The following is a 57,671-nucleotide window of genomic DNA, read 5'->3' as shown; positions in this document are numbered from 1 at the left end:
AGCCGGCTATAGGATAAATAAAAAAATGAAGACAGAAAATAATAGCATACAGTGTTTATAACTCGCGGATTGCTGTGAAGCAATCATTTTAAGAATCCATAACCTCTGCCATCTCTGCTTATGAAGATGATCTGATGGATTCAACTGCCTGTGAGGGTAGAATATTGTTTGTTTTGTTTATGTTAGTGCATCTTCTTGTCGGTGGACAAGAAGGTGCACTTATTTATTGTAGCGTTGCCATATTTAGAATTGTGAATTTATAAGTGAGATAAATTCTAACTTCGTGAACATATTTATAGCCTATCGATAAATAGACACATTCCTCCATGTCTTGGGGATCATTCATTCGCCATGTTCCTGAATGTACGGTATAGTTTTTCGAGTTCACATGACGGAAGACTGATATCTACCCGGTCTCCCGGATGAATGGATGTGTTATGTAAAGACAAGGGTATTCCTTTTCGCATGACATTCTCTATTTTACAGTCCTTGGGCAAAATAATGTCTTTTACTTTTTTTCTTTCCATGTATGAGTCCGTATTTACCTCGAATGACAGGATGTGTCGGGATCTTGAATATTTCTCCTCTTTGGGCAGTAAACGTAAATACAACCGGTCATATATCGGTCTTACCCCTGCGATATCGCTGATAAAGTAAGTGATTCCTACTACGATTGTCATTGGAACCAGCAACTCAAACTTATGGGTCATTTCCAAAAGCAGGATAATGCCTGTAACCGGAGAACGTACGACGGCTGCGAATGCTGCAGCCATGCCAATGGCCATAAAGAAACCGCAATGTTCTGCCGAGAGAAAACCTTGCCGGATAAGTATAAGCGCGAATACCTTTCCTGTCAGTCCTCCGATGACGAGCAACGGAAGGAAGATACCTCCCGGAAAACCGGTTGAATAACTCAGTGCTGTGAACAATAATTTAAGAAGGATAATGCCACAAAGAAATAATATGCCTGTATATGCGGCGGTGTCTGCTTGTTTGAGTAGGAAATCTTCACCACCTGCAATCAGGTCTGAGAAGAAATAACCTATGATATAGGTTACAATAACCACTGATAGTGTTTTTAAATATATCGACATTTGTATTTGGCTGTACTTCTGTTGGAAATAAAGCAGACAAGTATTAAAAAGCTTTCCGACCAGAGACAGTAACAAGGAAAATAAAATGAAAGTCAGGGTGATTCCGACAACACTAAGTTCGGAAGGGTAGGCAGCGTTGATCGGCGCATACCGGTTTCCTGGGAATGCCCACCCGGCCATTGTTCCGGCTATAGTCGATGCCAGAAGTGAGGTAATGATTATTTTTACAGAATCGAATTTTTCGAGTTCTTCCACAATAAATATCGATGAAGCCAGGGGGGCGATAAAGGCTGACGAGAGTCCGGCACTTGCTCCACCCGTATAAAGATAGCGTTGTTCCGAGACGGATGCATGAGTCCATTTTCCTATTATACGGGCTACGAATGCCCCCATTTGTACGGAAGGCCCCTCTCGTCCGAGAGATAACCCCATCCCTATACTTGCCAGACCTCCTGTGAATTTTAAAACAAGCGCTTTGAACGGCCGGTTGATTGGGAATCTGCCATAAATGGCTCCTTCTACCTGTGGAATACCGCTGCCGGAAATGGAACTGCATTTCTTTACACAATAATGTATGATTAACCCTATGATCCACATTGAAAATATAACTGAAAGATGCACCCACCAGTTTACCTCGGAGTTAAACAAAAGATACCGCAGAGCAGATGCCTTGCCTAATAAATAATGATAAGGTATGGTTACGATTCCGGTGAAGCCCCCCACCAGAATACATAACAGGTATAATTTTACGTACTTTAGTTCCATTTTGCGTCTTATAATATAATAAAGTTCACTCTATCATCATTCATCCGGTTTGCTTTATTGGGGGGCAGTTTTTAATTGGTAAATCTGATAGTTCTGGTGAGGAATGTCAATCCGGCGGCAAAGATAGCCAAATGATTGGAGAAGCGGTCTTTGAATCCATCTTTTGTTTATCAGATTTTTTTTATGCTTGCTTTTACGATTCAGAATCCAATTTTAACGGTTGGGGACTTTTACGTTTCCGGTTCGGAATATTAAACTCTATAAAGTCCGATCTGATGCCCTATCTTTATTCCAAAATTAAGGAAAGGATATTCAATATAAAGATTAGGATTAAGAGGAAATTAGGAGTGTTATCCATGGCGTTTTTCTAAGAGTAATGATTTTAAGTGAAAAGATTGTTTATTGGAGAAGAGTTTTGATGGGCTGGGGCGATGAATGTCTGAACTGGCTCTTAGTCTAACATTAAAAGTGAAAGGAATATGAAAAAGTATTTGTTTATTGCTTTAGTGGCGGTATTTGTCACTTCGTGTGAAAAGGACCCGGATTTGGGTAAACTCGACAATGATTTTACGGTTTACACCAATTACGACAGTAATGCTAAATTCAAGGAGTTTAATACCTATTGCCTGCCTGACAGTATTTTGCTGATAGGACAAGGTATGAAAGCGACCTATTGGAAAGACGCTAATGCGCAGCAGATCATTAAGCGGGTAGCCGATGAAATGAATGACCGGGGCTACACAAGGGTAAAAGAAATAAAGGATGCCAATATCGGGATTCAGCTCTCTTTTGCCCAGCAGACTACGCAGGTAATCGGGAGCGGCGGATGGTATGACGGCGGATGGTACAATGGCTGGTGGGGACCCGGTTATTGGGGGCCGTATTGGAATGACTGGTATTATCCTTATCCTGTAACTTACAGTTATGACACGGGTACTATGATCATGGAAATGGTTAATCTGACCGATCATCCTGCCGAAGGAGGCCAGAAAGTAAAACTACCGGTAATTTGGCACTCTTACGCTACAGGACTCTTATTTGGCAGTTCTAAATATGATTTGCAGCTGACGCTTCGTGCCGTTGATCAGGCATTTGAGCAATCACCATACATTAAGAAATCCTAAAATGATAAAATTATGAAGACTCTAAAATTTATTTCGAAGAAAAAATATGTACTGGTTCTTATGACTTCAGTTTTATTTTGCTTAAAAGGTTATTCGCAGAACTTACCCGAGAGAGTGCATTTCAATGTGGACTGGCAGGTGAACGCACATGTCGGTACGGACTTTGCAAACAAGATCAGTGGTTGGGGTATGAACTTTGAAGGAAATTATGCATTAACGCCACATTGGGATTTGGGAGCCTTTCTGAGCTTTCATACTAACCATAATTATGTAGGACGCCAGACTATCACCGATGGTACGGTTTCTTTGACTACTGACCGGCAGGAATCTGCTTTCCAGCTTCCCTTCGGATTGACTTCTGCATACCGGTTTACGGATTATGGATACCTGAGACCATACATCGGTGCCAAAGTGGGAGCTATGTATGCCAAGAATACGACCTATCTGAATACGGTCAATCTGTCTGATAAACCTTGGGGATTCTATATATCACCGGAGGTTGGAGTGAATATTTACCCTGTGCCTGACGGACGGTTCGGATTCCATATAGCTGCTTATTACAGCTATGGAACCAATAAAAGCGAAGTGCTGACCGGTACTTTGGACGGTTCAAATAACGTTGGTTTCCGTGTAGGTATCACCTTCTGACCTGAAATGTCTGTGAAGACCGGGAGTGAGTATAAATGTAGCTTTTACATTTTACGAAACTTCCGGTTTATATTTGTACTCTAACGCTTATATCAATCTAACATTTTACACTATATGTATTACATAGTGAGTATCAACTCGCTTATATTATTTCATTGTGGAATATTATTTTCAGTATCTTGATATTGTCTTGCTATTCGTTGTTCGGGCGCAGTGTCGAATGTATATAAGACCAATATAAAGAGCCACTCGGCAGGTTTCATTACCCAATAAATTATATTTGCTTTCCATGGACGGTCAATGTAATGACATACGGGCAGGCCGTAACGGTCGTAGTTGCTGCGGATGACATTGTGAAGGTGAGGGCAATGCTGCGACAATATATCTTCAAAAGCATTGGCGACACAGAGCTGACGGTTGACGATAATCGGCACACCATGTCGGATACCTCTACGCAGCGGTTTAACGATATGGGGATTACCCTGAGCAGCCACCGTACAGAGGTAGTGCCCTGTATGTGAAAGCACCGGAGGAGATATCTTGGTAGAGAAGTACCAATCACTGGTTTGGGTAAATGCATTGATTAAAACTTGCTGTTGACCAAACAGTGTCAATATCCCCAAAATAACGACACACACAGGTAACAACAGAATCAGTGCCGCAACAGGCAGTTTCCCACATCGGGACAATATCCGGCTCAATCGGTTTAGAAATGGCGACTTATATTGTGGCCATGCAGTAAGTGGCTCTTTGATATACCCTACAACCATTCGTACTACCATCAGGATATAATTAACTGCAAAAAGCATAAGGTAAATTATAGAATAGTTTAGTCCTTGGTCAGAATCCAATATTCCTCCCGTTCTGAAGTCGGGTTCTTCCATAAAAAGATTTTCACTAAGCTGGATAATCCACAAAACGGCATAGATACAACCTACATAAAGTCCTGAAAGCAAAATAGTTTTAGGTAATGGTGGTAGATGATCGCCCTTTACACGCAATACCAGATAACTTACTACTGCAATGACCATTACAAAAATGATAATCGGTTCAATACAGAGTGGAGAATGATAAACATCATCCAACTCCCTTAATGATTCATCCCAAGGTTTAAGCGGTAACACCACTAAAAAGGTCAGTGGTAAACCTATAACAAAGACAGCCAAGTCCAACGGTTTGCGAGGTTTTATACGCTGTATGAAAAGTACCAGCACATTGCGAATTGTAAAGAACAGAGGAATACCCAATAGGCATACGCCAATTATTATCAATATAATTATCTCAATTATTCCTATTATTTCAATCATCATAATTATTTTAATCATTGCTTTTTTAGCTGTGGCAAAGATAATCAAATTACATGGGGGGATGCTAATAACACTTGAACAGAAATGGAAAAAGTTGCAGCATTTTTATTTTACGAAAGTATATAATCACTTAATTAATATACAAATTCTACATGTTCAGAGGGCACTGTGTTCTACAAACAGAATTTGTCTGGACAAAATGTAGTATTCCAGACATGCGAAGAACCTGAATGCTATTTATCAACTCGGAATCACTGGGTCATACTGCAATTCTGAGGGAAATTTGGGTATGATTCATTTTAGGGAGTATTGAGTTACATAGAAACAACAAAAAAGCAGCTCTAAGTCTATAATTTAGAGCTGCTTTACTTACTTTTGACACTTTGTCGTCTTAGTGTATCTGCGGTGCGTACGGGACTCGAACCCGTGACCCCATGCGTGACAGGCATGTATTCTAACCAACTGAACTAACGCACCAATTTTATTTTTTTATTAAGATTTGAGATGCGGTGCGTACGGGACTCGAACCCGTGACCCCATGCGTGACAGGCATGTATTCTAACCAACTGAACTAACGCACCAGTATTTCATTTCTTAATCGCTATCTCTCTCGATTGCGGTTGCAAAGGTAGGTATTTTTCCGAAACCTGCAATAGCTGAGCGAAAAGTTTTTTGAAAAAAATGAAGCGATTTTGGCTTAGTTCCTCATTTTTAAGCCATTTAGTTTGAAAAAAAAGTGTGAAAAAATAATAGTGTAATTGGTCTCCTGTTTTCCTTCTGTTTTCCCTTTCGGATAATACTTATTCGTTTTATATGCCGAAAATCTTTCTATCTGTTATAAATCTATCTTTTAATTCAAACTTCTTGCTCCGATTTTTCGTGGTTTTGCAATAATTCGTTATTTTTGCGGACTAAATGTAGTACATTAAAATGAAAGTAGCAGTTATCAAATATAATGCAGGTAACATCCGTTCTGTGGACTATGCATTGAAACGCCTGGGAGTGGAAGCGGTGATTACCTCTGACAAAGAGGTGTTGAAAGCCGCTGATAAAGTGATCTTTCCCGGGGTGGGGGAGGCTGAGACTACTATGCTTCATCTCAAAGAGAGTGGTATGGACCGTTTCATTAAAGAACTCCGCCAGCCGGTATTGGGCATTTGTCTGGGCATGCAGCTGATGTGTCGTTTCTCCGAAGAGGGGAACGTCGGTTGCCTTGGGATTTTCGATACCGACGTGAAACGTTTTGTGCCCCGGAAACACGAGGATAAGGTACCCCACATGGGATGGAATACCATCGGTCAGTTGAAGAGTGACTTGTTCAAAGGATTCACCCGTGATGAATTTGTTTATTTCGTACATAGTTATTATGTACCCGTCAGTGAGTTTACGGCTGCCGAGACCGATTATATCCACCCTTTCAGTGCCGCTTTGCATAAAGATAACTTCTATGCCACCCAGTTTCATCCCGAAAAAAGTGGGGTGGCGGGTGAGAGAATTATAAAGAATTTCCTGGAGCTCTGATTCCCCCGGAAGTTTAAACCGTTAATTGAGAACAGACAGATGATAGAATTAATTCCGGCCATTGATATTATCGATGGGAAGTGTGTACGCCTTTCCCAGGGAGATTATGATAGCAAAAAGGTATATAATGAAAACCCGGTGGAGGTTGCCAAGGAGTTTGAGGCCAACGGCATCCGGCGTCTGCACGTTGTGGATCTGGATGGTGCTGCTTCACATCATGTGGTCAACTACCGGACACTCGACCTGATAGCCAGCCGCACTTCGCTGATTATCGATTTCGGCGGTGGGCTGAAGAGCGACGAAGACTTGATAATCGCTTTTGAGAACGGGGCGCAGATGGTGACCGGCGGCAGTATAGCTGTCAGGAACCCTGATATGTTTTGTCGTTGGATAGACCGTTACGGCAGTGAAAAAATCATTCTGGGCGCCGATGTCAAAGATCATAAGATAGCTGTCAACGGTTGGAAGGACGAAAGTGACTGTGAACTTTTCCCTTTTCTAAATGATTATACGAAAAAGGGCGTTGAAAAGGTGATCTGTACCGACATCAGTTGTGACGGTATGCTGGCCGGACCTTCCCTGGAACTATATAAGGAGATACTGACAGAGTATCCCACCCTTTACCTGATAGCCAGTGGTGGAGTGAGTAGTGTGGCCGACATTGAAGCGTTGCACGAAGCCGGGGTGCCTGCCGTCATTTTCGGCAAGGCTCTTTACGAGGGTCGTATCACTCTTAAAGAGCTTCAGGCATTTATTTAACCACAGGGTAATGCGGAGTTTTACAGAGTTCTGTTTTCTTTAATCGTTGCACTCTTTAGAGTTCTGTGTAATTTTGTGGTCAACCATTAATCAAACGTAAAATCGTAAATATAGAATCGTGTTAGCAAAAAGAATTATACCTTGTCTCGATATCAAAGACGGGCAGACCGTGAAAGGGACGAATTTCGTAAACCTGCGCCAAGCCGGCGATCCGGTAGAATTGGGGCGTGCCTATAGCGAGCAGGGAGCCGACGAACTGGTGTTTCTTGATATTACCGCCAGTCATGAAGGGCGTAAGACCTTTGCCGAACTGGTCCGGCGGATTGCTGCCAATATCAGTATTCCTTTTACTGTTGGGGGAGGGATCAACGAATTGAGTGATGTAGACCGCCTGCTCAATGCCGGTGCCGACAAAATTTCCATTAACTCTTCCGCCATTCGCAACCCGCAGCTGATAGACGATATTGCCAAGCATTTCGGGTCACAGGTATGTGTGCTTGCGGTAGATGCCAAGCAGACTGAGAACGGGTGGAAGTGCTATCTCAACGGCGGGCGTATCGAGACTGACAAAGAACTGATGACGTGGACCAAAGAAGCTCAGGAGCGCGGAGCCGGCGAAGTGCTGTTTACCAGTATGAACCACGATGGAGTGAAGACCGGATATGCCAATGAACCCCTGGCGGAGCTGGCTTCCCAACTCTCCATACCCGTTATCGCATCGGGCGGAGCAGGCCGGATGGAGCACTTCCGCGATGCTTTTACACTTGGTAAAGCAGATGCCGCACTGGCAGCCAGTGTTTTTCACTTCGGAGAAATTAAAATTCCCGAATTAAAATCGTATCTTTGCGGCCAGGGAATTACCGTCAGGTAGAAAGCGTAAGCAAATCTTAGCCTGAAGATAAAAGACGATATAGAAATGAATTAAATAAGAGTTCAACACAGATTACACAGATTAACACAGAACTTTTAATCGTAGATAATCAGAGAGATCAAAGATTAATCAGTGAAAATCCGTGTAATCTGTGGTGAACCCTGAAAACATAAGAACCATGGATTTAGATTTTGATAAAATGAACGGACTCGTTCCGGCTATCATACAAGACAACGACACCCGCAAGGTGCTGATGCTTGGCTTCATGAACAAGGAGGCTTACGAGAAAACTGTTGAAACCGGGAAAGTAACCTTTTTCAGCCGTACCAAGAACCGTTTGTGGACAAAAGGCGAAGAGAGCGGTAACTTCCTGAATGTCGTGTCTATCAAAGAAGATTGTGACAAAGACACCCTGCTGATTCAGGTAAATCCGGTCGGTCCGGTATGCCATACCGGAACTGATACCTGTTGGGGAGAGAAGAACGAAGAACCTGTCATGTTCCTCAAGTTGCTGCAGGATTTCATTGACAGACGTCACGAAGAGATGCCCGAGAAGTCCTATACCACCAGCCTGTTCCAGTCCGGTATCAACAAAATTGCCCAGAAGGTAGGTGAAGAGGCGGTAGAAACCGTGATCGAAGCCACCAACGGCACAGACGACCGTCTGATCTACGAAGGTTCCGATCTGATCTATCACCTGATTGTATTGTTGACTTCCAAAGGATACCGCATCGAAGATCTGGCACGCGAATTGCAGATAAGACATAGCGACTCATGGACGAAACACTGATTCACTATACCGACGTAGAGATACATCAGCAGGAACTCTGTGTGCTGAGCGATGTCAATCTGCAACTGCACAAAGGTGAGTTCGTTTACCTGGTGGGTAAAGTAGGCTCCGGCAAGACCAGTCTGCTCAAGACCTTCTATGGTGAGCTTGATGTGGCTTCCGGCGAAGCCGAAGTGCTTGGTTACCGGATGACATCCATCAAACGTAAGCACATTCCGCAGTTGCGGCGCAAGCTGGGCATTGTCTTTCAGGATTTTCAACTCCTCACCGACCGTACAGTGAACGACAACCTTGAATTCGTGCTTCGTGCTACCGGGTGGAAGAATAAACAAGAGATCAGGGAGCGCATCGCTGAGGTGCTCAACCTTGTCGGGATGGAGAATAAGGGCTATAAACTGCCTAATGAACTTTCGGGTGGCGAGCAGCAACGCATCGTGATAGCGCGTGCCGTGCTCAACTCGCCGGAGATTATCTTAGCGGACGAGCCTACCGGGAACCTCGATGTGGAGACTGGAAAGGCCATTGTCGAACTGCTGCACAACATCTGTCAGGCGGGATCATTGGTAGTGATGACCACCCATAATCTCCAGTTGGTTGCCGAATATCCCGGACAGGTATACCGGTGTGCCGGACACCGCATTGTCAATGTGACGGACGAATTTGTGAAAAGAGAAAATAATTAACATACATACTAATTTTAACACAGTAACGAAAATGAAAGTTTTAAAGTTTGGAGGAACTTCCGTAGGCTCTGCACAGCGGATGAAGGAAGTGGCCAAATTGATTACCGATGGTGAAAGAAAGATTGTTGTCCTCTCGGCTATGTCGGGCACAACAAACACATTGGTGGAGATTTCCGACTATCTGTACAAGAAGAATCCGGAAGGTGCCAACGAGATTATCAATAAGCTGGAGGCTAAATATAAACAGCATGTTGACGAGCTTTACGCTACTGAGGAGTATAAACAGAAAGGGTTGGAGATCATAAAATCTCATTTCGACTATATCCGTTCGTACACCAAAGACCTCTTCACCCTGTTCGAAGAGAAAGTGGTGCTGGCACAGGGCGAGCTGATCTCTACCGCTATGGTCAACTACTACTTGCAGGAGTGTGGCGTGAAGTCCGTATTGCTTCCGGCTTTGGAGTATATGCGTACAGATAAGAATGCGGAACCCGATCCTATCTATATTAAAGATAAACTTCAGGCACAACTGGAACTCTATCCGGATGCTGAAATTTACATCACCCAAGGCTTTATCTGCCGCAATGCTTATGGCGAGATTGACAACTTGCAGCGTGGTGGAAGCGACTATACCGCCTCACTGATCGGTGCTGCTATTCATGCTTCCGAAATCCAGATCTGGACTGATATCGACGGTATGCATAACAACGACCCGCGCATTGTCGACAAAACGGCGCCGGTGCGCCAGCTGCATTTTGAAGAAGCTGCCGAGTTGGCCTACTTCGGTGCCAAGATTCTGCACCCCACCTGTATTCAGCCTGCCAAATATGCCAACATTCCGGTCCGCCTGCTGAACACCATGGACCCTCTTGCGCCGGGCACACTGATCTCCAACGATACGGAAAAAGGTAAGATCAAAGCTGTAGCTGCTAAGGGTAATATTACTGCCATCAAGATCAAGTCGAGCCGTATGTTGCTTGCTCACGGTTTCCTTCGCAAGGTATTCGAAATCTTCGAGAGTTACCAGACTTCCATCGATATGATCTGTACGTCGGAGGTAGGAGTTTCCGTATCTGTCGATAATACCAAGCACCTCAACGAAATTCTGGACGACCTGAAGAAATACGGTACCGTTACAGTCGACAAAGACATGTGTATCATCTGCGTCGTAGGCGACCTGGAGTGGGAGAACGTAGGTTTCGAAGCCAAAGCACTCGATGCTATGCGCGACATTCCCGTGCGTATGATTTCGTTTGGCGGTAGCAACTATAACATCTCCTTCCTGATTCGTGAGTGCGACAAGAAGGTTGCTTTGCAGTCGCTCAGCGATATGCTGTTCAACGGCAAATAAAATGAATTAGGTTCACCACAGATTGCACAGATTATCACAGAACTTTTAATCTCGAAATATCAACGAGATAAATTGTTAATCTGTGAAAATCCGTGTAATCTGTGGTGATTCCAACTTAAACCTCATTAGTCACTTTTCAACATGAAAACTGTATTCCCCATTCATAAATTCCGCGAGTTGCAGACCCCTTTTTATTATTATGATACAAAGGTGCTTCGCGACACGCTGGCGTGCGTCAACCGTGAGGTGGCACGTTACGACAACTTCAGTGTACACTATGCCGTCAAGGCCAATGCCAATTCCAAGGTACTGACCATCATCCGCGAAAGCGGACTGGGTGCCGACTGTGTCAGCGGAGGTGAAATCCGTGCTGCCATCAAAGCCGGTTTTCCTGCCGGGAAGATCGTCTTTGCCGGTGTGGGCAAAGCTGATTGGGAGATCAACCTGGGACTCGATTACGATATTTTCTGTTTCAACGTCGAGTCGGTTCCTGAATTGGAAGTCATCAACGAACTGGCCGCTGCCAAGGGCAAAGTAGCCAACGTTGCTTTCCGTATCAACCCCAATGTCGGTGCGCATACTCATGCCAACATCACTACCGGGCTGGCCGAAAACAAATTCGGTATCAGCATGCACGATATGGATAAGGTGATCGATGTGGCTTTGGGTATGAAGAACGTGAAGTTTATCGGCCTTCATTTCCACATCGGTTCGCAGATTCTCGATATGGGGGATTTCATTGCGCTTTGCAATCGTGTCAACGAGTTGCAGGATAAGCTCGAAGCCCGTCACATCCTCGTGGAACATATCAACGTAGGCGGTGGACTGGGCATTGATTACGATCACCCCAACCGTCAGGCCATTCCGGACTTTGCCGACTATTTCCGTACGTACGATGAACATCTGAAACTTCGTCCGCACCAGACTTTACATTTCGAACTGGGGCGTGCCATTACGGGACAATGCGGTTCGCTGATCTCCAAGGTGCTTTATGTCAAGCAAGGCACCAACAAGCAGTTCGCCATTCTCGATGCCGGTATGACCGACCTGATTCGTCCGGCACTCTATCAGGCCCATCACAAGATGGAGAACCTGACTTCCGAGGATACGACAGTTGAAACCTACGACGTGGTAGGTCCCATCTGTGAGTCGTCCGACGTTTTTGGTAAAGCCGTCGATCTGAATAAGGTGAAGCGTGGCGACCTGATTGCCCTTCGTTCCGCCGGTGCTTATGGCGAGATTATGGCTTCCGGCTATAACTGCCGTGAATTACCGAAGGGCTATACTTCGGAGGAATTAGTGTAATCTCCGAACAATCTATCTTTTAAAATTGTTATTTTTGTAGTGATTTTAATAACTTAAAATGAATACGATTATGATTTCAGAGAAATTACAGAATGCAATTAACGAACAGATTACAGCCGAGATGTGGTCTTCTAATCTGTATTTGTCTATGTCTTTCTATTTTGAAAGAGAAGGTTTTAGCGGTTTTGCACATTGGATGAAGAAGCAATCTCAGGAAGAGATGGGGCATGCTTATGCCATGGCCGAATATATTATCAAACGTGGCGGTACGGCCAAAGTAGATAAGGTAGATGTTGTTCCTACCGGTTGGGGTACTTCCCTCGAAGTGTTTGAACACGTCTTTGAGCACGAACGCCATGTATCGAAATTAGTGGATGCATTGGTCGACATGGCCGCAGCCGAAAAAGATAAAGCGACTCAGGATTTCCTTTGGGGATTCGTTCGCGAACAGGTAGAAGAAGAAGCTACTGCACAGGGCATTGTCGATAAGATCAAGAGAGCCGGTGATGCCGGTATTTTCTTTATCGATTCTCAGCTCGGTCAGCGATAAGGTTTTTCACCACAGATTACACGGAATACACAGAGTTTTAATGCTAATGAACGGAGTTCACCACAGATTACACGGATTAACACAGATTTATCTATTTCTCAATCTGTGTTAATCTGTGTAATCTGTGGTGAAAAACATTAAAACTCTGTGTACTCCGTGTACTCTGTGGTGAGCGATTGATTTCTCTCATAGTTCCGGTTCTATTTTTCGGTGTTCCCCTTTTAAATTTAAATCTGTGTTAATCTGTGAAATCTGTGGTGAACCCTGATTCGTTTATATATAATGTACGCGCGCGTGTACCTTACATTTCATATTCATTCAGAAACGCTTTATCCGCCAGATACATCGCTGCTTGTTTGCAGAACCGTGTGTCGTTCAAGTGATAATAGTATTCCTCCACGCTTTCGATGGCTGCCCGGCGTTCGGGTTCGCTCAGCTTTTTCCATTCGCGCCTTGCACGTCCGATGTTTACTTTGGCTGTTTGCGTCATCTCGTGATACTTTTCCCAGAAGAGGTGGAAACTCCGGTCCGACGAACTGTTTCCCGTTTCATACGCTTTCAGCTTCCCCGTCCATAAGTCGTAGTTGTTGACTCGTATCCGCATCATTCCGTTGGGTGAGGGTAGCCGCTCGATGATGCCTTCTTTGATCATTGCATTGAAGAAGTGCCGGGTTTGCGTGCGTTTCCAGCCCAGCAGGCTCGCCCAGTGGAGCAGGCTGTGGGGCGATTCGCCCCGATGACAGATGAAGTGCTTTCCGCAGGAGGAGCACTCCATATCCGAGTAGTTGACGTTCATCAGTACCCGTATCAGGGCTTCGAATCGTCCTTCTGCTTGTCCGTGAGTAGCGAAATAGTTTTCCAGCAGGGATTTGGGAATAACGATATAACCTTTTTTCAGCATTTCGACAGTTGGTGTTTTCATGGTAGTTTTGTTTTTAATGGATTTCTAATCTGATTTCTCACCACAGAGTAACACAGAGTAACATAGAGAAAATATTTTTTTCAAGTGTACCGGTTATCAAAAAGAAACAAAAACTCTGTGTCGCTCTGTGCTACTCTGTGGTGAACTCCCCGCAAAAGTACCTTCCCTTCGCCCCCTCTCCAAAAAACGGGTTCTGATTGGTTGGAATAAGTCATTCTCTGCTGCTTTCTGCTTCGGAGAGGGGGACGGACAGAGGCTCTGATCCTCTCCGACAGAGTCTCTGATGGCCTGTGACGGAGGCTCTGTTTGCTTCCGTTTGAGGCTCCGTTTCCTCCTCGTTTCGTCCTCCATAGGTGGGCCAGTGTCGGAGCCATCTTTTTTCTGCCTCTTATTATTTGAGCTACAGATGTTTATGCGGTATTCCGCCACCCCTCGAAAATATCAGGTGGGCCATATAATAAATACTAACAAAAAAAGATATATAAATATATCAGTCGAATTTCCGGTCACGATTGAGCAGAGTCCCCCTCAGTTCCGGATGTCGGGCGATCAATAATCCTACTTCGTCTGGCATGCCCCAATATCGGATGATGATACAGATCTGTCTGGGAGAGAGCATCAGGGTGTGCTGGTGATATTCCGCTTCCGCCAGTTTCCGTGCGAGTCGGGGGTGCTTCTGTATTTCGCTGCGGAAGCGGCGGATTGCTGAACTACCGGTCTGTAAGTCCGGAAAATAAGCGACGGCTACGGTGGATACCGGATGGAATCCTTCGAGTAGCCAGTTTTTGTGTTGGATGTTCATGTTCTTAATTCTTTTAAATGTTTATAATTTCTGCCGAAAAGCTGTTAATTTACATTTTGGGGCGCAAAGATATATGAATTTTTTTAATAGTTCTTTTCTTTCTTGATCCCCCTGTTTATCGGGTATCTGGCTGTTTGTCCAGATGTTTCATCGCGTGCGCCCGCAATGAACCGGAACGCGCGAGAAGTGTTATTTGTAATTAAATTGATAAAATATGAAAAAACAAAGTTTAACATTTTATTTATCTTCTTTGGTCAAAAAAATGAAGTCGGGTGGTCGTTACGGCACTGCCCACGTGTATGATTGTGCCATGAAGTCGTTCTCCGCTTTTTGCGGAAACAAGGCTGTTCCGTTCGGTGTGCTCACGCCCGAATGCCTGAAACGATACGAAAATCACTTAAGGGGAGCAGGAAAGAAGGAGAATACGGTTTCCACCTACCTCCGTATGCTTAAAGCCACCTACAGGAGGGCGGTTCGCGAGAAGATAGTAGAGAACTATGATCCTATGCTTTTCAGCGATGTCGGTACCGGTACGCGTGCCGGTATTAAGCGCGCCATCGAACCATGTGTCATGAGCAGGATACTCAATGCCGACCTCGCGGCGCTTCCCAAGCCACTTCGGACGGCATGTGTACGCGCCAGCCTGATGTATCGTTTCCGTGGGATGTCTTTTGCCGATTATGCTTACTTGCCTGCTAAGGGTTTGCAGCCCAAGAAACGGTTGACATACAAGCGTAAGAAGACGGGACGTACACTGACTGCTCTTGTTTCTGCAGAGACGCAGGCCCTGATCGATCTCGATGCAAACTGCCAGGAGGGCTCAGATTATCTTTTCCCTATTCTGGGGACCTGCGAATGGGGGAGCGAGGTCGGATATAAAACATATCAAAGGGAACTTCGCAAGTTCAACCATCGCTTGGGCAGGCTCTCCAAGGTATTGGGGCTGGGTGTACGCATCAGTTCGTATACTATCCGCCATACGTGGGCAACAACCGCCTTCCATCAAAAAGTACCGATAGGTTTGATTGCCAATGCTATGGGGCACTCCTCTGTCAAGGTGACGGAGACTTACCTGAAACCTTTTGAAGAGGAAGAGTTGAACCGTGTCAATGAAGGAATCATAAAGTACACCATGGGACAGATAAATGCTGCCATGTAGTAGTATGCAGCTGATAATCAGCCGTTACTTTGTAGGTAACGGCATGAGTATAACAGCACAAAAGTGAACAAAACAAAGCAAATATCCAAATAAAATCGTAAATAATTTCGTTTAAATCTCCAAATAATCTTCCATACTGTCTTTTTTACTTGCATTTTTATCTGTTCTTGAAGAAAAACCGCATGTGAGTGGCTTTCGCATTTAAATGTTTAAATGTGATATTGACATTTTATGCCGGTTGCTAAACGTATAAATGTTTTTATTTCTGATGTTTAGAGAGTGAGATGCCCGCTGACACTTCAGTCTGTCATGTGCCGTTACCTACAAAGTAACGGCCATCACACAACAAAACAAGAAAATATGCTTACAGCAATTACTCAGGAAGCCATCAGGCTTTTGCGTTATATCTATTATCGGGACACGTTTTGCGGCTGTCCTTACAATCCTGCTGATTGTTTTTTTAAAGATGCTTCTGTACTTCTGCTTCAATTAGAGGGCGGAGGCTTAGTTCGTTGTGTCTGCCAGGAGGCTCCGGATAAGCCGGAGTCATACGAACTCTGTAAGCCTTTGGAGTCCGTCAACCTTTTATCCCTTTTGCTGATACTGAACGAGGGTGTACACCCGGTTTCTCCCGACGTGGACGAACAGCGTGTCTACGGACGCTATGGGGTAGTCGCTTCCCGTATGGGTGTGGTCAACCAGATGATGCGCAGCATCTTCGGTGAGATTCATTTGACGGAATTGTGTTTGTAATTTGATTTTTAGAGATTGTCTGCCATGAACCGGATTTTACTTCTGCTCCTATATGTCTTTCTGCTTTCCGCCCCTGCTTTGGGACAAGAGGGCGGCGTTTGCCCTGCCCGGCGGTGCGATTCGCTGCATACATTCCGTTTTGTACAGGGGCGTGATGTGCTGTATGCCGACTATCGTGGCAACGACCACGAACTGAAACGGCTTTTTGCGGCAGTCACCGCTTTCCGTTCCTCCATCGTGGATGGAAAGATGCGCATCTACGTAGACGGTTACTGTACGTCGGGGAGCAGTGTGCGCGATAATCTCCGGCTGGGTTATGTACGCAGCAGCCGTGTGAAATCCGAACTTATCACCCGCAAGGGGATGAAAGAAGCCTGGTTTGTGACACACAACCATGCCGTGCCGTGTCCCGACGAGGAGCGCGATGTGGTGGTGGTATGCCTGCGCGAACCGTTGGCGGCCGATACCCTGAGCCCTTCCCGCTATGCCGGGTATGCCTCCCGTTATCCGCTTTTGCCCGCACGGGCTCCTTCGTTGCCGGAAGGCGGAACGTGCCCGGCACCCGCTCTTCACGAACAGTCCCGCCCGCTCGCAGCGGAGCACACATACCCTGCGCAGGTCGGGCCCTCGCGGGTCATCTTCTCCCTGAAAACCAATCTGTCCGACTGGGCGGGTCTGACGCCGGAGGGCCGTTTGGCGGCTTTCCGTCCCAACCTGGCTGCCGAACTGTGCTTTGCCCGTCGTTGGTCAGTGATGGCCTCGGCGGCATATTCCGGTTGGAAAGGGGGGAAGGAGCACCGTTTCTGGGGTGTTTCGGGCATTAGCCTCGAACCCCGCCTGTGGCTTAGGGGAGACGGGCGTTACCGCCGGTTCTATCTGGGAGTTTACGGGCAACTGGGCGACTTCGACTATCAGCCTTCACCTTCGGGAGATGCGGGCGCTACAGGTGCCAGCCGCACGGGATGCTACTGGCATACCGGACTTTCTTTCGGTGTCTATCTGCCCCTGTCACGCCATTGGGGGATAGAAGCCGGGATACGTGGAGGCTATCGCAATGCCTCGGCGAAGGCTTACGACAACGAGCCGCCCCATGCATACTATCATCACGATGCCTCGTCCGTCCGTTGGGGGCTGACGGGGATCAACGTGGGCGTGGGATATAGGTTTTAATAATAGTGGTGAACTAAAACAAGAAGATTGGGAATATGATATTCAAGCCGAAATATATGATAAAAGTGGTCGCTCTTATTGGCTTCTGCTTCTGCTCCTGCACCGAGCGCACCCTTGAGCCGCGTCCCGAGGTAGAGCCTGTCCCCATCCGGCTTTACACAGGCATCCGCACCCGTGCGTTGGTCAGCACCTTTGGCGAAACTTCTGTGGGCATTGCCTATGGAAGCCGCACGGGAGAGTACGACGGTGCTTGGGACGGGGTGGCTACGGACAACGAAATCCGCCTCACCCCCGAACGCTATTATCCCGCTGACGGTTCGGCGCTCTTTCTGAGGGGATATTATCCCCCGGCTCCCCTGGAGGCGGACGGCAGCCTGACTTACCGGCTCACGGGCGAAGAAGACCTGATGCTGACCGGGGAACAGTCCGGTTCGCTGTCGTCACCTTTCGGTCCGGCGGAAGAACAATCGCTGATGTACCGCCACCTGCTGACCCGGCTCAGTTTTGCCCTCACCATCGAGGCGGAAAACACCGAAGGGTTTCGCATCCGTGAGCTCCACCTCAATGGTCTGGCCGGCGAGGTCAGCCTTTCGCTTGCTACGGAACTGCTTACCGCTACGGGTGAAACGGTTTCGGTCCCCATCTATACCGTTGAGGAAGGAGGGGACGGATTAGGGTTTACCGATGGCAAACTTTTCCTTCCGGGCTATGTATTGGTGCAACCTTCGGCAACGTTCACCCTCGACCTGACGCTGGCCGTGGACGATGACCGTACGCACGACCGGGTCTACCGGGAACTTCCCATCCGTTTCGAAGGAGGCGGGGCAGGCGAGGGAGGCATCTCGTATACGGTGAAGGTGGAGTTACCCTCACCTTCAGCACCCGATCCTGCAGAGATAAGCGCCGTGGCCACAGTAGGAGAGTGGCAGGCGGGGAAACCGGGAAGCGGCGAACTGGATGGAGGCAAGGTAAACGGTGAATCCTTGAAATAACAACTATATTATTAACTATAAACTTAAAAAAAAATGATGAAAACGAAATTAAGTGTAGCGGCTATGGCACTCCTATTGGCGGGCTGCTCAAGCAATGACACGGACAGTCTGCCCGTGGGTCCGGTGAACGCAACCCCTATCCGGGTGTCGCAGAGTGTACAGGGCTTGGCTACCAGCCGTGCTGTGGCTGCCGAAGGAGCCGATGTGACAGCTACCGTGCTGATGCATGACGGAACATCGGGAGACTGGTTGGGTTTTACTCCGGTCACTAAGAACGATGTTGCCGATAACGGAACGCTGAATGCACGCGCAACCGTATCGAACACCACTTTCACGGTAGGCGGTTCTGCCGCCGATTTAGGGCTGAACCCTACTCTTTACTATCATGCGTCAAATACGAGTGAGAATTCTTTCCTGGCGGCAGTCTCTCCCGCAGGTGAGGTGAGTGCGACTACAGTAAAGATCCTTCAGACAGACGGACAGCAGGACGTGATGTATGCGAAGGAAGTAGCGGCCGGCAACAGCGGGGCATCGCAAACAGCCGCCCTGGTTTTTGAGCACCTCACCACTCAGCTTAATTTTGCGATGAAACTGGAACCGATTGCCGAGAGCAAAGGAGAGTGGGCAGGTAAAACGGTCAGCCTGAAAAGCATTGAGGTGCAGGAGGCTTATCGTCCTACCATGGTGAACGCCACCAATGGCGATGTGACGTGGGATAATATCAATAGCGGTACTCTTCCTGTCCCGGGCATTTCTAACAATGTGTTGTCGGCGGAAGCCGTGAAAGTGGGTACACCGGTCATGATCCGTCCTGCGGCTAAACTGATGGTTTGCGCCATTATCAATGTAGGTGGCACAGACATTCCTTTCCACAATGTGCCCGTTAAGGCTGCGGGCGGAGATGATCTGGCTACAGTGAAAGGCGAAGCCCACCTGATCACCTTGACAGTGAAAGAGCCGAAGGGTGCGAATGCTACCAAAGTGACGGCTACCGCTACCGTGACTCCATGGAAGGCCGGTGCTGACGGCAGCGCGACATTAGAATAAATCTCCCTGTTGCCCATGTTGACGAAACACTCTTTTACACAGATAAGCCTCTTCGCCCTGCTGGGCGCATGGGTTTCCGGCTGTACGGCCGCCGGCGACTCTCTCTTGACGGAAGAGAGGGTCCCGGTGCAGCTCTGTGCCCGGGACGGAGCGCTGTCGAGGGATGCCGCTGCCGGCAATCTGCCGGAACAGGAGTTCGAAGCTACGGTGGCACTTTCTACTGTGAAGGGTGACTACGCTTCTTTATCGGAGGCATACGAAGGTACTTGGGACGCTATAGTCCGGACCAACGGCACTATGGAGTGGAAAGCGGCGGCGGGAGCCGGGCCTGTATACCCCCCTTCGGGCGACTGGCTCTATCTGACCGCTTTCGCTCCGGCAGCCGTTCCGGTAAGCGGTGTGGCATCTTTCGTGCTTACGGGGCAAACCGACTTGCTTTATGCCGCCGAGCTTCGTGGCAACAAGTGGGAAGGTGAGCGCTTTGCCGGCAACCGCTTGAAGGCGGACCGTCCGCTGGAGTTCAACCATCTGCTCACACAGCTCTGCTTCAAAGCCTGCAAGGGCCTGACGGACGGAGTGGCTGTAAGCATCCGCCGGATTACGGTGAACGGGGCGCTGCCTTGCGCGGACTTGACGTTGGCTACGGGAGTGCCGGTGTTCAGCGCTACGGAGGAACATCCCGCCGGACTCTCACTGAGCCTTGCCGGACCGGGAACCGAGGTGACCGGCACCGTTCCCGTGGAAATAGGAACGATACAGGTGCCCCCTTTACAGGCGGGCGACACCTATACACTGACTGTAGAAACTTCCATAGGCACGTTCAGCGGTTTAACGGTGAACTACGCCGCCGGAGAGAATCTGTTGCAGGCAGGCATGTCCCATACCGTGACGCTGACCATCAGTGACCATGAATTAGGAATCACCTCCGTGACCGTGCAACCGTGGACTACGGTGACGGTGGACGGTGACCTGGAGGCGGAATAATTTCACCACAGAGTAATTTCACCACAGAGTACGCAGAGTACACAGAGGGGATTTATTCAAGAGGTAATAGATAGAAAGACTAAAAAAAAACTCTGTGTCCTCTGTGTCCTCCGTGGTGAACTCAAAAGAAAAACGAATTATATATTAAAGGAAAAACGAAACATGATGAACCATAATATGAAAGTTCATTGGCTGCTTGCTCTTCCGGCAATGCTTCTTGCCGTAGGGTGCGGTGAGAGCGCATTGCCCGAAGAAGGGACGGACGAAGAGGAAAGAGTAGAATTGCAGGTGTCACCGCAGGTGGCACTGACACGCAGCGCGATACAAGGCACAGATGCGGCTACGGACGGAACTGCGATGGGAAGCATCGCGGTATACGCAAGCAACGCGACGACCAACAATGCGACGAATAATTACGGGCTTTATACCTATAGTGGCAGCAATTGGAGTAATAGTGGTACGGATAAGATTTATCTCTCGGCGGAAGAGGCGAACATTTATGCGCATTATCCGGCCTATAAACCGGGGACAGGCGGGGCGCTTGCGACATCCGGTGAAGCTTTGAAGGTGAACGGAAGCGGGCAGGTGACTGCTAATTCTACCGTGAATATCTCCGTATTTCCGGGGACAGAGTCTAATGAAAATTCAAAGATCACCGCTGCTGATAATGCTACCGGAGATGCGATTGTCACAGCTCCCGGAGAAGTGGACTATATGTATGCCGACCAAACAAGTACTCCGAAAGCCAGTTATAAAAAAGGTGTATCCGGTAAAGACGGAAAAGTCACTCTCTCCATGAAGCATGCCCTTGCCATGGTCAGTTTCCGGGTATATGCGGATCATACTTATAAGAATACCGGTGCGTTAACCAAGTTGGTGCTTGCTAACAAAAGCGGCACTATACTAAATAATGGTGGTACCAATCCTACAATGAAGATCTCGGACGGTACGATAACCCCGGGAAGCAATCCTGCGGCACTGACCTATACACGAGGTATCTCGAATTATATTTTGCAGAAAGCCTCGGCTGACACTGACGCTGCCAGAACCACAGCCCAGAACGCTTCGAAAAAAGTAAGTATCTTGGTGCTGCCCGAATCGACGCAGGACAAAACGAATGTAGAGGTCACCCTTAAGATTGACAATCAGGATTATGCGGTCAGTCTCGGTAATGCTGCGACGAATGCCTGGACAGCCGGAAACAATTACCTCTACACCGTCAAGCTCAGTGGTAAAGAACTCTCTATCACTAACGTGACCGTAACTAAGTGGAATGAAACACCCGGAGGTTCTTTAGATATACAATAAACAATAGTTATGAAATACATTCACCACAGAGGACGGAACGATCAACAATGAACGATCAGCGATCAATGATGAACAGTTGAGAACTGTAAAACTCTGTGAGACTCTGTGTCTCTCTGTGGTGAATTAAACCAAATAATAGATGAACCGACCATTTACCTTTTTGCTCCTTTGGAGCATAGCCCTGTTTTGCGGTGCCTGTTCCGGCGAAGACTTTTCTGTCATCGACGGAGACTGCGTCCCCTTGCGGCCCGGTATTCATGTCGGTGCTACCCTCGTCTCCAGCCGTACCCTTGTCAATGGTATCGGTACGGGTGCAGACCGGATCAATAGCATCGGCATCTACCTCGCAGCTCCGGACGGTAGTCTCTATCCCGGTAGCAGTGCCACGGGAGCCACCTTTACCAAAGGTTCCGGCAACAGTTGGAGCAGCACCCCGCCTACCTATGTCAGTCTCCGGACGGCAAGGCTCCATGCCTGGTCACCTGCCACCGTGACGTTGACGGCCGGTAGCGGAACCACTCTGCCCACACTTCCGGTAACTCTGCCTGAGGGGCAGACCTTTGACGGAGCCAATGACTACGGTTGTTCCGTCCATGACTATCTGTACGGTTCCGCCACTTCCACTCAGGGATCGGCTGAGCCCATCACTGCCAACAGCCAAAGTGCCACTCCTGCCATTTACTTGCAACATGCGTTGGCACAACTGGTGTTTCGCATCCAGAATGCGACTGACCGGCCTGCGGATGCGGTGTATGACTATGTAAAAAGCGTTCACCTGACCGCCGAGGGAGGCGCTACACCCTTTCTTACGGGCACTTCGGGCGCGATGGCTTTATCGGATGGGACGCTATCCGGATTGTCTGTAAGTGGTAAGCTAACCTTCACCCCTTCGGCAAACCCGCAGAAGATAGGAACCACCGGAGCTGTTACCGTGGCCTATGGACTGGTGGCGCCGAAAACGGCGGCAGCATCGTCTGCACGGGTCACTTTGACTTTGCGGCTGGGCGAAGCCGGTTTGGGTAACACCGCCACCGAACGTGAACTGACCCTTACGACCGATGTCTTCAATCAGGCATGGGATCGGGGAAACCAATACATATATACGTTGACGCTGGGTAAGCGGGGACTGACCTTGCAGGACGCGGCCATTCTGCCTTGGAATGCTGAGACTCCGGTGGACCAGGATATGAAGCCGATAGGATGATAATTTTTTAAATGATGTGTATGAAAGCAATTCAATTCTATATCGTGTGTCTGCTGCCGGTGCTGGCCGGATGTGCCGACGACACGGCGTTGCCCTCCGTACCGGAGGGAACTCCGCTGACGGTGACCGCCGAAATAGGTGTGCCGGATGCGGCGCAGACGGTGGCGCCCACCCGTGCCGTTGCCGCCGACAATGGTTACGACCGCAGCACTTTCGTTACTGCCGACCGCATCCGTATCATCCGTACGCGTGGTGGAAGTTCGTCCGCTCCGGTGGATTATACGCTTTCCGCCACAGGAGAGTGGACCCCTTCGGCAGCGGGCTCGGAATTGCTTTTTGAGTCGGGAGCTACCTATCAGGCTATGTATCCCGCCGATTACTCCGGCATTTATGCCGATCAACGAAACAAAACGGGAGGTGTGGACGGTGAGAACTACCGCAACAGTAACTTGCTCCGTACCAGTGCCGGGGTGACTTCCGGTGCAACCGGGGTGCTCTCCTTCACGGGAGGCGAGAATGCCTTTGTGCACCGCAACACCAAGTTGACCTTGACATTTGAGGGTAAGAATGCGTTGACACAACCCTTCGCATATATGACCGTGCAAGGTCAAGGGCTTTATAGCGGCGGAACCGCTGACGAAGATATCTACCTGTATCGTCCGGACGAGACGAAATACACCTGGCACGGCATCCTGTCACCGCTGACAGCCGAATCACCTACGCCGGAGCAGAAGAAGGTTACCGTTACGGTGACCGACTACAACGGAGTGAGCTATACCGCCAGCCTGACTTGCGAGCGGAAGGCGGGCAGCCATTACAGTTACACCCTTACGTTGCAAAACAACATCCTGATGCCCGTAGGAGAAGAGATCAAAGGATGGGAGAACGGAGAGTCGCATACGGGAAGTCTCACGTAACAATAAATTATGAACGAATAACCTCTGTGTGACCTTGTGTCACTCTGTGGTAAATTAAATGATGAACAATGAACGGTAAGAGAACGAATTGGATAGGAGGAGTATGGATTGCGCTGGCTCTGGCGGCGTGCGCCCAAGGGGATCCGTTGCCTGTTCCGTTGGAAGTATCGGCGGAAATAGGACAAGGAGAGACCCGTGCCGGGGACACGCACGCGACTGACTATGACAAACGGACGTTCGTCACCGGCGACCGGATAAAAATATCGAAATCCGGTGGTGCTGCCGAAAGTGCACTCTATCAGCGCAAAGCGGAGAGCAGCTGGGGACTGGCCGAAGGACAGACAGCGTTGACCACTACCGGATCAGAGTCTTTTGCGGCTTCCTTTCCGGAGGAATTCAGCGGTATCCTTGCCGATCAAAGCACGCCAACCAATTTCTGGAAAAGCAACCGGTTGACGGCGGCAGGAGTATTGAACGGAAATAAATGCAGCTTTACCTTTGCGCCGGCAGCGGCGAAGGTGACTGTGGTGGTGACTTATCAGTCGTCGCAGACACCTGAGAGCGCCTCTTTGTCCGGGACGGGGATTCGTACCGATGCAGGTACCTCGGAAACCATAACCCCGTATTGCGCCTCGGGAAGCACGACGGCTTCCGTCCGCCATACTTATGTGGCGATAGTCTGTCCCGGCTCGCGGCAGTTCACCATTAGGCTGAAAACGACGACGGAGGCGCAAAAGACTTATACCGACACGTCACCGTTTACGCTACAGGCGGGATATAACTACCAATATAACTTCACCGCCACCAACGAACTGATTCTGACGGGTGTCACCGTGGCGCCTTTCAGCGATGTGGCGGAAGAAAATGTGGGAAGCGCAACCTGAGAAAAGAAGAGAGATGAAACAGAAAGAATATAGACCGATGAAGAATAGGAAAGCCCATAAGGGCACGATGGGAGCCGTACTGCTACTCGCAGCCTTATTCACCTCGTGCGGGGCGGACGATCCGTTGCCTGCGGGCGGCCCTTTGCGGCTGACCGGGGTGGAAGTGGAAACCGGAGAGGGAAGTGCCGCCACCCGTGCGGCCGTCACCGCCGTCGAGGCGATCAGTGTATATGCCACTACTGAGGCTCACGTGGCTTATGGCAGCAATCCGTTTTCGGAGTATCGGCTGCAGAACAACTCCTGGAGCGCGGATGCTGCTCCGGTGATTACCGCCAATGCCCTTCTGTATGCCTGTCATCCTCCGGTGGCGGGAGTGACCCATCAGGCTGACGGCAACCACACTGTACCCGTATCGGTGATGACTACCGCCGGTGCCACCGATTTTCTGGCGACGGATCAGCCGGACTATCTCTATGGAGTATCTCCCGCTTCGGGGCTGGCACCGGTCACGGCCACTTCGGGTGCCCGGGCGGTCAGCTTCAGGATGAAGCACGCTTTGGCAAAGGTCAGCTTCCGGATTGTGAAGTCGGCTTCGGCGAATAAAGATAAGCTGGAGTTGGTGCAGATAGAGATACAGAGCGGAACCAGCCGTTTGCAGTCGGGTACGGGTACAATGAACCTGAAGACCGGTGTCCTCAATGGCCTGTCGTCCACCTCCCTGTTGACGCTTGCCGATGCGGCAAGGCCGGTCGTGCTGAAAGAGCAGCAGGCTACACCGAATGTGAGCTGCCTGACAGCCCCGATGACGGGAAAGGAAACTGTGCTTTCGTTCCGCCTGAAGGTTCGCATCAATGGTGAGTCGGCAGAAAACGCCCATGCGTTTGAGACGAAATCGGTAAGTGCCGAATGGAAAGCCGGTTACCACTACGTCTATCAGATCACGGTGGACAAGATGGGGGGCAGCTTGAGTTCGGTGAAGATAGATGACTGGAAGAGTGACGCGAACCAGAACACGAGTATTGGAATTTAAGTTTCACCACAGATTACACGGATTAACACAGATTATTTACTCTTCAATATCAACCAGGATAAATTATTAATCCGTGAGAAGTCTGTGTAATCTGTGGTGACAAAAATAGAACGATGATGAATAAGAGACTGAAATATTGGATAGGTTGTGGCCTTTGCTGCTTGGGGAGTCTTGGGCTGGCAGGGTGTTCGGGGGATGATATGCCCGGGGCGTCCGGTTCCGGCGGAGATGAAGGAGAGCCGGTGGCACTCAGTTTCCGGCTCTGCCGCTTGGTGGCAGGAGAGGCGTCGACGCGTGTGGACGGTGATCCGGCGGATATGGCGGACGGAAAGACATTCCAGGTTTACGCTTTTCCGGCCAATGCTTCCACAACAAAGACCCAACCGCTGGACGGTAAGACCTATACGGTGAAGAATGGAGTGGCCACGGGTGAACTCTATTTATATCGCGGGACGTACGATCTTTATCTGGTGTCGTATAACTCCTCGACCGAAGTACCGGAACTAAAGACGGACGGTACGATTCCGGTCGGGAACGGCAAAGACTTTATGTATACTACGCTGAAAGGGATCGTGGTACAACCCAACCAGATGGGAGAGAGCCACATGAGCGTGACGCTGCCCAATCCGTTTAAGAGAATGGGGGCACAGGTGCAGGTGAGGGTAAGAGCCAAAGACGGCTCACCGGTGCGTGTTGAAAAATTGAAAGCCAATAGGGTGACTATAACAGGACTGCCGCCTTCGCTGGCTTATACGCTGGGACAACCGGCATGGGGGACAGCTTCCGGTTATGAATCTTCATTCGCTTTTGAATCGTTTCAGGAACCGGCTGGTGGAAATCCGACTGCATGGCGTGAGAGCAGCAAAGAGGTATTGCTTCCCGTTGATGGTTCGACGTTGATAAAGTTCGATGTAGATCTGACAGTGGATTATTATGCGGATACCCCTTATGTCAGTTCGTTCCCTGCCGAGATACAGAAAGTGTTGTTGCCGGGAATGACTTATCAGTTCGACTTTACGTTGACGTTTTATGGTATTCTGAAACCAACCGATCTGACGCTGGCCGTGAAAGAATATAATACAATTACGCTGAATACCGATGATTTGGGAAAGGGATAGATACGCTTTTCCGGATCATCGTTTTGAAGAAACAGACAAAGTTATAATAGCAATATGGATGGAGTAAAAATAGGATTCAGGAATCTCTGGGGACAAGTGGCAATGGCATTGGTTCTATTGTCGTCGATGGGAGGCTGCACTGAGGAAGAGACTTCCGCCGGATCGCGAAACATGGTCTTCCGGTTGAGTTTGCCGGGAGTGTTGGAGGTGAACACACGGGGAGGAGGAACGCTGAACGAGGTGATGATTGATAATGTATGGGTAGTGCAATACAGTACGACTGGTGACGGCGGAACACAGCTGGTGGATGGAACATTTCTGAAAGCCCAGTATTTTGATAATTCAAAGCTGAGCATTCCGAAAGAGAACATGACCATTGAAGTTGCTACTTCGGACTTCTCGACAGCGGCAAGCCGGTTTTACGTGATAGCCAATGCTGGTTCCGACTTGTTTACGGAACAGACGGTTGCAGGTGGCAGCGGAATTGAAAAAGAATCGAAACTGAAAGCGGTCACTGTTGATTTTCAGAGTAGCAATCCTACTTTGCTGTCTTCCGGCCCGTTGACATCGGCCAGTGCCGAGGGTAAACTGGTGGTGGTAGCTCCGTTGCTTCGTGCATTCGCCAAGGTAAACGTGACATGGAGGCTTTCGTCCGATATAACTTCAACGGAGGGAGCAAACTATGGTGCAAAGGCGGCAATCACTGCTTTAAAAGTATATAACTTGCCTGAGAAGAGTGCGCTTTATGCACGTGGGGGTGGAGCATTGACAGCTCGGTATCCCGATCTGTCGTCGGTTAGCGGTTCAGTTGTGGAAATTAAATCTACGGATGGCACAAGTGTTTTTCCGGTGAACACAACCCGCAGTTTCCACATGGCTGAGAATCTTCGGGGTACAGGTACAGGGGGGAGTTTCGCTGAAAAGAACCTGACAGGAAAAGGACCGGGAGACGGTGGAGCGTTGACGGGATGCACGTATCTGGATTTGGAGGGAACTTATACTTATCCTGGTGCGACGGATGCAATCGGCATGAAATACCGTATTTATTTGGGAGGTAACTTAATGAATGACTATAATATCCAGCGGGGCTATCTTTATGATTTGACCGTCAACATCAGCGGAGCCAATAGTGCGGACGTAAGGGTGACCATCACGGATGGTAACGTGATCATGTTCGATGAAGTGGAAATCATCCCGAATGAAGTGAATTTTAGATAATACGAAGGAGGTAAGATGAAATACAGCAGTTGTATGAATAGGTTAGGATGTATGCTCACGGTAACGGCCCTGTTGATGGGGTTGACGTCTTGTGAGGAGCGGTTCAGTGAGTCTGTTCCGGCAGCCGGTGAAGGAAATCCGGTAGAAGTATCTCTTTCTTTCGGTTTTGCCGACGAGGAGGATGGATACGCGCTTTCGGTGCCCGCCGATACGCGTGCCGGAGAGGATGGAGAGGGCGGAGCGTTCAGCGCACGCCTGCTGCCTGCGGCGAAGACCCGGACCGGGGAAGTCACCCGTCCGGACGCGCTTTACCAGTTCCACCTGATGCAGTATAACCAGAGCGGTAATCTGATGGGAAGCGTACAATATAAGGAGACGGTCCCAATCGGAGCGAATTTCTCTACCGCTCCCACTTCCCTCACCTTGCAGCAAGCCACGGATTGCCAGTTGGTGGTGATAGTCCGCGGGCAAGGGAATACGACACCTGCCATTAGCGGTAACCTTGCCAATGTGCAGAAACAGATGATGGATACTACACTCTTCAAACATACCATTCCGGCCGGCGGACTTACGCAAGCCGATATCAACAAAATGCCCTATATACTTCATCTGCCTCACGTCAACGTGACGGCCGACGGCAAACTTCAGAGTCCGGATGGCAACTATGATACCCGCTTGCTGCTCAAACGGCTGGCTGCCAGGCTGAAAGTGACCTGGACGGTGGATGATAAAAACCTCACCCAAAAGGGGTATGTGCTGAAAGAGGTAAAACTCTGCCAGGTGCCGGCTGCCTTCCGTCTGCTTCCTGCGAAGACAGACACGAAGTGGGGGAAAACCTATCCGGACGAAATGGTGGAGTATGTCGATTATTATCGCCTGACGAATGCCGCTGATCTGGCGGGGGGAGAGAAAACCGTATGGATACCCGCCAATGTGCGGGGCACTTCGGCCAAGGCTACCTCTGCCTATTATCGTACGAAAGAGAATGCGCCTACCGCCGCTTCGTACATGGAGTTAGTGGTGGACAACGTAGAGAAGAAGGAGCGCCTCTACTACCGTGCTTATTTGGGCGGACGGGAGTCGACGGACTTCAACCTTTACGAGAATAAGGATTATAACTGGGATGTGCATATCACATCGACTAATTATCAGGCCGACAGACGCATCCAACTGTTAGATCAGAGTCCGGTGCTAAGCACCAACCTGGTGGAGACCTCCAACTGCTTCATGATGAAGCCCGGTACGAATATCTGTTTTAATCCGTATAAGCACGAAGCGGGGATGAATGGTTATAATGTTCCGTTGAGTGGTTGGAATACACATCTGACGGATGGTGCGACGCTGGCCGATAACAAAAAAATAACGGATGTTAAGTTGATCTGGCAAACCAAGGATGATGCTACGTCGGGCGATTTGGTGGTGGGGTATGCCATCAGTAGAGACGATCATTCAAATCTGGCGCGTATCACCGACGGAGGTGATCTGCAAAAAGCCCGTATCCACGTTAAAGTGCCGGTGAGCAAAGGGGGGAATGCCTTGATTGCTGCCTATTCCGGCAGTACGATTGTATGGAGCTGGCACCTTTGGATAACCGATTATGTGCCGCAGGGGATTACTTCCTCTGTCACTTATGCCCAGGCACAGCAGTTGACTCAGAACGGGAGTGTACATCAGTATGCTACTGATGCTTTCAAAGGTGGGGGAACGCATGTTGGGAAAGTGATTATGGACCGGAACCTGTGCGCGACTGCCGGAGGATTTCCCGGTGAGAATGCTTCATTGCTGGAATTTGCAAAGCGGATAGGCTATCTGTACTATTGGGGGCGCAAGGACCCGTTCTTGGGGTCGATAGACGGAACAGCGAATGAACTCAACGTTATTTATGATGGAGAAGGACGAGGGGTAAAACTGGGAAAGGTCGCTTATTCCAATATTACATTAGTAAATGGCAATACGCTGCAATATGTGATTGAGCATCCTGATCATATTATAACAGGTTCGAGCAGCGATCAGGACAATGGCAAGTGCTCTTGGTATAGTTTGAATGAAACTACCGCGGAGTATCAGTATTTGTATAATAACTCTAAAACTCTTTATGACCCTTGTCCGGCAGGATGGAAGACTCCCTATCAAACAGTGTACAAGGGCTGGAACACGGGGCAGGGGTATTGGTTTAATGCGAATGGAGCATTTGTGCAAAATGGTAGTGTACACGAGCGGGGTGGACGTCTGTATAATGTATCCGGTGGAAGTGGTGTGCCCTCTCCCCGTACGGAAGATAATACAGCCTGGTTCCCGGTCACGGCATACCGGTCTTTTGCCAATGGAAATTTGATATTTAATGGAAGTGCCGCCGGATACGAAGGAACGAATACGATAGCAAAGACTGGCAATAACTACCGGATATATTATACAAAAATATCGGAAACAAGTTTGAGTGCCCCGGATAATGCTTGGGGACTTATCGGTGAACCTTATCCGTTTCGATGTGTACAAGAATAATAATGATATGAAACAGACTTGGAAGAATAAATGGTTAATGCTCTTGGGAGGAGTGATCCTTCTGGGAGGGTTGAGTGGATGTGAGGACCGGACGGAAGAGGCGGTGGTTCCTCCGGCGGATAGTGAAGAGGTGACGGTATCGATGGTCTTCGGCTTTGCCGAAGATTCAAGTGATAATGATCCTCAACGGCTCGCCTCAACGGCTCGCCTCAACGGCTCGCCTCAACGGCTCGCCTCAACGGCTCGCCTCAACGGCTCGCCTCAACGGCTCGCCTCAACGGCTCGCCTCAACGGCTCGCCGTTGAAAGCAGCAAAGCTGCTTTTGATGTAACGCAGGCAGTGAACGCGGTTACTCGTAGTGTCATGGACGTTCCCGATAAGCTGTATAACCTGGAGATACTCCAATACGATGCAAGCGGGACCTATAAGACTGGTAAAAACTATGGTGATATAACCCTCGGCACCCATCTGGATGTGACGCTGAATGTGATGAATGACTGCCAATTGCTGGTGGTGGCACGTGGAAATGGGGGTGCGGTAGGAAGTTTAATTAATAAGAATTTGGATAATGTAAAGAGTATGGACGTTAAGTCTTCAGTAATCAATAAAATCGATCTTTCGACGGCAAACGCTATCAACGCTATGCCTTATGTGCTCCATCTGGAACACGTAAACGTGGTGACGGGCACCGACGGTAAGGCTGTCATTCAGAGTCCGGAGGGCAGTTATGATACCCGCCTGTTGCTGAAACGCCTGGCTGCACGGCTGACGGTGAGCTGGAACTACAACGTGAGCGGATATGAACTGAAACAACTCCTGTTGCAGAGCGTCCCGTTAAACTATGCGGTTATCCCTACCCCCGATAGTGAGGGAAATTATCCTTCTATTCTGGATCAGTTTCATACAGTAGAGATCGATATGAGTAAAGGCAGTTCTTATTCTTGCTGGATCCCGGCCAATGTACGTGGCGAATCTCCTGCTGCAAACTCCGATTTGCAGCGCACGAAAGCGAACGCGCCGAAGGGAAGCTCTTTTCTGAACTTTGTAGCCGTGAATGCAACGGATCCCAAAAAGAAACTGGACTATCGTGTGTACATCGGCGGGAAAACATCCTCGGATTTCAGCCTGAACAATAATACGGAGTACAGCTATGTGGTGAACTTTGGTCATACCGATATCCCGACGAATGACAAACGGGTGACCTACATCGATCCTGTACCCGCTTCGGAGAATAATGAAAACTTTGTGCCGACGGCCAATTGCTTTATGGTGGCCCCTGGTACGGGTTTCTGCTTTGACCCGCTGGCCTATCAGAGTGACGGAGCAGAGACAACGAATGAAACCTTGAAGGACTGGTGCCAAGGGGGGGGCATCGTTAGGGTGAAGCTTCTCTGGCAGACCAAAGAGGATGGAGACATCGGTGAGCCGGTGATGGGTATCGTAACTTCGGAGAATGACCATACGAACATCGTGGATTTGAAACGGACAGATGGAACCAATCCGGTGTCGTATCCGGTGAAGGGTAAAGGGGAAGCTCGTGTTTATTGCCGTGTGGCTCCGGGCACAACGGGCGGCAGCGGTGTGATTGCAGCTTATGATAATAATGGTAAAATACTTTGGAGCTGGCATGTATGGGTGACGGACTATCATCCGGACGCTACGGGTAATGTGGATGTGCAGAAACCGTCGACTAAAAGAAAACTGAAGTTTACGTATGGCAACCATCCAGAGCAGCGTCCGATGATGGACCGGGATTTGGGAGCTATGGCAGGGTATGTAAAGGCTCCCATTTTGGATGTAGAGAGGTTTAAAGCGCATGGATTTCAATATCAGTGGGGAAGAAAGGACCCGTACCCGAGCAGTTATTCTAACAGACCGATTATAACTGTAAAATTACCGCAAAAAATAACGGAACCGATAGTGGGTATCATGAGTTTATATCAGCCAGACGGGGTGACGTTTTTACCATTTAATCCGTCATACAACGGACAAGCCAGTTATCGGACGGCATATCAGAATCCTTTGACTGCCTATAAACCGACGACAAGCCAGTATTGGTTCACGAGTGAGGTCACCAATTCGATATCCGGTGCCTGGTCTGCTACCGTTAAAACTGTGCATGATCCGTGTCCGGCCGGATGGCGGGTAGCGAAGGCGGAGGAGTATTACTCTTTGTTCAGTGATAAGGATTATAGCGGGACGTTGCCGAGCTATTCGACTAATAATATGAATATGAGTAATTATAATATGCAAGGGGACGATAAAGGTTTTGTATTGCGATATGATAAGACAGATCAGTCGAAGGTCACTTATTTCCGATTGTGTGGATATTATGGTGACGGAGAGTTTATTCAAATAGGTTATTTCGATTTTATGTGGTGCTGTAATTGTGCTAAAATTGGTAATACTTATCAGGCGAGGCATTTACAGTTGGTTTCTACATCCTCTAGTCAACGGAGAGGTATCAATGGAATTAATAATGGAGGGACTTTGAGTGCGATGCTTCCTTTGCGCTGCATACAGGAAAGGGACTGACAGAAGAATCAATTTTGCTCTTTGACATACTGGAATAACGGAAAACAATTAGTATCTTTGTGTGTAGTAGCAATGATATAAAAAACAGAGGCGATATGGATATATGTAATACGATGTCCCGTAAACTTCCGATTGGGATACAGAGCTTTGAGAAGCTTCGTACCGGAGGGTATCTCTATGTAGATAAAACAGAACTGGTTTACCGGCTGGCGAAGGCGGGGATCCCCTGTTTCCTGAGCCGTCCCCGGAGGTTTGGCAAGAGCTTGTTGCTCTCTACGCTGGAAGCTTACTTTTTGGGAAAGAAAGACTTGTTCAAGGGGCTTGCCATTGAGCGGTTGGAGCAGGATTGGCTTGTGTATCCGGTGTTGCACCTGGATCTCAATGCAGAGAAATATGACAGTAACGAGCGCTTGGCCAATCTGCTCGAAAGCCAGCTTGAAGCGTGGGAGGCGGAATACGGGGTAACAGAGATTAACCGAAGTTACTCGATTCGTTTTATGACCGTCATCCGCCGTGCCTATGAACAGACAGGCAGGCGTGTAGTGGTGCTGGTAGACGAATATGACAAGCCGATGCTTCGCTCGTTTGATAATCCGGAATTGCAACGTGACTTTCGTGAGACGTTGACAGCTTTCTACACTGTGCTAAAGAGTGCCGATGCTTATTTGCAGTTGGTCTTTATCACGGGAGTGACCAAGTTTGCTCAAATGGGTATTTTCAGTAATCTGAACCAATTGCAGGACATCAGTCTGCATCCGGCATATACTACTTTGTGTGGTATGACCCGTGCGGAAATAGAAGCCGTTTTTGCTCCGGAACTTCAATCTCTTGCCCGAGGCAACGGATTGACGTATGAAGAGACAATGGATAAGCTTGGGCGGCAATATGACGGTTATCATTTTAATTATCGTAACTGGGAAGGTATGTTCAATCCTTTCAGTGTACTGAATACTTTTTCGACCGGTCTGTTTGAGAACGCTTGGTTTGCGAGTGGTACTCCTACGTTTCTGGCTGAAATGTTGCGTAAGACGGACTTTGACCTGCGTGACCTGGATGGTATTGAAGTGAGCTCGGCTTCATTGAGTGACGACTGTGCCGATATACATAATCCGGTTCCGATGATTTATCAGAGTGGTTATCTTACCATCAAGAAGTATGATCCGCAATTCGGGCTGTATACGCTTGGCTTCCCCAACGAAGAGGTGAAGTATGGCTTCCTTAACTTTGTGGCTCCTTTTTATACTCCGGTGGCTTCTACGGATACTGCTTTTTATATAGGTAAGTTTGTCCGGGAGCTGACAAGTGGTGATGTGGAGGCTTTTCTTGAACGTCTGCGTTGCTTTTTTGCTGATTTCCCTTATGAGTTGAATACAAAGACGGAACGTCATTATCAGGTGGTATTTTATCTTGTATTCAAGCTGATGGGACAATTTACGGAGGCAGAGGTTCGTTCTGCCCGGGGGCGTGCGGATGCTGTGGTGAAAACAGCTGATTATACATATGTTTTTGAATTCAAACTGGACGGCAGTGCCGAGGCGGCTTTACAGCAGATTGAGGAAAAAGGGTATTCGTTCCCTTACGGGGCTGATGGCAGGAAACTGGTAAAGGTTGGCGTTTCGTTCGATGCGGAACAGCGTAATTTAGGGGAATGGCTGATAGTTAAGTAGGCAGGGCTGACAGGACAATATAGTTTTCCGTCCCGCTTTGTGTATCTGGAGATGCACAAGGCGGGACGGACTGTTTTCCGGGGTTTCGGGATTAGACAGTAATTTAAAAATAATGATATGAAACAGAGACTGAAAAACAAATGGTGGATGCTGTTGGGACAATGGTACTGAACGGCGGATTGAGCGGATGTGAGGACCGGACGGAAGAGCCCGTGGTTCCTCCGGCGGATGGTGAAGAGGTGACGGTATCGATGGTCTTCGGCTTTGCCGAAGATTCAAGTGATGATGAAGCCTCAACGGCTCGCCTCAACGGCTCGCCTCAACGGCTCGCCTCAACGGCTCGCCGTTGAAAGCAGCAAAGCTGCTTTTGATGTGAAACGGCCATCAAAGGCGGTGACTCGTGCTTCGACAGACGTACCCGACCAGTTATATAATCTGGAAATCTACCAGTATGATGGGCAAACAAAAGCCCGTTTGAATGGAGGAGCATACGGTGATGTAAAGATCGGTCAGAGTTTTAACGTGACATTAACTCCTAAGAATGGCTGTCAATTGCTGTTAGTGGCGCGGGGTAATGGAAATGCCATAGCTACGCTGAGTAATAACAAATCTTTATCGGATGTGCAGGCGATGGAGGTAGATGCGTCAGTGATCAATGCGATTGATCCTTCGAATAGTGAAGATATGAAGAAGATGCCTTATGTACTTCATCTGGAGCATGTGAATGTGGCGCAAGTAGATGATAAGTATGTGATTCAGAGTCCGGAGAGGAGCTATGATACCCGTTTGCTGCTGAAGCGTCTGGCTGCCCGGCTCACCGTGGAGTGGACATATGCTGTGAGCGGATATACTTTGAAACAACTGTTGCTCCAAAGTGTCCCGTTGAACTATGCGGTTATCCCTACCCCCGATAGTGAGGGAAATTATCCTTCTATCCTAGATCAGTTTACTACTTTGCAGATAAAAAATGTGGCACAAAGCGGAAGTTACTCTTGCTGGGTACCGGCCAATATGCGCGGAGAGAAACCGGCAGCGAACTCTGAAACCCAACGGACAAAAGAGAATGCTCCTAAAGGAAGTTCTTTCTTTAACTTTGTCGCGGTGAGCGATCAGGATGCAAAAGTTAAACTGGACTATCGTGTTTATATCGGCGGGAGGCAGTCGACGAATTTCGACATTAAGAGTAATGCAAATTATGATTATACGGTGAACTTTGCACATAGCGGTATCCCGACAAGTGATAAACGGGTGACCTATATCAACCCTGTACCCGCTTCGGAAAATAATGAAAACTTTGTGCCTACGGCCAATTGCTTTATGGTATCCGCCGGAGGTGGCTTCTGCTTTGATCCGCTGGCATACCAACAGAATGGAGATCCGGATAAAACGAACGATGTATTGAAAGGTTGGTGTGAGGCTTCCGGAGGAATCACTTCGATGAAACTGCTCTGGCAGACCAAAGAGGATGGAGACATCGGTGAGCCGGTAATGGGAATCGTAACTTCGGAGGATGACCATACGAACATCGTGGATTTGAAACGGACAGATGGAACCGATCCGACGTTATATCCGGTGAAGAATAAAGGGGAAGCCCGTGTTTATTGCCGTGTGGCTCCGGGCACTACCGGTGGTAGCGGGGTGATTGCCGCTTATGGTGCGGATGGTAAGATACTCTGGAGCTGGCATGTGTGGGTGACGGACTACCGCCCGGACGCGACAGGTGATGCGGATGTGCAAGAGCCATTGACTAAAAGAAAACTGAAATTTACGTATGGCAATCATGGAAACCAGTTACCGATGATGGATCGTAATCTGGGGGCTATGGCCGGATATGCCGGCGTGCCGCCGTCGGATGTGGAGAAGTTTAAGACACATGGATTCCATTATCAATGGGGAAGGAAAGATCCGTATCCGAGCAGTTATTCGAATAAGCCGATCACGAAAGTGGATCTTCCTTCTCCGATTGCAAAACCGATTGTGGGAATATTAAGCTTATATAAGCCGGATGGAGTCACTTTTCTGCCTTTTGATCCGGCTGTAAATGCTCAGGCGACTTACCGGACGGCTTACCAGAATCCGTTGAACATATATAAAAAGACAAATGTCCTGAGTTGGATTGATAATTTCGAGAATAATTCTACCTACAAAAATATCTGGAATGCTCCGAAGACGGTTCATGATCCGTGTCCTGCCGGATGGCGTGTGGCGCAGATTGAAAACTACCTTTCGTTATTTAAGAATGTAAGCCAATCGGCCGGTAAAGGGGATTTTCTTGCAAATGTGAAGAACCCGGCAAGCTTAAAGGCAGATGGAGGGATGATACTGACTTATGATACGGATGGGCGGCAGAGTACCTATATACGGTTTACGGGATACTATTTTCTGAACCAAGAGTTTCAATATATTGGAGAGAGTGCGCTTATCTGGTGTGGGAATACGTTAAGTGGCAGTGGGGGTAGTACTGTGAAATATTTTCAGGTTAGGGTGACTCCGACAGACAAAGGTAGTATTGTGTATGGTGGACATGAACGTGAAGCGATTCCCCTGCGTTGCATTCAGGAGCGGGCTGACTGACCGGTATGGATTGATAAAGTTATAAACGATCTGTTGTTTTGTTTGTGAAAGTTCCGCTTGCTTCCGGTGGGGAGGAGCGGAACTTTATTTATGTGGCTCCTATGGGCGTGGTGTGGAAAAGTAATTTTTAATGTTTTAGTTTTCCTTCCATTGTGCTCAAGTAGATGTCCAAGGCACGAGTCGATATCTGTATCTCACGGAGAGAAACGCCTAAAGAGGCGATTAACAGAAGCAGTGCAAATCCGAAAATATAGATGGAAAGCAGGAACAACCCGATGTAGATAAGAAACATGGTAACTACGCAGAAGAATAGGCTGGCAATGCCGAACACCTGCATCATGCGGGTCAGGTTGAGGCGTTTGCGCAGATTCTCAATTTGAGCTACATTGATATCAGAGGGATCTTCCATATAACGGTCGCGAAGAATGCGTACCAATTGGGCATACGAGAGAAAACGGTTGGTGTATGCCAAAAGAATAAGTGAAACGGCTGAAAATAGCAGCGCGGGTGTCGTGAGTGTAAGTTCTTCCATTGTTATCATACTTTTATATACAATAACAATGGAAGAGAAATAAAGGTTTACTTCAATACACCTAATTCTTTACCTACTTTGATGAATGCAGCGATACATTTATCGAGGTGTTCTTTCTCGTGACCGGCTGAAATCTGTACACGAATACGTGCCTGGTCTTTCGGAACTACCGGATAGTAGAAACCTGTTACATAAATACCTTCTTCCTGCATGCGGGCTGCATAAATTTGTGACAGTTTGGCATCGTACAGCATCACGGCACAGATAGCACTCTGAGTCGGTTTGATGTCAAATCCGGCTGCAGTCATCTTGTCGCGGAAGTAGTTTACGTTTTCTACCAGTTTGTCATGGATTTCGTTGCTTTCTTTCAGCATCTTGAATACTTCGAGGCTGGCACCGATAATACCTGGAGCAAGTGAGTTTGAGAACAGGTACGGACGGCTGCGCTGGCGAAGCAGGTCGATGATCTCTTTGCGGCCGGTTGTGAATCCGCCCAAAGCACCACCAAAGGCTTTACCCAGAGTTCCGGTGTAGATATCTACACGTCCGTAAGTGTTGTACTGTTCGCTTACTCCATGACCGGTTGCACCAACTACACCGGCAGAGTGAGATTCGTCTACCATCACCAGGGCATCGTACTTCTCGGCCAGATCACAGATTTTGTCCATTGGAGCTACATTACCGTCCATTGAGAATACGCCGTCGGTAACGATAATGCGGAAACGCTGGGCTTGTGCTTCCTGCAGGCAACGTTCCAGGTCGGCCATGTCTGCATTGGCATAACGATAGCGTTTTGCCTTGCAAAGACGTACTCCGTCGATGATAGAAGCGTGGTTCAGTGAGTCGGAGATGATGGCATCTTCGTCGGTGAACAACGGTTCGAACACACCGCCGTTGGCATCAAAGCAAGCTGCGTACAAAATAGTGTCTTCGGTTTTGAAATAGTCTGAAATTGCGGCTTCCAGCTCCTTATGTATATCTTGAGTTCCGCAGATGAAACGTACAGAAGACATACCGTATCCACGACGGTCCATCATCTTCTTTGCACCTTCGATCAGGCGGGGATGGTTAGACAATCCAAGGTAGTTGTTGGCACAGAAATTCAGTACTTCCTTGCCTTTAACAGTGATAGCAGCTTGTTGTGCACTTTCGATTAAGCGTTCCTCTTTGTAGAGGCCTGCTTCTTTAATTTCAGCAATCGTGTTGCTGAGGTGTTCTTTCATTTTACCGTACATAGTGTTTGGGGTTTTAGTTTCTTTTGCAAAGGACACAATTTTTCTTGGAATAAACAACATATATTTGGTATAAAAATGAAAAAAAAGTGCTTACTTTGCGCACCATTTAGCTTAATACACCTTATTAGTAAAGATAATGAAAAATATTTTGGTAATTGGAGCAACCGGCCAGATTGGTTCGGAGCTCACGATGGAACTACGTAAACGCTACGGAAACACACATGTAGTAGCAGGTTATATTCACGGGGCAGAGCCCAAAGGGGAATTGAAAGAATCCGGTCCGTCGGCGGTAGTCGATGTAACAGATCAGGAGATGATCGCCTCTGTAGTGAAGGAGTATAATATCGACACAATCTACAACCTGGCAGCCCTGCTGTCTGTTGTGGCCGAATCGAAGCCCAAACTGGCTTGGAAAATCGGTATCGACGGATTATGGAATGTACTCGAAGTGGCCCGCGAAAACAAATGCGCCGTGTTTACTCCGAGTTCGATCGGTTCGTTTGGCGAAAGCACACCTCACGTGCAGACACCGCAGGATACCATTCAGCGTCCGCGCACTATGTATGGTATCAGCAAGGTAACCACGGAGTTGCTGAGCGACTATTATTTTAATAAGTATGGCGTAGATACACGTGCCGTGCGTTTCCCGGGAATCATTTCGAATGTGACACCTCCGGGAGGTGGTACGACTGACTACGCAGTAGACATCTACTACTCTGCCGTAAAAGGAGAGAAGTTTATCTGTCCGATTCCGGAAGGAACACTGATGGATATGATGTATATGCCGGATGCGCTGAACGCAGCTATCTCGCTGATGGAAGCTGATCCGACGAAACTGGTACACCGTAATGCTTTCAACATCGCTTCTATGAGCTTTGCACCCGAAACAATTTATGCTGCCATCAAGAAACATGTTCCTGACTTTGAAATGGAATATAAGGTAGACCCGCTGAAACAGCGCATCGCCAACAGCTGGCCTGACAGTATGGATGATTCTTGTGCCCGCGAAGAGTGGGGCTGGAAACCGGCTTACGATTTGGAGAGTATGACAGTAGATATGCTTGAAAAACTAAGAGCTAAATTAAAATAATGTGATGATATAGGCCCATGTGTCCGCCGGAATAATGAAAGGATTTTGAAAACCGGTTGGCACATGGGAATATCGACACATTGCTAATTATTAAAATGAAAACAATAATGGCGGGAGTCGCCGTCCTGGTGTTGTTAGCCGCATGTGGAAACAACAAAAAGACTGACGCTGACCCCTTTGCATCTATTACACATCTGGTAGATTCGGCTATGGTGAACAAAGCCGACTCCATTGATAAAGAGAAGGCTTCGGACGAACCTAAACCGATTGAAGCTGACGAATCGTTTGACGACTTTATCTATAGCTTTGCTTCTGATGACGCTCTGCAAAGGCAGCGCGTAGTGTTTCCGTTGCCCTACTACAACGGAGAACGAGCTTCAAAAATTGATAAGAAGTACTGGAAGCACGATGACTTGTTTACTAAACAGAGTTATTATACCTTGCTCTTCGACCGGGAAGAGGACATGGACATGGTAGGGGATACTTCACTCACTTCCGTTCAGGTGGAATGGATTTTCATCAAGAAACGAATGGTGAAGAAATATTATTTTGAAAGAATTAAAGGGGCGTGGATGCTTGAAGCAATCAATCTGCGTCCGATTGAGAAAAGCGAGAACGAGGATTTCGTCGAATTCTATGGGCACTTTGCAACAGACAGTATCTTCCAGAGTCACCGAATCCGGCAGCCGCTTGCGTTTGTTACCACCGATCCGGATGATGATTTCTCAATACTCGAAACTACACTTGACTTGAACCAATGGTTTGCCTTTAAGCCGGTATTGCCTACTGATAAGCTTTCGAATATTAATTACGGACAGCAGAATGATGACAATACTTCACACAAGATATTGGCATTGAAAGGTATTGGCAACGGGTTCTCCAATATCCTCTATTTCCAGCGCAAAGACAGTGGATGGGAACTGTATAAGTTTGAGGATACAAGTATTTAGTGATTGCTTTTTATGATTATGGAACAAAAATACTCTCTTTTATCACATAACACTTTTGGCATCGATGTGTCCGCAGCTCGTTTTTTGGAGTACGCTTCAGTGGATGAATTGCATCGGTTGATTGATTCAGGACAAGTGACTTCTCCTTATTTGCACATTGGGGGAGGCAGTAACCTGCTGTTTACTAAAGATTACGAAGGTACTGTTTTACACTCGCGTATCGAAGGAGTAGAGGTGGTGGACGAAACGGATGATGATATTGTCGTTCGTGTAGGTGCAGGTGTAGTCTGGGACGACTTTGTGGATTATTGCGTGAAGCATAATTGGTACGGTGCGGAAAACCTCTCCCTGATTCCCGGAGAAGTGGGAGCCAGTGCGGTGCAGAATATCGGGGCTTATGGGGTTGAGGTAAAAGATCTGATTGTGCGGGTGGAAACCTTGAACATTGAGGGGAAAGAACGTGTTTATGATATTTCAGAGTGTGGATATTCCTATCGGGACAGTATCTTTAAGCGCCCTGCAAATAAGAGTGTTTTTGTCACTTATGTCAGCTTTAAGTTAAGTAAGAAGGAATATTATACGTTGGATTACGGTACTATCCGCCGGGAATTGGAGAAGTATCCTACGGTGACATTGGAGACCGTGCGCCGGGTGATTATCGCCATCCGTGAGGAGAAATTGCCGGATCCCCGGGTGATGGGTAATGCGGGAAGTTTCTTTATGAATCCGATTGTGTCCCGCATCAAATTTGAAGCGTTGCAAGAAGAGTATCCACATATGCCTTTTTACGAAATCGATGCCGACCGGATAAAGATTCCTGCCGGTTGGATGATTGATCAGTGTGGCTGGAAAGGTAAAGCTTTGGGACCGGCAGCGGTACATGATAAGCAAGCGCTGGTGCTGGTGAATCGCGGAGGAGCCAGAGGAGCGGATGTTATAGCACTTTCGGATGCAGTACGCGCCTCGGTTAGAGAGAAATTTGGAATAGATATTCATCCGGAGGTGAATTTTATCTGAAATGAAAATAAGAATACTTGGTAGCGGGACTTCTACCGGAGTGCCCGAGATTGGATGCACTTGTGCGGTTTGCACTTCAAAAGATCCGAAAGATCATCGTCTTCGTACCTCGGCGTTGGTGCAGACCGGGGATGCTACTTTATTGCTGGACTGCGGTCCGGATTTCAGGGAACAGATGTTACATGTCCCGTTTGGTAAGATTGATGCAGTATTGATTTCCCACGAACATTACGACCATGTGGGAGGATTGGACGACTTACGCCCTTTCTGTCGTTTCGGAGAAGTGCCTATTTATGCCGAAATGTATACGGCTGAGCGTTTGCGTAGCCGGATGCCTTATTGCTTTGTGGAACATACTTATCCGGGAGTTCCGAATATTCCTTTGCGTGAGATTGAACCCAATCGTCCGTTTCTTGTTAATCATATCGAAGTGTTGCCCTTGAGGGTAATGCACGGCAAACTGCCCATTCTGGGATATCGGATCGGTAAGTTCGGATATATTACTGATATGCTGACCATGCCTGATGAATCGTTTGAGCAGTTGCAAGGGGTAGATGTGCTGGTGATGAATGCATTGCGCATAGCACCACATAATACCCATCAGAGCCTGTCTGAAGCATTGGAGGCTGTAAAACGTATCGGAGCGAAGGAAACCTGGCTGATTCACATGAGTCACCATATCGGACTTCAGGAAGATGCGGAAAAACTACTTCCTCCACATGTGCATTTTGCATTCGACGGGCTTGAAATAGAATGTTAGTGATTAATGCTTAATAATTCTTTCTTTAAGTATGTTTTGTTTTATTTGGAGAATTTATTATTTTTGCACTGAGCCGATAAACAACAAATGCCATGAAACTCCGTACGATAGTGAAAATAGCCGTAATCTCGTCTGTTGTACTACTGTGTACAGGCTTTGCTATGTTTTCTTTTTTCAGATTATCGGCGGTTGAGGGGCGTAAAGACTTTAATCTTTATACGCTTGTTCCGCGCTCGGCCACTGTGGTTCTCGAAACGGATGATCTTGCCGGGATGATACAGAGTATCAATGAACTGAGCTGTAGCAAAGATCAGCATTTCCTTTATATTTCCAAATTATTTTCTTATTTGAAACTCCATCTTTATACATTGTTGGAAGATACGCCTCACGGGTTGAGTAAACAGATGAATAAGGTGTTGCTGAGCTTTCATGAACCGGATAATGATCGTAACCAAGTGTTGTATTGCAGTTTGGGAAACGGTGATTATGAGTTGGTGGAGAAATTTATACGTAAATACTGTTCAAGCAGTTTCCCATCAAAACTGTTTGATTATAAGGGGGAGGAGATACGTATCTATCCGATGCCGGATGATAGCTTTTTAGCTTGTTATTTCACTTCCGATTTTTTGGCGGTGAGCTATCAGAAGAAGCTGATAGAACAAGTGATCGATGCCCGTTTGTCAAAAAAGTCTTTACTGACCGACAGTTCTTTTGTAAAAGTGCATGAAGACAAGCGTGCCCGTGTAGCGGCTACTATTTATGCTCGTATGCAACCCCTGAGTATGGGCAAGGCTACCGACGGGATTCGTTCGTGTACGCAATTGGGGGGATGGACCGAATTTGATATGAAAATGAACGGGGATGCCATTTACTTCTCCGGTATCAGCCATGATACGGATACTTGTCTGACATTTATGAATGTGCTACGTCAGCAGCAGCCTATAGAAGATTTTCCGGGAGATATCCTGCCGGTTTCTACTTTCTTCTTCAATAAACGATCGGTAACCGATATGCAGGCTATGCTTGATTTCACTGCCAGACAGGAGTATACAACATCAACCTATTCCGATTATATCAAGGATCGGGATGGAGAGTTGCTTGCATATCTCAAGGAAAATGCCGGAGGTGAACTTGTGACCTGTCTGTTTCATTCGGCAGATACACTTGCGCATCCTTGTGCTGTGATGAGCATTCCCTTGAAGGATGTTCAGCAGGCTGAGCGGGTGTTGCAAGGAATGCTTCGCATTGCTCCGAAAGAAGTGGATGGGCCTCCGAAACCACGTACTACTTTCTGTAAAACTCCTTTGAGAGCTTATACGCTTTACGTGCTGCCTCGTAATACCTTGTTTACACAATTAACTGGGATAACAGAATCAGCTCTGTATATTTATGCTTGTTTTTATGAGGGGAGGCTGGTGCTGGCTCCAGATGTGGAAAGCCTTACCGCATATCTCCGTTATTTAGATAAAAAAGAAATTCTGGATGATGTTCCCGAATATGAGGAAGCAGTAGTCAATCTTTCTCCGTCATACAACTTTATGATGGTTGCTGATTTGGGAGAGACTTTTTCTCAGCCGGAGAATTATGTGAGACTGATACCGGCTTTTTTCTTTCGCAATCAAGAGTTTTTCCGTCATTTTATTCTCTCTGCACAATTTACTTGTACGGATGGAATCGTATATCCGAATGTGGTATTGATTTACAAAGGTGAGGCTGATAGTGTTTCTTGATTTCGTAAAGAACATAAAACCCCGAAAGATGCTGAAGAACTTTCGGGGTTTTATGTCTTTTACTGAAGCTTGTTTGCTTAGAAAGGCAGATCGTCTTTTGCATCACCGGCAATAAATTCGGGTGCCGAAGAGGGTGCCGGAGGAGGAACCGGAGCTCCAGGAGCCATGGGCGCACCTGCACTTACGCGTTCTACTTTCCATGCGCGGATACTGTTGAACCAGCGATCCTGCCATTGACGTGCATCGATATCGAATGACACGGTCAACTCTTCACCCATCTGGATGTTGAATTGTTCTATTTTGTCTGCTCCGAAAATGTCGAAACACATTTTCTTAGGATATTGGTCATGATTTTCGATTACATACTCTTGGGCCTTCCATTCGTTGCCGCTGGTTTTAGAAACTCCACCTCTGGGCTGGAGTATAGCGATAATTTTTCCTGTAAATTCCATTGCGATAATTTTAAATTGTGCGGCGAAGTTACAATTTTTTAGGGATATCCGACGAATATTCCCCTGTTTTTTCTTCTCTTTTATTGTGCTGCCTCGATCTTTTTTGTAACTTTGTGCTTTGCAAAAATATAAAATTTAAAATCACAGATTATATGAAATTTATCGTTTCAAGTACTGCACTTTTCAGCCATTTACAGGCTGTTAGCCGTGTGATAAACTCAAAAAATGCACTGCCTATTTTAGATTGTTTTCTCTTTCAGTTGGAGGACGGAACACTGTCTGTGACTGTCTCTGATAGTGAAACTACGATGGTAACCTCGGTTGAGGTGAACGAGAGTGATTCTAACGGAAAATTTGCTGTAGCTGCAAAAACATTGCTCGATGCATTGAAGGAGATACCGGAACAACCGTTGACATTCGATATCAAACCGGATACTTATGAAATTACGGTACAGTACCAGAATGGTAAATATAGCCTGATGGGACAGAATGCCGATGAATTCCCGCAATCGGCTACACTTGGCGATAATGCAGTCCGTGTAGAGATGGAAGCACAGATTCTGCTGGGAGGCATTAACCGTTCGGTATTTGCTACGGCTGATGATGAACTTCGTCCGGTGATGAACGGTATCTACTTTGACATTACGACGGAAGACATTACGATGGTGGCTTCGGACGGACACAAGTTGGTGCGTTGCAAAACATTGGCTGCGCGCGGAAACGAACGTGCCGCGTTTATTTTACCCAAAAAACCGGCGACTCTGTTGAAGAACCTTTTGCCTAAGGAATCGGGTATGGTAGTGATCGAGTTTGACGAACGCAACGCTGTCTTCACTCTTGAAAGTTATCGTATGGTATGCCGTCTGATTGAAGGACGCTACCCTAATTATAATTCAGTGATTCCACAAAATAATCCGCACAAAGTGACGGTAGACCGTATGCAACTGATGGGCGCCTTGCGTCGTGTATCTATTTTTTCTTCGCAGGCAAGCAGCCTTATAAAACTCCGCATGCAGGAAAACCAGATCGTGGTTTCGGCTCAGGATATTGACTTCTCTACCTCTGCGGAGGAAACACAGGTATGTCAATATGCCGGCGCAGCCATGAGCATCGGTTTTAAATCTACTTTCCTAATTGATATCCTGAATAATATCTCGGCAGAGGAAGTGATCATCGAATTGGCTGATCCGTCAAGAGCTGGTGTCATTATCCCAGTAGAACAGGAAGAAAATGAAGACTTGCTGATGTTGCTGATGCCGATGATGCTGAACGATTAATCGCGGAACAGAAATAAAATCGGATTCATTACAGAGGACACAAAGATCACAGAGACATCATTCTTTTTTGAATTGAAACTCTGTGCCCTCAGTGTCCTCTGTAGTGAATTAAAACAAAACCGTATAAACAATGAAACTCAACCTAAAGAATCCTATCGTCTTTTTTGATCTGGAAACGACCGGGACAAATATCAACTCAGACCGAATTGTAGAAATCTGTTATCTTAAAGTATATCCCAATGGGAATGAAGAGTCGAAAACTCTTCGTATCAATCCCGAAATGCCTATTCCTGCCGAATCATCTGCCGTTCATGGTATTTATGATGCTGATGTAGCCGATTGTCCTACTTTTAAGGAAGTGGCAAAGAGTATTGCCAATGATATCGAGGGCTGTGATCTGGCTGGTTTCAATTCCAACCGTTTTGATATTCCCGTGTTGGCAGAAGAATTTCTGCGTGCGGGTGTGGATATCGATATGAGTAAGCGCAAATTTGTGGATGTACAGGTGATTTTCCATAAGATGGAACAGCGTACTCTTACGGCTGCTTATAAGTTCTATTGTGGCCGTAATCTGGAAGATGCGCATACGGCGGAAGCCGATACCCGTGCCACGTACGAGGTACTGATGGCTCAACTCGATCGTTATCCGGAAGAGTTGCAGAATGATATGTCTTTCCTGGCCGATTATTCAAGCTATAACAAGAATGTGGATTTTGCAGGACGTATGGTATATGACGACAATGGGGTAGAGGTTTTCAACTTTGGTAAATACAAAGGACAGTCGGTGAGTGAAGTACTGAAAAAAGATCCGGGATATTACAGTTGGATTCTGAACAGTGATTTCACGTTGAATACAAAAGCCATGTTGACCAAGATTCGTCTGCGTGAGTTAACCGGAAAATAATTATGCTGAACGGAAAGAAAATTATACTCGGTATTACCGGTAGCATAGCTGCCTATAAAGCTTGTTACATCATACGTGGCCTGATCAAACAGGGAGCTGAGGTACAAATCGTAATTACTCCCGCCGGAAAAGAATTTATCACTCCGATAACTCTCTCTGCGTTGACCGGCAAACCTGTCATCAGTGAATTCTTTGCTCAACGTGACGGTACGTGGAATAGCCATGTAGATCTGGGATTGTGGGCGGATGCCATGTTGATAGCCCCTGCTACGGCTTCTACCATCGGAAAAATGGCGAATGGCATAGCCGATAATATGCTGATTACGACTTATCTTTCTGCTAAAGCACCGGTTTTTGTTGCTCCGGCTATGGACCTGGATATGTTTGCCCATCCCAGTACTCAAAAGAACCTGGATACCCTTCGTTCGTATGGCAATCATATCATTGAGCCGGCTTCGGGTGAATTGGCCAGTCATCTGGTAGGAAAAGGCCGTATGGAAGAACCGGAGAATATAATCCGGGTACTTGATGAATTCTTTTCATCAACGGGCGAACTGGCGGGGAAAAAAGTGCTGATCACGGCCGGACCGACTTATGAAAAGATTGATCCGGTACGCTTCATCGGCAATTATTCTTCCGGTAAAATGGGGTTTGCCTTGGCTGAGGAGTGTGCCCGTCGCGGAGCCGATGTGGTACTGATCACAGGTCCGGTACAACAGAAAACATATCATTCACATATTACCCGCATTAATGTGGAGTCCGCTCAGGACATGTATGAAGCGGCCATGGCGCAATACCTCTTGGTCGATGCCGGAATACTGTGTGCAGCGGTAGCGGATTTTACTCCGGATACTGTTGCTGACAAGAAGATAAAACGGGAAGGAGACGAGTTGTTGCTGCACCTTAAACCCACTCACGATATTGCTGCTGCATTGGGTAAGATAAAAAAAACGGGACAGAAGTTAATCGGTTTTGCTCTTGAAACGAATGACGAACAGCGCAATGCCGAAGGAAAGCTGATCCGGAAGAACTTTGATTTCATTGTGCTGAATTCATTGAATGATGCTGGTGCGGGTTTCCGTTACGATACCAATAAGATAAGTATTCTTAGTTGCAGGGGCAGAACCGATTATCCGTTAAAATCTAAGACAGAAGTAGCCAGAGATATTATTGATAGAATGATAAAAGAAATGTGATTTATGTTACGTTCATTATACATCCAGAATTATGCTCTGATTGAGAAACTCGATATTCGTTTCGAAACCGGATTTTCTGTAATCACCGGAGAGACCGGTGCCGGAAAATCTATTATTCTGGGCGCAATCGGACTTTTACTTGGACAACGTGCCGATGTGAAAGCTATCCGGCAAGGCGCTTCTAAATGTGTTATCGAAGCACGATTCGATATATCGGCCTATCACATGAAAGCCTTTTTCGAAGAGAACGAGTTAGAGTATGAGCCTGAATGCATACTTCGTCGTGAAGTACAGTCATCCGGTAAAAGTAGGGCATTTATCAATGATACACCTGCTTCGCTCACACAAATGAAAGAACTGGGTGAGCAATTGATCGATGTACATTCTCAACATCAGAACCTGTTGCTCAATAAGGAGGGCTTTCAGCTTAATGTGCTTGATATTCTTTCCCATAACGAAGAGGCTTTGGATGTATACCATCATTTGTATCAGGATTGGAAAAAACTCTGTAAGGAACTCGATGAACTGATTGTTCTGGCTGAACAAAGTAAGACGGATGAGGATTATATCCGTTTTCAGTTGGAACAACTGGAGGAGGCACATCTTACGGCCGGAGAACAGGAAGAGTTGGAACAAGAGGCCGAGACATTGGCACACGCCGAAGACATCAAGGCCGGACTGTACCGGGTGGGACAAACTCTTGCTTCGGATGAAGGAGGACTGCTGCCTGTATTGAAAGAAAGTCTTGGCACTTTGAGTGGGCTGCAGAAAGTATATCAACCTGCCGGTGAGTTGGCCGAACGGATGGAAAGCACTTACATCGAGTTGAAAGATATAGCCCAGGAGATATCAGATCAGGGCGAAGGCATTGAATTTAATCCATTACGACTGGAGGAAGTGAATGACCGGTTGAACTTGATCTACTCTTTAGAACAAAAACATCGTGTGCAGACCGTCGAAGAGTTGATTGCTCTTTCGGAGCAATATGCAACAAGACTTGCTGCCATTACTTCGTATGACGACCGGATCGTTAAACTGACGGAACGGCGCGATACACAATATAATAAGGTAAAGAAGCAAGCCGCTGTCTTGACAAAGGCCCGTACAGAGATTGCCCGTGAAGTGGAGCAACAGATGGCTGCCCGTTTGATTCCTTTGGGAATACCCAATGTCCGCTTTCAAGTGGAGATGGGGTTGAAAAAAGAGCCGGGTCCGCAGGGTGCGGATACTGTTAATTTCTTGTTCTCAGCCAACAAAAACGGAACGTTGCAGAGCGTGTCTTCTGTTGCGTCCGGTGGTGAGATAGCTCGTGTTATGTTATCTATAAAGGCAATGATTGCAGGAGCTGTGAAACTCCCCACAATTGTGTTCGACGAGATCGACACCGGTGTATCCGGCGAGATAGCAGATCGCATGGCGGATATTATGCAAGAGATGGGCGAACAAAACCGGCAGGTAATCAGTATTACGCATTTGCCGCAGATTGCAGCCCGTGGACGTGCCCATTATAAAGTGTATAAGCGGGATAATGATACGGAGACTAACAGTCATATTCGTCGTTTGACCGATGAAGAACGGGTAGAGGAACTGGCTCACATGTTGAGTGGTGCCACCCTGACGGAGGCGGCGCTGAGTAATGCGAGGGCGTTGCTGGAACCTTCTTTGAAAGAAAGAAAAATAATAAAATAAGTATATGTGGTGTACAATAAGTGATAACGAGTTGTATGTCCTAAAATGCAGACAATTACATGATTGATAAAAGCGAAATGATTTTCGGCGTTCGTGCCGTGATTGAAGCCATTCAGGCTGGTAAAGAGATAGACAAGATTTTGGTGAAAAAAGACATTCAGAGTGACTTGTCAAAAGAGCTGTTTACTGCTCTGAAGGGTACGCTGATTCCTGTCCAGCGCGTTCCGGTGGAACGTATCAACCGTATCACCCGTAAGAATCATCAGGGGGTGGTTGCGTTTATCTCTTCGGTAACGTATCAGAAAACGGAAGATTTGGTGCCTTTTCTTTTCGAAGAAGGTAAGAATCCTTTCTTTGTCATGCTTGACGGAATTACGGATGTGCGTAATTTTGGTGCTATAGCCCGTACTTGCGAATGTGCCGGAGTAGATGCCGTCATTATTCCTGCAAAGGGAAGCGTTACGGTCAATGCGGATGCGATGAAGACCTCGGCCGGTGCATTGCACACTTTGCCGGTTTGCCGTGAACAGAATCTGAAAACAACCTTGCAATATCTCAAAGATAGCGGCTTCCGTATTGTGGCTGCTACCGAGAAAGGAGATTATGATTATACGAAGGCGGATTATACCGGTCCGATGTGTATTATTATGGGGGCTGAGGATACCGGTGTTTCCTATGATAATCTTGCACTATGCGACGAATGGGTCAAGATTCCGATGCTGGGCAGCATTGAATCACTCAATGTATCTGTAGCCGCAGGTATCCTGATTTATGAAGGCGTGAAACAACGTACAAATTAAAAGAAACAACATTCAAATACATGAAAAAGAGCATACTATTCACATTTGTGCTTTGCCTCCTGTCACAATGGAGTGTAGCACAGGCCCCGAAGTGGGTTGAGAAAGCGAAACGATCGGTTTTTTCCATCGTTACGTATGATAAAGACGACAAAATCCAGAATACCGGTAACGGATTCTTTGTAACCGAAGACGGAGTGGCTCTGTCTGATTATTCACTGTTTAAAGGTGCCCAGCGTGCTGTTATCATTAACTCAGAAGGTGAAAAGATGCCTGTTGAGTGTATTCTGGGAGCGAATGATATGTATGATATCATTAAGTTTCGTGTGGGTATTACGGTGAAGAAAGTACCGGCTTTACAAGTGGCTGCTCTTGCTCCGGCTGTGGGTGCTGAAGTTTATTTATTGCCTTATTCCACTCAGAAAGGCGGCAACGTGACCCGTGGTAAAGTGAAAAAGGTAGATAATATCGGTGGTGATAAATATCATTACTATACGCTGGACATGGTATTGAAAGATAAAATGGTCAGTTGTCCGGTCACTACGGCTGACGGTAAAGTGTTTGGAGTGGCACAGAAATCCTCGGGACAAGATACTGCCTCTATCAGCTATGCTGCCGGTGCGGCTTTCGCCATGTCTCAAAATATCAGTGCGCTTGCGCTGAGCGACCCTGCCCTGAATGCCATCGGCATAAAGAAGGGGTTACCCGAAGATGAAGATCAGGCTCTGGTCTATCTCTTTATCGCTTCAACACAATCCACACCTGAGGCTTATGCCATCGCCCTTGACGATTTCATAAAGACTTTCCCGAACAGTGCCGACGGTTATCTTCGCCGTGCCGGAAACTATGTTTTTGCAGACAAGGATGAAAGCCACATGGATAAGGCGGCTGCCGACCTGGAACATGCGCTGAAGGTTGCACAGAAGAAAGACGATGCCTATTATAACATAGCCAAGCTGATATACAATTATCAATTGAGTAAACCCGAAAATGTTTATAAAGACTGGACGTATGATAAGGCTATGGAAAATGTACGGAGTGCGATTGCCATTCAGAGTTTACCCGTCTACCAGCAGTTGGAAGGAGATATTCTTTTTGCCAAGCAGGATTATGCAGGTGCATTTGCCAGCTATGACAAAGTGAATCAGAGCGAACTGGCATCTCCTGCCTCTTTCTTCAGCGCTGCTAAAGCGAAGGAGTTGAGTAAAGCTGCTCCTGAAGAAGTAATTGCTTTGTTGGACAGTTGTATAGCCCGTTGCCAGACACCTATAACTTCCGATTTGGCTCCTTACCTGCTGGAACGTGCCCAGATGTATATGAATGTAGAGAAGTATCGTCCGGCACTGGCAGATTATGATGCCTATTTCAATGCAGTGAAAGGTAGTGTCAATGACCTGTTCTATTATTACCGTGAGCAGGCTGCCTTCAAGGCCAAGCAGTTCCAGCGTGCGTTGGATGATATAGCAAAGGCGATCGAACTTAATCCGGAAGATCTCACTTATCGTGCAGAACAGGCTGTGGTAAATCTCCGTGTCGGCCGTTACGAAGAGGCCGAGAAAGTATTGAAAGACGCATTGGCTATCGATCCGAAATATGCTGAAGGATATCGTTTGCTGGGAATCTGCCAGATTCAGTTAAAGCAAGAGAAAGCGGCTTGCGCAAGCTTTGCCAAAGCGAAAGAGCTTGGAGACCCCAATGTAGACGAACTGATTAAAAAACATTGTAAATAAAGTATCCCCGAAATCTAAAAAAGAAGAGGCTGTCGTCATTGCGATAGCCTCTTTCTTTTTATGGAGAGAGTCATTTGGACTTCCTCCGTTCTATAAAGTTTAGGTCTTATTGAGTTAAAGTTATATCTGGTTCTTTTGTGTATTCATATATATAAATGCGTTTGTTTGTCAAATACTGCATAGCTCTTCCATATTTTTCTTATCTTTGTTCATCTAAGAGTATTCTTGATGGATGCCTTTATCATCTTCAGGATACTAACTTTACTATAAATATTAATTATTAATTAATCAAATAAGATGAAAAAAGTAATTTGCAGTGAGAAGGCACCGGGAGCTATCGGGCCTTACAGTCAAGCTATTGAAGCTAATGGAATGGTATTTGTCTCTGGTCAGCTTCCTATTGATGCAGCTACGGGTGTGATGCCTGATGGTGTAGAAGCGCAAGCCCGCCAGTCACTCGAGAATATAAAACATATCCTTGAGGCTGCCGGTCTGACAATGGCAGATATTGTAAAAACAACTGTTTTCCTCCAGGATATGTCTCTGTTTGCCGGAATGAACGGAGTATACGCAACTTATTTTGACGGTGCATTTCCCGCTCGTTCGGCTGTTGCCGTGAAAGCCTTGCCTAAAGATGCCTTAGTCGAGATCGAGTGCATCGCGGCACGATAATAAGTCGGCTACAATAAAGCTACTGCCTCCTACGAAGATCAGGTCTTCCGGGAGGCTTTTTTCTTGTGCGGCCTTTACGGCAGACTGAACATCGGGATAAGCATTGCCTTGCAGTCCGGCAGAAGCTCCGAACTGCTGTAACTGAGCCTCCGGTAGTGCTCTTTTGACGCTCGCTTTTGTGAAATAATACACTGCGTTTTTAGGAAGTATGGATAATACTCCACTTACGTCTTTGTCGCTCACCATACCGATGACCATGTGCAGACGATTGTATTTCATTTGTTTCAGTTGTTCTACGATATAAGAAATCCCTGCTACATTGTGTCCCGTATCGCAAATGACAGTGGGAGAGTCACTCAATTTCTGCCAGCGTCCTTGCAAACCGGTCATTTTATCTACTTGCAGGAATCCGTTTCTCACGTCATGATCTTCTATCTTATAACCCAGGCTTTTCAGAACAGGGAGAGCCGACAGTAGCGTATTTGTATTTTTTAGTTGGTACGAACCGCCCAATACTCCTTCCAACCCGGGATATGCATCATTTTCGTAGATCCAGCCGGTAATAAACTCTGCTTCGGTATTCGGCTGATGATCTGTATACTGTCCCGATTTTCGATCTGCACAAGCTTTTAATTTAGTCACTCCTTTCAATCTTTGCTCTTCTTCTGCAAAGATGACCGGAGCCTCCATCTCTTGTGCTTTCCGAAAAAATATAGGCTTGGTCTCTTCTGTCGTCTCACCAACAACGACCGGTATCCCCCTTTTGATGATACCCGCTTTCTCCGTTGCTATTTTGGGCAGCGTATTACCTAAAAACTGCATATGGTCGAAACTGATGTTGGTGATGATGCTCAAATCCGGACGTATGATATTGGTACAGTCCAGTCGTCCTCCCAATCCGACTTCAATGATAGCCACGTCTATATGTTGATCGGCAAAGTATCGGAATGCCATTGCAGTGGTCAATTCAAAGAATGAAGGATGCAGAGGTTCAAAAAATGGACAATGGTCTTCCACAAAGCGGATGACGTATTCTTGTGGGATGGGCTCGCCATTAATGCGGATGCGCTCTCGGAAATCGACTAAATGGGGCGAAGTGTAGAGCCCGACTCTATATCCGGCCGATTGCAGAATGGCAGCCAATGTATGTGAACAGGAACCTTTTCCGTTGGTCCCTGCAATGTGAATGCTTTGAAATGCTGTGTGGGGATGTCCCAAATATTCATCTAATGCATAGGTGTTTTCCAGTCCCTCCTTGTACGCACTGCTTCCTACCTGCTGAAACATGGGAACACTGTTGTATAGGTAGTCTAAAGTCTCCTGATAATTCATGTTTTATAATATTTAACGGGTAACTTCCTTTGTTTGCCTTTTTATTTGTTATCTTAGTTGCAACAATTCATCACAGTGGTGGTCAATTGTCTTTTTGATTGCAAATATCAACATTTAAATCTAACGAATCATGGGAACAAAGAAAAATTTTGTGCTCGACACGAATGTTATTCTTCACGACTACAATTGCCTGAAGAATTTTCAGGAGAATGATATTTATCTTCCGATTGTTGTTTTGGAAGAATTGGACAAGTTCAAGAAGGGAAATGAACAAATCAATTACAATGCACGTGAGTTTGTACGCGAACTCGATTTGATAACCGACGACAGTCTGTTTACCCATGGTGCCCCTTTAGGTGAGGGGTTGGGTAAGTTGTTTATTGTCACTGGCGATTCGGAGGCTCCCAAAGTACATGAATCGTTTCCGGTTCGTAAACCGGATCATCAGATATTGGCCGTGGCCGAATTTTTGGCCCGGAAATATCCGAAGATGAAAAATATTCTGGTGACCAAGGATGTTAACCTTCGGATGAAAGCCCGTTCCATCGGGATACTTTGTGAGGACTACATAACCGATAAGGTAGTGAATGTCGATATTTTTGAAAAGTCGAACGAGGTGTTCGAAAATATAGAACCGGATCTGATCGACCGTATTTATTCGTCCAGAGAAGGGTTGGATATCAGTGAATTTGACTTTAAAGACATCATCCGCCCTAACGAATGTTTTATTCTGAAGAGCGATCGCAGCAGTGTGCTTGCCCGCTACAATCCTTTTACACATACGGTTTGCCGAGTGAATAAAACCAAGAATTATGGTATCGAACCTCGTAATGCGGAACAGAGTTTTGCTTTCGAAATTCTGAACGATCCGGATATCAAACTGGTAGCTTTGACAGGTAAAGCCGGAACAGGTAAAACCTTGCTTGCACTGGCGGCAGCCTTGGGCAAACTCACGGAATACAAGCAGATCCTGTTGGCCCGTCCTATCGTGGCTCTTTCAAATAAAGATTTAGGATTCCTTCCGGGAGATGCAACAGAAAAGGTAGCTCCTTATATGCAACCTCTGTTCGACAACCTGAATGTGATCAAACGCCAATTTGCTTCTAACTCTACCGAAGTGAAGCGGCTGGAAGATATGCAGAAGAGTGAACAACTGGTTATAGAGGCATTGGCATTCATTCGCGGTAGAAGCCTGAGCGAGACCTATTGTATCATCGATGAAGCACAAAATTTGACTCCACACGAGATTAAAACCATTATCACCCGTGCCGGAGAAGGTACCAAAATGGTATTCACGGGAGATATCCAGCAGATCGACCAACCTTATTTGGATAGTCAGTCCAATGGCTTGGTGTACATGATCGATCGCATGAAAGATCAGAACCTCTTTGCACATGTCAACTTGGTGAAAGGCGAACGTAGTGAATTGAGTGAATTGGCAAGTAATCTAATGTGATATCTATATCTTGAAGGGGGGGGAGGAAAGGATTCCACCCCCTTTTTGCACTGTTATTCTACTTTTATTGTGTTAAAAACTTTATTTTGTCAAATAAAAATTCACGTGTTAGTGAAAATAGTGTATCTTTGCACCGCCTAAAACAAAAACTGTAAAACAAATGAAACAGAAATTTTTTCATCGGTATCTTTCCGCGAAGGTACTGCCCATTTGGACTATTCTATTGATTGACATATTTATTATCGTCGCATCCTGCCTGCTCGCTTACTCGCTTCGTTACGACTTCCGCAGCATTTTCTTAGATTCGTCGACAATAGATAAGACCATTCTTTGGACGGTAGTGGCCAACTTAATCTTCTTCCGGGTATTCCGTACCTATTCAAATGTGCTTCGCTTTTCTTCGTTTGTAGACATTATGCGCATATTTGTGTCGCTTACGGTCTCCTATGGGGTATTGATGATTCTGAGTCTTCTGCTGGATGCTTATCTGGGCATTCGGATCGGTGCCATCAGTGTACTGTTTATGGCATATGTGATCAATTTTGCTATGATGGCCTGTTCGCGTATTGTAGTCAAGATGTTCTTCGAAGTACTCAATTTTGACGGTAGCCACACGACCAACGTCTTTATTTATGGTGCTAAAGAAGCCGGAGTAAACATTGCCAAATCTCTGCGTGTCAATTTGCGTAATCATTATCGTCTTCGTGGTTTCATTGCCGACGAACCCGAACTGATTGGTAAGGTGATGATGGGGGCGAAAGTTTTCCCGAATGATGAAGCATTAATTGAAAACATGAATGACCGTGATGTGCATACCATCATCGTTTCTCCGGCTAAGATGGAAAAGCTGAAGAAATCAGACATGATTGATACTCTGCTTTCCAATAACGTGAAGTTGCTTACTGCTCCCCCTTTGAGTGAATGGGGTGGGCAGGCACTGAATAAAACCCAGTTGAAGGAAATACAGATTGAGGACCTTTTGCAACGCGAACCGATTGAGGTGGACATCCATAAGATAGCTTCTCACCTGGAAGGTAAACGCGTAATGATTACAGGAGCCGCCGGTTCTATTGGTAGCGAAATCATGCGCCAGGTCGCCTCTTTCAATCCATATAAGTTGATCCTGATTGACCAGGCCGAAACTCCGTTGCATGACATTCGTCTGGAATTGCAGGATCGTTGGCGTGACATTGATGCTGAAACGATTGTAGCTGATATTTCGAACGCAACTCGTATGGAGGCCATTTTCCGTGAGTACAAACCTCAGTATATATTCCATGCGGCTGCCTATAAGCATG

52 protein-coding genes and 2 tRNA genes (2 of these 54 cut by a window edge) are annotated in these 57,671 nt (G+C 47.0%); 44 read left to right on the top strand and 10 right to left on the bottom strand.

Translation table 11 applies throughout. The annotated features are described in order from the left end of the window. Positions 1-17: the final stretch of an HU family DNA-binding protein gene (locus tag FDF36_RS04810; RefSeq protein WP_220390543.1), read on the top strand. The gene continues 277 nt to the left of window position 1, outside the view; 17 of the gene's 294 nt are visible here — the last part of the coding sequence; the start codon falls outside the window, past its left edge; the stop codon is at positions 15-17. 321 nt (positions 18-338) lie between these two features. Here FDF36_RS04810 and FDF36_RS04805 read toward each other — a convergent pair whose 3' ends face one another. Then, on the bottom strand, positions 339-1,859 hold the full coding sequence (locus FDF36_RS04805) for a ClC family H(+)/Cl(-) exchange transporter (protein WP_220390542.1): 1,521 nt from the start codon (positions 1,857-1,859) through the stop codon (positions 339-341). Positions 1,860-2,338: 479 nt separating this feature from the next. Here FDF36_RS04805 and FDF36_RS04800 point away from each other — a divergent pair, with 479 nt between their 5' ends. Both FDF36_RS04800 and FDF36_RS04795 read left to right on the top strand, forming a co-directional pair. Next, the gene (locus FDF36_RS04800; protein ID WP_220390541.1) at positions 2,339-2,983 is read left to right on the top strand and encodes a DUF4136 domain-containing protein; all 645 of its coding nucleotides are present in this window, start codon (positions 2,339-2,341) and stop codon (positions 2,981-2,983) included. Between the two features lie 12 nt (positions 2,984-2,995). After that, positions 2,996-3,631, top strand: coding sequence for an outer membrane beta-barrel protein (locus FDF36_RS04795; RefSeq protein ID WP_220390540.1), 636 nt, complete (start codon positions 2,996-2,998; stop codon positions 3,629-3,631). A 152-nt stretch (positions 3,632-3,783) separates the two neighbouring features. On the opposite strand, the gene FDF36_RS04790 is transcribed toward FDF36_RS04795, so the two are convergent. The 3 genes from FDF36_RS04790 to FDF36_RS04780 form a co-directional block, all read right to left on the bottom strand. Continuing rightward, positions 3,784-4,956: a DUF6688 domain-containing protein gene (locus tag FDF36_RS04790; RefSeq protein ID WP_220390539.1), complete on the bottom strand. Its 1,173-nt coding sequence runs from the start codon at positions 4,954-4,956 to the stop codon at positions 3,784-3,786. A 385-nt stretch (positions 4,957-5,341) separates the two neighbouring features. Continuing rightward, positions 5,342-5,415: transfer RNA gene (locus FDF36_RS04785), tRNA-Asp, on the bottom strand. Between the two features lie 30 nt (positions 5,416-5,445). After that, positions 5,446-5,519: transfer RNA gene (locus FDF36_RS04780), tRNA-Asp, on the bottom strand. Between the two features lie 349 nt (positions 5,520-5,868). Between FDF36_RS04780 and hisH the strand changes: the two genes are divergently transcribed. The 8 genes from hisH (at position 5,869) to FDF36_RS04740 (ending at position 12,768) form a co-directional block, all read left to right on the top strand. Then, the gene (hisH, locus tag FDF36_RS04775) at positions 5,869-6,459 is read left to right on the top strand and encodes an imidazole glycerol phosphate synthase subunit HisH (protein ID WP_005780065.1); all 591 of its coding nucleotides are present in this window, start codon (positions 5,869-5,871) and stop codon (positions 6,457-6,459) included. 39 nt (positions 6,460-6,498) lie between these two features. Further along, on the top strand, positions 6,499-7,218 hold the full coding sequence (hisA, locus tag FDF36_RS04770) for a 1-(5-phosphoribosyl)-5-[(5-phosphoribosylamino)methylideneamino]imidazole-4-carboxamide isomerase (RefSeq protein WP_220390538.1): 720 nt from the start codon (positions 6,499-6,501) through the stop codon (positions 7,216-7,218). A gap of 118 nt (positions 7,219-7,336) precedes the next feature. After that, positions 7,337-8,089 carry an imidazole glycerol phosphate synthase subunit HisF gene (gene hisF, locus FDF36_RS04765; protein WP_220390537.1) on the top strand — a complete coding sequence of 251 codons (753 nt, stop codon included), beginning with the start codon at positions 7,337-7,339 and terminating at the stop codon, positions 8,087-8,089. A 178-nt stretch (positions 8,090-8,267) separates the two neighbouring features. Then, positions 8,268-8,879: a bifunctional phosphoribosyl-AMP cyclohydrolase/phosphoribosyl-ATP diphosphatase HisIE gene (hisIE, locus tag FDF36_RS04760; protein WP_005788819.1), complete on the top strand. Its 612-nt coding sequence runs from the start codon at positions 8,268-8,270 to the stop codon at positions 8,877-8,879. Beyond that, positions 8,864-9,562, top strand: coding sequence for a cell division ATP-binding protein FtsE (locus tag FDF36_RS04755; protein WP_220390536.1), 699 nt, complete (start codon positions 8,864-8,866; stop codon positions 9,560-9,562). Before hisIE ends, FDF36_RS04755 begins: the two co-directional genes overlap by 16 nt. A gap of 31 nt (positions 9,563-9,593) precedes the next feature. Further along, positions 9,594-10,913, top strand: coding sequence for an aspartate kinase (locus tag FDF36_RS04750; RefSeq protein WP_193683742.1), 1,320 nt, complete (start codon positions 9,594-9,596; stop codon positions 10,911-10,913). A 141-nt stretch (positions 10,914-11,054) separates the two neighbouring features. Continuing rightward, the gene (gene lysA, locus FDF36_RS04745; protein ID WP_005780054.1) at positions 11,055-12,218 is read left to right on the top strand and encodes a diaminopimelate decarboxylase; all 1,164 of its coding nucleotides are present in this window, start codon (positions 11,055-11,057) and stop codon (positions 12,216-12,218) included. Between the two features lie 70 nt (positions 12,219-12,288). After that, a complete protein-coding gene (locus FDF36_RS04740; RefSeq protein WP_220390534.1) occupies positions 12,289-12,768 on the top strand; it encodes a ferritin in 480 nt (159 codons plus the stop codon). 301 nt (positions 12,769-13,069) lie between these two features. Here FDF36_RS04740 and FDF36_RS04735 read toward each other — a convergent pair whose 3' ends face one another. Both FDF36_RS04735 and FDF36_RS04730 read right to left on the bottom strand, forming a co-directional pair. Then, positions 13,070-13,690 (bottom strand): hypothetical protein, encoded by a 621-nt coding sequence (locus FDF36_RS04735; protein ID WP_220390533.1) that lies wholly within the window; start codon positions 13,688-13,690, stop codon positions 13,070-13,072. Between the two features lie 490 nt (positions 13,691-14,180). Beyond that, positions 14,181-14,492, bottom strand: coding sequence for a DUF4248 domain-containing protein (locus tag FDF36_RS04730; RefSeq protein WP_220390532.1), 312 nt, complete (start codon positions 14,490-14,492; stop codon positions 14,181-14,183). A gap of 214 nt (positions 14,493-14,706) precedes the next feature. Between FDF36_RS04730 and FDF36_RS04725 the strand changes: the two genes are divergently transcribed. The 19 genes from FDF36_RS04725 (at position 14,707) to FDF36_RS04640 (ending at position 37,554) form a co-directional block, all read left to right on the top strand. Continuing rightward, complete coding sequence (locus tag FDF36_RS04725; RefSeq protein ID WP_220390531.1) at positions 14,707-15,651, top strand: tyrosine-type recombinase/integrase; 945 nt, start codon at positions 14,707-14,709, stop codon at positions 15,649-15,651. Between the two features lie 360 nt (positions 15,652-16,011). Next, positions 16,012-16,404 carry a hypothetical protein gene (locus FDF36_RS04720; protein ID WP_220390530.1) on the top strand — a complete coding sequence of 131 codons (393 nt, stop codon included), beginning with the start codon at positions 16,012-16,014 and terminating at the stop codon, positions 16,402-16,404. A gap of 24 nt (positions 16,405-16,428) precedes the next feature. Continuing rightward, positions 16,429-17,574, top strand: coding sequence for a DUF3575 domain-containing protein (locus FDF36_RS04715; RefSeq protein ID WP_220390529.1), 1,146 nt, complete (start codon positions 16,429-16,431; stop codon positions 17,572-17,574). A gap of 35 nt (positions 17,575-17,609) precedes the next feature. Next, on the top strand, positions 17,610-18,566 hold the full coding sequence (locus tag FDF36_RS04710; protein WP_220390528.1) for a fimbrillin family protein: 957 nt from the start codon (positions 17,610-17,612) through the stop codon (positions 18,564-18,566). A gap of 33 nt (positions 18,567-18,599) precedes the next feature. Then, positions 18,600-19,613 carry a fimbrillin family protein gene (locus FDF36_RS04705; RefSeq protein WP_220390526.1) on the top strand — a complete coding sequence of 338 codons (1,014 nt, stop codon included), beginning with the start codon at positions 18,600-18,602 and terminating at the stop codon, positions 19,611-19,613. Between the two features lie 15 nt (positions 19,614-19,628). Next, positions 19,629-20,597, top strand: coding sequence for a fimbrillin family protein (locus FDF36_RS04700; protein ID WP_220390525.1), 969 nt, complete (start codon positions 19,629-19,631; stop codon positions 20,595-20,597). Positions 20,598-20,759: 162 nt separating this feature from the next. Further along, complete coding sequence (locus FDF36_RS04695) at positions 20,760-21,905, top strand: fimbrillin family protein (RefSeq protein ID WP_220390524.1); 1,146 nt, start codon at positions 20,760-20,762, stop codon at positions 21,903-21,905. Positions 21,906-22,044: 139 nt separating this feature from the next. Next, positions 22,045-23,109: a fimbrillin family protein gene (locus FDF36_RS04690; protein ID WP_220390522.1), complete on the top strand. Its 1,065-nt coding sequence runs from the start codon at positions 22,045-22,047 to the stop codon at positions 23,107-23,109. Between the two features lie 20 nt (positions 23,110-23,129). Further along, complete coding sequence (locus FDF36_RS04685) at positions 23,130-24,026, top strand: fimbrillin family protein (protein ID WP_227559666.1); 897 nt, start codon at positions 23,130-23,132, stop codon at positions 24,024-24,026. A gap of 68 nt (positions 24,027-24,094) precedes the next feature. After that, positions 24,095-24,910, top strand: coding sequence for a fimbrillin family protein (locus FDF36_RS04680; RefSeq protein ID WP_220390521.1), 816 nt, complete (start codon positions 24,095-24,097; stop codon positions 24,908-24,910). Between the two features lie 13 nt (positions 24,911-24,923). After that, positions 24,924-25,940, top strand: coding sequence for a fimbrillin family protein (locus tag FDF36_RS04675; RefSeq protein WP_259281364.1), 1,017 nt, complete (start codon positions 24,924-24,926; stop codon positions 25,938-25,940). A gap of 116 nt (positions 25,941-26,056) precedes the next feature. Further along, positions 26,057-27,058: a fimbrillin family protein gene (locus tag FDF36_RS04670; RefSeq protein ID WP_220390872.1), complete on the top strand. Its 1,002-nt coding sequence runs from the start codon at positions 26,057-26,059 to the stop codon at positions 27,056-27,058. 54 nt (positions 27,059-27,112) lie between these two features. Beyond that, a complete protein-coding gene (locus tag FDF36_RS04665; RefSeq protein ID WP_005806977.1) occupies positions 27,113-28,276 on the top strand; it encodes a DUF4906 domain-containing protein in 1,164 nt (387 codons plus the stop codon). A gap of 33 nt (positions 28,277-28,309) precedes the next feature. Further along, entirely contained in the window at positions 28,310-30,778 is a 2,469-nt protein-coding gene (locus FDF36_RS04660; RefSeq protein ID WP_259281362.1) for a DUF4906 domain-containing protein, read from the top strand. Between the two features lie 7 nt (positions 30,779-30,785). Next, on the top strand, positions 30,786-31,109 hold the full coding sequence (locus FDF36_RS04655; protein ID WP_050550281.1) for a hypothetical protein: 324 nt from the start codon (positions 30,786-30,788) through the stop codon (positions 31,107-31,109). 8 nt (positions 31,110-31,117) lie between these two features. Further along, on the top strand, positions 31,118-33,313 hold the full coding sequence (locus FDF36_RS04650) for a DUF4906 domain-containing protein (protein ID WP_220390519.1): 2,196 nt from the start codon (positions 31,118-31,120) through the stop codon (positions 33,311-33,313). A 95-nt stretch (positions 33,314-33,408) separates the two neighbouring features. After that, positions 33,409-34,980: an ATP-binding protein gene (locus FDF36_RS04645; RefSeq protein ID WP_217738159.1), complete on the top strand. Its 1,572-nt coding sequence runs from the start codon at positions 33,409-33,411 to the stop codon at positions 34,978-34,980. Between the two features lie 140 nt (positions 34,981-35,120). Continuing rightward, positions 35,121-35,330 carry a hypothetical protein gene (locus FDF36_RS21130; protein ID WP_259281361.1) on the top strand — a complete coding sequence of 70 codons (210 nt, stop codon included), beginning with the start codon at positions 35,121-35,123 and terminating at the stop codon, positions 35,328-35,330. Then, complete coding sequence (locus FDF36_RS04640; RefSeq protein WP_259281360.1) at positions 35,263-37,554, top strand: fibrobacter succinogenes major paralogous domain-containing protein; 2,292 nt, start codon at positions 35,263-35,265, stop codon at positions 37,552-37,554. The genes FDF36_RS21130 and FDF36_RS04640 overlap by 68 nt, the downstream gene beginning before the upstream one ends. Before the next feature lie 127 nt (positions 37,555-37,681). Here FDF36_RS04640 and FDF36_RS04635 read toward each other — a convergent pair whose 3' ends face one another. Together FDF36_RS04635 and kbl are read right to left on the bottom strand one after the other, a co-directional pair. Beyond that, positions 37,682-38,086 (bottom strand): DUF2721 domain-containing protein, encoded by a 405-nt coding sequence (locus FDF36_RS04635; protein WP_165015911.1) that lies wholly within the window; start codon positions 38,084-38,086, stop codon positions 37,682-37,684. A gap of 47 nt (positions 38,087-38,133) precedes the next feature. Further along, positions 38,134-39,321 carry a glycine C-acetyltransferase gene (gene kbl, locus FDF36_RS04630; protein WP_032530449.1) on the bottom strand — a complete coding sequence of 396 codons (1,188 nt, stop codon included), beginning with the start codon at positions 39,319-39,321 and terminating at the stop codon, positions 38,134-38,136. A gap of 136 nt (positions 39,322-39,457) precedes the next feature. Between kbl and FDF36_RS04625 the strand changes: the two genes are divergently transcribed. From FDF36_RS04625 to FDF36_RS04605, 5 genes are all read left to right on the top strand, one after another. Then, positions 39,458-40,411, top strand: a complete 954-nt coding sequence (locus FDF36_RS04625; RefSeq protein ID WP_005780013.1) for an NAD-dependent epimerase/dehydratase family protein — start codon at positions 39,458-39,460, stop codon at positions 40,409-40,411. A gap of 95 nt (positions 40,412-40,506) precedes the next feature. Continuing rightward, positions 40,507-41,361, top strand: coding sequence for a DUF4348 domain-containing protein (locus tag FDF36_RS04620; RefSeq protein ID WP_220390518.1), 855 nt, complete (start codon positions 40,507-40,509; stop codon positions 41,359-41,361). A gap of 18 nt (positions 41,362-41,379) precedes the next feature. Continuing rightward, positions 41,380-42,378, top strand: coding sequence for a UDP-N-acetylmuramate dehydrogenase (gene murB / locus FDF36_RS04615; protein WP_032535833.1), 999 nt, complete (start codon positions 41,380-41,382; stop codon positions 42,376-42,378). Between the two features lies 1 nt (position 42,379). Continuing rightward, on the top strand, positions 42,380-43,138 hold the full coding sequence (locus tag FDF36_RS04610; protein ID WP_220390517.1) for an MBL fold metallo-hydrolase: 759 nt from the start codon (positions 42,380-42,382) through the stop codon (positions 43,136-43,138). A 92-nt stretch (positions 43,139-43,230) separates the two neighbouring features. Further along, positions 43,231-44,868, top strand: coding sequence for a DUF3352 domain-containing protein (locus FDF36_RS04605; protein WP_220390516.1), 1,638 nt, complete (start codon positions 43,231-43,233; stop codon positions 44,866-44,868). Between the two features lie 77 nt (positions 44,869-44,945). Here the strand turns inward: FDF36_RS04605 and FDF36_RS04600 are convergent, their stop codons facing one another. Beyond that, positions 44,946-45,320 (bottom strand): DUF3127 domain-containing protein, encoded by a 375-nt coding sequence (locus tag FDF36_RS04600; RefSeq protein ID WP_010993159.1) that lies wholly within the window; start codon positions 45,318-45,320, stop codon positions 44,946-44,948. Positions 45,321-45,472: 152 nt separating this feature from the next. On the opposite strand from FDF36_RS04600, the gene dnaN reads away from it, so the two are divergent. The 7 genes from dnaN to FDF36_RS04565 all read left to right on the top strand — a co-directional run bounded on the left by dnaN (position 45,473) and on the right by FDF36_RS04565 (position 53,585). Then, positions 45,473-46,597, top strand: a complete 1,125-nt coding sequence (dnaN, locus tag FDF36_RS04595) for a DNA polymerase III subunit beta (protein ID WP_220390515.1) — start codon at positions 45,473-45,475, stop codon at positions 46,595-46,597. A gap of 130 nt (positions 46,598-46,727) precedes the next feature. Next, the gene (locus tag FDF36_RS04590) at positions 46,728-47,501 is read left to right on the top strand and encodes a 3'-5' exonuclease (protein ID WP_005788747.1); all 774 of its coding nucleotides are present in this window, start codon (positions 46,728-46,730) and stop codon (positions 47,499-47,501) included. Between the two features lie 2 nt (positions 47,502-47,503). After that, positions 47,504-48,697, top strand: coding sequence for a bifunctional phosphopantothenoylcysteine decarboxylase/phosphopantothenate--cysteine ligase CoaBC (gene coaBC, locus FDF36_RS04585; RefSeq protein ID WP_220390514.1), 1,194 nt, complete (start codon positions 47,504-47,506; stop codon positions 48,695-48,697). Positions 48,698-48,700: 3 nt separating this feature from the next. Next, positions 48,701-50,386: a DNA repair protein RecN gene (recN, locus tag FDF36_RS04580; RefSeq protein ID WP_220390513.1), complete on the top strand. Its 1,686-nt coding sequence runs from the start codon at positions 48,701-48,703 to the stop codon at positions 50,384-50,386. A 59-nt stretch (positions 50,387-50,445) separates the two neighbouring features. Continuing rightward, positions 50,446-51,186, top strand: a complete 741-nt coding sequence (rlmB, locus tag FDF36_RS04575; protein ID WP_005788741.1) for a 23S rRNA (guanosine(2251)-2'-O)-methyltransferase RlmB — start codon at positions 50,446-50,448, stop codon at positions 51,184-51,186. A gap of 20 nt (positions 51,187-51,206) precedes the next feature. After that, positions 51,207-52,913 (top strand): tetratricopeptide repeat protein, encoded by a 1,707-nt coding sequence (locus tag FDF36_RS04570; RefSeq protein ID WP_220390512.1) that lies wholly within the window; start codon positions 51,207-51,209, stop codon positions 52,911-52,913. A 297-nt stretch (positions 52,914-53,210) separates the two neighbouring features. Continuing rightward, the gene (locus tag FDF36_RS04565) at positions 53,211-53,585 is read left to right on the top strand and encodes a RidA family protein (RefSeq protein WP_005788735.1); all 375 of its coding nucleotides are present in this window, start codon (positions 53,211-53,213) and stop codon (positions 53,583-53,585) included. Here FDF36_RS04565 and FDF36_RS04560 read toward each other — a convergent pair. After that, a complete protein-coding gene (locus FDF36_RS04560) occupies positions 53,553-54,917 on the bottom strand; it encodes a bifunctional folylpolyglutamate synthase/dihydrofolate synthase (RefSeq protein ID WP_220390511.1) in 1,365 nt (454 codons plus the stop codon). The genes FDF36_RS04565 and FDF36_RS04560 overlap by 33 nt on opposite strands. 130 nt (positions 54,918-55,047) lie before the next feature. On the opposite strand from FDF36_RS04560, the gene FDF36_RS04555 reads away from it, so the two are divergent. Both FDF36_RS04555 and FDF36_RS04550 read left to right on the top strand, forming a co-directional pair. After that, positions 55,048-56,373 (top strand): PhoH family protein, encoded by a 1,326-nt coding sequence (locus FDF36_RS04555; RefSeq protein ID WP_220390510.1) that lies wholly within the window; start codon positions 55,048-55,050, stop codon positions 56,371-56,373. 160 nt (positions 56,374-56,533) lie between these two features. After that, positions 56,534-57,671, top strand: the 5' portion of a protein-coding gene (locus tag FDF36_RS04550; protein WP_220390509.1) for a polysaccharide biosynthesis protein. Its footprint extends 767 nt past the window's final position; 1,138 of the gene's 1,905 nt are visible here — the first part of the coding sequence; it begins with the start codon at positions 56,534-56,536; its stop codon lies beyond the right edge, outside the window.

Source organism: Bacteroides fragilis (assembly GCF_019583405.1).
In the GTDB taxonomy this organism is placed as follows: Bacteria; Bacteroidota; Bacteroidia; order Bacteroidales; family Bacteroidaceae; genus Bacteroides; species Bacteroides fragilis_B.
The sequence above is the reverse complement of the archived record's forward strand: the minus strand, read 5'-3'. Positions and strand labels throughout refer to the sequence as shown.

Excerpts from the sequence above, each read along its gene's own strand:
- FDF36_RS04805 (WP_220390542.1), bottom strand. The coding sequence starts at position 1,859 with ATGGAACTAAAGTACGTAAAATTATACCTGTTATGTATTCTGGTGGGG.
- FDF36_RS04800 (WP_220390541.1), top strand. The coding sequence starts at position 2,339 with ATGAAAAAGTATTTGTTTATTGCTTTAGTGGCGGTATTTGTCACTTCG.
- FDF36_RS04795 (WP_220390540.1), top strand. The coding sequence starts at position 2,996 with ATGAAGACTCTAAAATTTATTTCGAAGAAAAAATATGTACTGGTTCTT.
- FDF36_RS04790 (WP_220390539.1), bottom strand. The coding sequence starts at position 4,956 with ATGATTAAAATAATTATGATGATTGAAATAATAGGAATAATTGAGATA.
- hisH (WP_005780065.1), top strand. The coding sequence starts at position 5,869 with ATGAAAGTAGCAGTTATCAAATATAATGCAGGTAACATCCGTTCTGTG.
- hisA (WP_220390538.1), top strand. The coding sequence starts at position 6,499 with ATGATAGAATTAATTCCGGCCATTGATATTATCGATGGGAAGTGTGTA.
- hisIE (WP_005788819.1), top strand. The coding sequence starts at position 8,268 with ATGGATTTAGATTTTGATAAAATGAACGGACTCGTTCCGGCTATCATA.
- FDF36_RS04755 (WP_220390536.1), top strand. The coding sequence starts at position 8,864 with ATGGACGAAACACTGATTCACTATACCGACGTAGAGATACATCAGCAG.
- FDF36_RS04750 (WP_193683742.1), top strand. The coding sequence starts at position 9,594 with ATGAAAGTTTTAAAGTTTGGAGGAACTTCCGTAGGCTCTGCACAGCGG.
- lysA (WP_005780054.1), top strand. The coding sequence starts at position 11,055 with ATGAAAACTGTATTCCCCATTCATAAATTCCGCGAGTTGCAGACCCCT.
- FDF36_RS04740 (WP_220390534.1), top strand. The coding sequence starts at position 12,289 with ATGATTTCAGAGAAATTACAGAATGCAATTAACGAACAGATTACAGCC.
- FDF36_RS04735 (WP_220390533.1), bottom strand. The coding sequence starts at position 13,690 with ATGAAAACACCAACTGTCGAAATGCTGAAAAAAGGTTATATCGTTATT.
- FDF36_RS04730 (WP_220390532.1), bottom strand. The coding sequence starts at position 14,492 with ATGAACATCCAACACAAAAACTGGCTACTCGAAGGATTCCATCCGGTA.
- FDF36_RS04725 (WP_220390531.1), top strand. The coding sequence starts at position 14,707 with ATGAAAAAACAAAGTTTAACATTTTATTTATCTTCTTTGGTCAAAAAA.
- FDF36_RS04720 (WP_220390530.1), top strand. The coding sequence starts at position 16,012 with ATGCTTACAGCAATTACTCAGGAAGCCATCAGGCTTTTGCGTTATATC.
- FDF36_RS04715 (WP_220390529.1), top strand. The coding sequence starts at position 16,429 with ATGAACCGGATTTTACTTCTGCTCCTATATGTCTTTCTGCTTTCCGCC.
- FDF36_RS04710 (WP_220390528.1), top strand. The coding sequence starts at position 17,610 with ATGATATTCAAGCCGAAATATATGATAAAAGTGGTCGCTCTTATTGGC.
- FDF36_RS04705 (WP_220390526.1), top strand. The coding sequence starts at position 18,600 with ATGATGAAAACGAAATTAAGTGTAGCGGCTATGGCACTCCTATTGGCG.
- FDF36_RS04700 (WP_220390525.1), top strand. The coding sequence starts at position 19,629 with ATGTTGACGAAACACTCTTTTACACAGATAAGCCTCTTCGCCCTGCTG.
- FDF36_RS04695 (WP_220390524.1), top strand. The coding sequence starts at position 20,760 with ATGATGAACCATAATATGAAAGTTCATTGGCTGCTTGCTCTTCCGGCA.
- FDF36_RS04690 (WP_220390522.1), top strand. The coding sequence starts at position 22,045 with ATGAACCGACCATTTACCTTTTTGCTCCTTTGGAGCATAGCCCTGTTT.
- FDF36_RS04685 (WP_227559666.1), top strand. The coding sequence starts at position 23,130 with ATGAAAGCAATTCAATTCTATATCGTGTGTCTGCTGCCGGTGCTGGCC.
- FDF36_RS04680 (WP_220390521.1), top strand. The coding sequence starts at position 24,095 with ATGAACGGTAAGAGAACGAATTGGATAGGAGGAGTATGGATTGCGCTG.
- FDF36_RS04675 (WP_259281364.1), top strand. The coding sequence starts at position 24,924 with ATGAAACAGAAAGAATATAGACCGATGAAGAATAGGAAAGCCCATAAG.
- FDF36_RS04670 (WP_220390872.1), top strand. The coding sequence starts at position 26,057 with ATGAATAAGAGACTGAAATATTGGATAGGTTGTGGCCTTTGCTGCTTG.
- FDF36_RS04665 (WP_005806977.1), top strand. The coding sequence starts at position 27,113 with ATGGATGGAGTAAAAATAGGATTCAGGAATCTCTGGGGACAAGTGGCA.
- FDF36_RS04660 (WP_259281362.1), top strand. The coding sequence starts at position 28,310 with ATGAATAGGTTAGGATGTATGCTCACGGTAACGGCCCTGTTGATGGGG.
- FDF36_RS04655 (WP_050550281.1), top strand. The coding sequence starts at position 30,786 with ATGAAACAGACTTGGAAGAATAAATGGTTAATGCTCTTGGGAGGAGTG.
- FDF36_RS04645 (WP_217738159.1), top strand. The coding sequence starts at position 33,409 with ATGGATATATGTAATACGATGTCCCGTAAACTTCCGATTGGGATACAG.
- FDF36_RS21130 (WP_259281361.1), top strand. The coding sequence starts at position 35,121 with ATGGTGGATGCTGTTGGGACAATGGTACTGAACGGCGGATTGAGCGGA.
- FDF36_RS04640 (WP_259281360.1), top strand. The coding sequence starts at position 35,263 with ATGATGAAGCCTCAACGGCTCGCCTCAACGGCTCGCCTCAACGGCTCG.
- FDF36_RS04635 (WP_165015911.1), bottom strand. The coding sequence starts at position 38,086 with ATGGAAGAACTTACACTCACGACACCCGCGCTGCTATTTTCAGCCGTT.
- kbl (WP_032530449.1), bottom strand. The coding sequence starts at position 39,321 with ATGTACGGTAAAATGAAAGAACACCTCAGCAACACGATTGCTGAAATT.
- FDF36_RS04625 (WP_005780013.1), top strand. The coding sequence starts at position 39,458 with ATGAAAAATATTTTGGTAATTGGAGCAACCGGCCAGATTGGTTCGGAG.
- FDF36_RS04620 (WP_220390518.1), top strand. The coding sequence starts at position 40,507 with ATGAAAACAATAATGGCGGGAGTCGCCGTCCTGGTGTTGTTAGCCGCA.
- murB (WP_032535833.1), top strand. The coding sequence starts at position 41,380 with ATGGAACAAAAATACTCTCTTTTATCACATAACACTTTTGGCATCGAT.
- FDF36_RS04610 (WP_220390517.1), top strand. The coding sequence starts at position 42,380 with ATGAAAATAAGAATACTTGGTAGCGGGACTTCTACCGGAGTGCCCGAG.
- FDF36_RS04605 (WP_220390516.1), top strand. The coding sequence starts at position 43,231 with ATGAAACTCCGTACGATAGTGAAAATAGCCGTAATCTCGTCTGTTGTA.
- FDF36_RS04600 (WP_010993159.1), bottom strand. The coding sequence starts at position 45,320 with ATGGAATTTACAGGAAAAATTATCGCTATACTCCAGCCCAGAGGTGGA.
- dnaN (WP_220390515.1), top strand. The coding sequence starts at position 45,473 with ATGAAATTTATCGTTTCAAGTACTGCACTTTTCAGCCATTTACAGGCT.
- FDF36_RS04590 (WP_005788747.1), top strand. The coding sequence starts at position 46,728 with ATGAAACTCAACCTAAAGAATCCTATCGTCTTTTTTGATCTGGAAACG.
- coaBC (WP_220390514.1), top strand. The coding sequence starts at position 47,504 with ATGCTGAACGGAAAGAAAATTATACTCGGTATTACCGGTAGCATAGCT.
- recN (WP_220390513.1), top strand. The coding sequence starts at position 48,701 with ATGTTACGTTCATTATACATCCAGAATTATGCTCTGATTGAGAAACTC.
- rlmB (WP_005788741.1), top strand. The coding sequence starts at position 50,446 with ATGATTGATAAAAGCGAAATGATTTTCGGCGTTCGTGCCGTGATTGAA.
- FDF36_RS04570 (WP_220390512.1), top strand. The coding sequence starts at position 51,207 with ATGAAAAAGAGCATACTATTCACATTTGTGCTTTGCCTCCTGTCACAA.
- FDF36_RS04565 (WP_005788735.1), top strand. The coding sequence starts at position 53,211 with ATGAAAAAAGTAATTTGCAGTGAGAAGGCACCGGGAGCTATCGGGCCT.
- FDF36_RS04560 (WP_220390511.1), bottom strand. The coding sequence starts at position 54,917 with ATGAATTATCAGGAGACTTTAGACTACCTATACAACAGTGTTCCCATG.
- FDF36_RS04555 (WP_220390510.1), top strand. The coding sequence starts at position 55,048 with ATGGGAACAAAGAAAAATTTTGTGCTCGACACGAATGTTATTCTTCAC.